This window comes from Candidatus Binataceae bacterium (assembly GCA_035308025.1).
In the GTDB taxonomy this organism is placed as follows: domain Bacteria; phylum Desulfobacterota; class Binatia; order Binatales; family Binataceae; genus JAJPHI01.
In genome coordinates, this window is record DATGHL010000018.1 from 1 (window position 1) to 56,702 (window position 56,702).

At 61.8% G+C, this 56,702-nt stretch carries 53 protein-coding genes, 1 tRNA gene and 1 pseudogene (1 of these 55 running past the window's edge); 28 read left to right on the forward strand and 27 right to left on the reverse strand.

The annotated features are described in order from the left end of the window. Positions 1 to 107: 107 nt before the first annotated feature. From VKS22_04800 to VKS22_04820, 5 genes are read right to left on the reverse strand one after another with little or no spacing between them, the layout of a single operon-like run. The gene (locus VKS22_04800; GenBank protein ID HLW69922.1) at positions 108 to 917 is read right to left on the reverse strand and encodes an ABC transporter permease; all 810 of its coding nucleotides are present in this window, start codon (positions 915 to 917) and stop codon (positions 108 to 110) included. Between the two features lie 29 nt (positions 918 to 946). After that, on the reverse strand, positions 947 to 1,876 hold the full coding sequence (locus tag VKS22_04805; GenBank protein HLW69923.1) for an ABC transporter permease: 930 nt from the start codon (positions 1,874 to 1,876) through the stop codon (positions 947 to 949). Between the two features lie 45 nt (positions 1,877 to 1,921). After that, positions 1,922 to 2,647 carry a VIT1/CCC1 transporter family protein gene (locus tag VKS22_04810; protein HLW69924.1) on the reverse strand — a complete coding sequence of 242 codons (726 nt, stop codon included), beginning with the start codon at positions 2,645 to 2,647 and terminating at the stop codon, positions 1,922 to 1,924. Between the two features lie 6 nt (positions 2,648 to 2,653). Next, the gene (locus VKS22_04815; GenBank protein HLW69925.1) at positions 2,654 to 3,181 is read right to left on the reverse strand and encodes a redoxin domain-containing protein; all 528 of its coding nucleotides are present in this window, start codon (positions 3,179 to 3,181) and stop codon (positions 2,654 to 2,656) included. 46 nt (positions 3,182 to 3,227) lie between these two features. Next, a complete protein-coding gene (locus VKS22_04820) occupies positions 3,228 to 3,947 on the reverse strand; it encodes an SIMPL domain-containing protein (GenBank protein ID HLW69926.1) in 720 nt (239 codons plus the stop codon). Positions 3,948 to 4,116: 169 nt separating this feature from the next. Between VKS22_04820 and proS the strand changes: the two genes are divergently transcribed. Next, the gene (gene proS, locus VKS22_04825; GenBank protein HLW69927.1) at positions 4,117 to 5,580 is read left to right on the forward strand and encodes a proline--tRNA ligase; all 1,464 of its coding nucleotides are present in this window, start codon (positions 4,117 to 4,119) and stop codon (positions 5,578 to 5,580) included. A 34-nt stretch (positions 5,581 to 5,614) separates the two neighbouring features. Here proS and VKS22_04830 read toward each other — a convergent pair whose 3' ends face one another. Both VKS22_04830 and VKS22_04835 read right to left on the reverse strand, forming a co-directional pair. After that, positions 5,615 to 6,700, reverse strand: a complete 1,086-nt coding sequence (locus VKS22_04830; protein HLW69928.1) for a HAMP domain-containing sensor histidine kinase — start codon at positions 6,698 to 6,700, stop codon at positions 5,615 to 5,617. Positions 6,701 to 6,776: 76 nt separating this feature from the next. Then, positions 6,777 to 8,393 (reverse strand): annotated as a pseudogene (locus VKS22_04835) (DHA2 family efflux MFS transporter permease subunit). A gap of 151 nt (positions 8,394 to 8,544) precedes the next feature. Between VKS22_04835 and VKS22_04840 the strand changes: the two are divergent. Then, positions 8,545 to 9,126 (forward strand): CvpA family protein, encoded by a 582-nt coding sequence (locus tag VKS22_04840; GenBank protein HLW69929.1) that lies wholly within the window; start codon positions 8,545 to 8,547, stop codon positions 9,124 to 9,126. Positions 9,127 to 9,152: 26 nt separating this feature from the next. On the opposite strand, the gene trxA is transcribed toward VKS22_04840, so the two are convergent. Then, positions 9,153 to 9,485 carry a thioredoxin gene (gene trxA, locus VKS22_04845; GenBank protein ID HLW69930.1) on the reverse strand — a complete coding sequence of 111 codons (333 nt, stop codon included), beginning with the start codon at positions 9,483 to 9,485 and terminating at the stop codon, positions 9,153 to 9,155. A gap of 203 nt (positions 9,486 to 9,688) precedes the next feature. Here trxA and VKS22_04850 point away from each other — a divergent pair, with 203 nt between their 5' ends. Together VKS22_04850 and VKS22_04855 are read left to right on the forward strand one after the other, a co-directional pair. Continuing rightward, the gene (locus tag VKS22_04850; protein ID HLW69931.1) at positions 9,689 to 11,833 is read left to right on the forward strand and encodes a cation:proton antiporter; all 2,145 of its coding nucleotides are present in this window, start codon (positions 9,689 to 9,691) and stop codon (positions 11,831 to 11,833) included. Positions 11,834 to 11,891: 58 nt separating this feature from the next. Beyond that, a complete protein-coding gene (locus VKS22_04855; protein ID HLW69932.1) occupies positions 11,892 to 12,809 on the forward strand; it encodes an NAD(P)H-binding protein in 918 nt (305 codons plus the stop codon). A 136-nt stretch (positions 12,810 to 12,945) separates the two neighbouring features. Here VKS22_04855 and mce read toward each other — a convergent pair whose 3' ends face one another. From mce to VKS22_04880, 5 genes are all read right to left on the reverse strand, one after another. After that, the gene (gene mce / locus VKS22_04860; protein HLW69933.1) at positions 12,946 to 13,359 is read right to left on the reverse strand and encodes a methylmalonyl-CoA epimerase; all 414 of its coding nucleotides are present in this window, start codon (positions 13,357 to 13,359) and stop codon (positions 12,946 to 12,948) included. A 1-nt stretch (position 13,360) separates the two neighbouring features. After that, positions 13,361 to 15,778 (reverse strand): tetratricopeptide repeat protein, encoded by a 2,418-nt coding sequence (locus tag VKS22_04865; protein ID HLW69934.1) that lies wholly within the window; start codon positions 15,776 to 15,778, stop codon positions 13,361 to 13,363. A 33-nt stretch (positions 15,779 to 15,811) separates the two neighbouring features. Next, complete coding sequence (locus VKS22_04870) at positions 15,812 to 16,534, reverse strand: HAD-IA family hydrolase (protein ID HLW69935.1); 723 nt, start codon at positions 16,532 to 16,534, stop codon at positions 15,812 to 15,814. A gap of 12 nt (positions 16,535 to 16,546) precedes the next feature. Further along, positions 16,547 to 17,440, reverse strand: a complete 894-nt coding sequence (locus VKS22_04875; GenBank protein HLW69936.1) for a VOC family protein — start codon at positions 17,438 to 17,440, stop codon at positions 16,547 to 16,549. Between the two features lie 172 nt (positions 17,441 to 17,612). Then, on the reverse strand, positions 17,613 to 18,269 hold the full coding sequence (locus VKS22_04880) for a metallophosphoesterase family protein (GenBank protein ID HLW69937.1): 657 nt from the start codon (positions 18,267 to 18,269) through the stop codon (positions 17,613 to 17,615). 65 nt (positions 18,270 to 18,334) lie between these two features. Here VKS22_04880 and VKS22_04885 point away from each other — a divergent pair, with 65 nt between their 5' ends. Further along, a complete protein-coding gene (locus tag VKS22_04885; protein HLW69938.1) occupies positions 18,335 to 19,150 on the forward strand; it encodes an RNA methyltransferase in 816 nt (271 codons plus the stop codon). A gap of 103 nt (positions 19,151 to 19,253) precedes the next feature. Further along, positions 19,254 to 19,329, forward strand: a tRNA-Asn gene (locus tag VKS22_04890). A 194-nt stretch (positions 19,330 to 19,523) separates the two neighbouring features. Here the strand turns inward: VKS22_04890 and VKS22_04895 are convergent. Continuing rightward, complete coding sequence (locus VKS22_04895) at positions 19,524 to 19,829, reverse strand: hypothetical protein (GenBank protein ID HLW69939.1); 306 nt, start codon at positions 19,827 to 19,829, stop codon at positions 19,524 to 19,526. A gap of 216 nt (positions 19,830 to 20,045) precedes the next feature. On the opposite strand from VKS22_04895, the gene tadA reads away from it, so the two are divergent. Both tadA and VKS22_04905 read left to right on the forward strand, forming a co-directional pair. After that, positions 20,046 to 20,573: a tRNA adenosine(34) deaminase TadA gene (gene tadA / locus VKS22_04900; protein HLW69940.1), complete on the forward strand. Its 528-nt coding sequence runs from the start codon at positions 20,046 to 20,048 to the stop codon at positions 20,571 to 20,573. A 633-nt stretch (positions 20,574 to 21,206) separates the two neighbouring features. Beyond that, the gene (locus tag VKS22_04905; GenBank protein ID HLW69941.1) at positions 21,207 to 23,489 is read left to right on the forward strand and encodes a response regulator; all 2,283 of its coding nucleotides are present in this window, start codon (positions 21,207 to 21,209) and stop codon (positions 23,487 to 23,489) included. A gap of 177 nt (positions 23,490 to 23,666) precedes the next feature. On the opposite strand, the gene VKS22_04910 is transcribed toward VKS22_04905, so the two are convergent. Further along, the gene (locus tag VKS22_04910) at positions 23,667 to 23,849 is read right to left on the reverse strand and encodes a hypothetical protein (protein HLW69942.1); all 183 of its coding nucleotides are present in this window, start codon (positions 23,847 to 23,849) and stop codon (positions 23,667 to 23,669) included. 149 nt (positions 23,850 to 23,998) lie between these two features. Between VKS22_04910 and VKS22_04915 the strand changes: the two genes are divergently transcribed. The 3 genes from VKS22_04915 to VKS22_04925 all read left to right on the forward strand — a co-directional run bounded on the left by VKS22_04915 (position 23,999) and on the right by VKS22_04925 (position 25,718). Further along, entirely contained in the window at positions 23,999 to 25,039 is a 1,041-nt protein-coding gene (locus VKS22_04915; GenBank protein ID HLW69943.1) for an arginine N-succinyltransferase, read from the forward strand. A 71-nt stretch (positions 25,040 to 25,110) separates the two neighbouring features. Next, on the forward strand, positions 25,111 to 25,374 hold the full coding sequence (gene grxC / locus VKS22_04920) for a glutaredoxin 3 (GenBank protein ID HLW69944.1): 264 nt from the start codon (positions 25,111 to 25,113) through the stop codon (positions 25,372 to 25,374). After that, positions 25,371 to 25,718 carry a hypothetical protein gene (locus VKS22_04925; protein ID HLW69945.1) on the forward strand — a complete coding sequence of 116 codons (348 nt, stop codon included), beginning with the start codon at positions 25,371 to 25,373 and terminating at the stop codon, positions 25,716 to 25,718. Before grxC ends, VKS22_04925 begins: the two co-directional genes overlap by 4 nt. On the opposite strand, the gene glpK is transcribed toward VKS22_04925, so the two are convergent. The 4 genes from glpK to VKS22_04945 all read right to left on the reverse strand — a co-directional run bounded on the left by glpK (position 25,715) and on the right by VKS22_04945 (position 29,540). Next, entirely contained in the window at positions 25,715 to 27,205 is a 1,491-nt protein-coding gene (gene glpK / locus VKS22_04930) for a glycerol kinase GlpK (protein HLW69946.1), read from the reverse strand. The genes VKS22_04925 and glpK overlap by 4 nt on opposite strands. Positions 27,206 to 27,245: 40 nt before the next feature. Next, positions 27,246 to 27,524, reverse strand: a complete 279-nt coding sequence (locus VKS22_04935) for a hypothetical protein (protein ID HLW69947.1) — start codon at positions 27,522 to 27,524, stop codon at positions 27,246 to 27,248. A gap of 146 nt (positions 27,525 to 27,670) precedes the next feature. After that, a complete protein-coding gene (locus tag VKS22_04940) occupies positions 27,671 to 29,308 on the reverse strand; it encodes a DegQ family serine endoprotease (protein HLW69948.1) in 1,638 nt (545 codons plus the stop codon). 61 nt (positions 29,309 to 29,369) lie between these two features. Next, on the reverse strand, positions 29,370 to 29,540 hold the full coding sequence (locus VKS22_04945) for a hypothetical protein (protein ID HLW69949.1): 171 nt from the start codon (positions 29,538 to 29,540) through the stop codon (positions 29,370 to 29,372). Between the two features lie 52 nt (positions 29,541 to 29,592). On the opposite strand from VKS22_04945, the gene VKS22_04950 reads away from it, so the two are divergent. Next, entirely contained in the window at positions 29,593 to 30,129 is a 537-nt protein-coding gene (locus VKS22_04950) for a sterol desaturase family protein (GenBank protein HLW69950.1), read from the forward strand. A gap of 98 nt (positions 30,130 to 30,227) precedes the next feature. Beyond that, positions 30,228 to 31,391: a hypothetical protein gene (locus VKS22_04955; protein ID HLW69951.1), complete on the forward strand. Its 1,164-nt coding sequence runs from the start codon at positions 30,228 to 30,230 to the stop codon at positions 31,389 to 31,391. A gap of 95 nt (positions 31,392 to 31,486) precedes the next feature. On the opposite strand, the gene VKS22_04960 is transcribed toward VKS22_04955, so the two are convergent. Both VKS22_04960 and hpnR read right to left on the reverse strand, forming a co-directional pair. Further along, positions 31,487 to 32,635: an acyl-CoA dehydrogenase family protein gene (locus VKS22_04960; protein ID HLW69952.1), complete on the reverse strand. Its 1,149-nt coding sequence runs from the start codon at positions 32,633 to 32,635 to the stop codon at positions 31,487 to 31,489. A gap of 113 nt (positions 32,636 to 32,748) precedes the next feature. Continuing rightward, complete coding sequence (gene hpnR, locus VKS22_04965; protein ID HLW69953.1) at positions 32,749 to 34,257, reverse strand: hopanoid C-3 methylase HpnR; 1,509 nt, start codon at positions 34,255 to 34,257, stop codon at positions 32,749 to 32,751. Between the two features lie 343 nt (positions 34,258 to 34,600). Here hpnR and VKS22_04970 point away from each other — a divergent pair, with 343 nt between their 5' ends. Then, positions 34,601 to 35,935, forward strand: coding sequence for an outer membrane protein assembly factor BamD (locus VKS22_04970; GenBank protein HLW69954.1), 1,335 nt, complete (start codon positions 34,601 to 34,603; stop codon positions 35,933 to 35,935). Between the two features lie 72 nt (positions 35,936 to 36,007). On the opposite strand, the gene VKS22_04975 is transcribed toward VKS22_04970, so the two are convergent. Beyond that, complete coding sequence (locus tag VKS22_04975) at positions 36,008 to 37,291, reverse strand: M20/M25/M40 family metallo-hydrolase (GenBank protein ID HLW69955.1); 1,284 nt, start codon at positions 37,289 to 37,291, stop codon at positions 36,008 to 36,010. Positions 37,292 to 37,741: 450 nt separating this feature from the next. Here VKS22_04975 and VKS22_04980 point away from each other — a divergent pair, with 450 nt between their 5' ends. The 3 genes from VKS22_04980 to VKS22_04990 all read left to right on the forward strand — a co-directional run bounded on the left by VKS22_04980 (position 37,742) and on the right by VKS22_04990 (position 40,780). Beyond that, positions 37,742 to 38,230, forward strand: a complete 489-nt coding sequence (locus VKS22_04980) for a lysozyme (protein HLW69956.1) — start codon at positions 37,742 to 37,744, stop codon at positions 38,228 to 38,230. Between the two features lie 945 nt (positions 38,231 to 39,175). Next, positions 39,176 to 39,829 (forward strand): LON peptidase substrate-binding domain-containing protein, encoded by a 654-nt coding sequence (locus tag VKS22_04985; GenBank protein HLW69957.1) that lies wholly within the window; start codon positions 39,176 to 39,178, stop codon positions 39,827 to 39,829. Positions 39,830 to 40,342: 513 nt separating this feature from the next. Next, the gene (locus VKS22_04990; GenBank protein HLW69958.1) at positions 40,343 to 40,780 is read left to right on the forward strand and encodes a hypothetical protein; all 438 of its coding nucleotides are present in this window, start codon (positions 40,343 to 40,345) and stop codon (positions 40,778 to 40,780) included. A 111-nt stretch (positions 40,781 to 40,891) separates the two neighbouring features. Here VKS22_04990 and VKS22_04995 read toward each other — a convergent pair whose 3' ends face one another. The 3 genes from VKS22_04995 to VKS22_05005 form a co-directional block, all read right to left on the reverse strand. Then, entirely contained in the window at positions 40,892 to 41,929 is a 1,038-nt protein-coding gene (locus VKS22_04995; protein HLW69959.1) for an MBL fold metallo-hydrolase, read from the reverse strand. Between the two features lie 171 nt (positions 41,930 to 42,100). Further along, complete coding sequence (locus VKS22_05000; GenBank protein ID HLW69960.1) at positions 42,101 to 42,313, reverse strand: dodecin family protein; 213 nt, start codon at positions 42,311 to 42,313, stop codon at positions 42,101 to 42,103. Positions 42,314 to 42,362: 49 nt separating this feature from the next. Further along, entirely contained in the window at positions 42,363 to 43,031 is a 669-nt protein-coding gene (locus VKS22_05005; protein HLW69961.1) for a pyridoxamine 5'-phosphate oxidase family protein, read from the reverse strand. Between the two features lie 106 nt (positions 43,032 to 43,137). Here VKS22_05005 and VKS22_05010 point away from each other — a divergent pair, with 106 nt between their 5' ends. The 7 genes from VKS22_05010 (at position 43,138) to VKS22_05040 (ending at position 51,876) form a co-directional block, all read left to right on the forward strand. Then, complete coding sequence (locus tag VKS22_05010) at positions 43,138 to 44,289, forward strand: amidohydrolase family protein (GenBank protein HLW69962.1); 1,152 nt, start codon at positions 43,138 to 43,140, stop codon at positions 44,287 to 44,289. Positions 44,290 to 44,730: 441 nt separating this feature from the next. Continuing rightward, positions 44,731 to 45,654 (forward strand): HEAT repeat domain-containing protein, encoded by a 924-nt coding sequence (locus tag VKS22_05015; GenBank protein HLW69963.1) that lies wholly within the window; start codon positions 44,731 to 44,733, stop codon positions 45,652 to 45,654. 18 nt (positions 45,655 to 45,672) lie between these two features. Beyond that, complete coding sequence (locus tag VKS22_05020; GenBank protein HLW69964.1) at positions 45,673 to 46,599, forward strand: hypothetical protein; 927 nt, start codon at positions 45,673 to 45,675, stop codon at positions 46,597 to 46,599. A 131-nt stretch (positions 46,600 to 46,730) separates the two neighbouring features. After that, a complete protein-coding gene (locus VKS22_05025) occupies positions 46,731 to 48,464 on the forward strand; it encodes an amidohydrolase family protein (protein ID HLW69965.1) in 1,734 nt (577 codons plus the stop codon). A gap of 185 nt (positions 48,465 to 48,649) precedes the next feature. Beyond that, on the forward strand, positions 48,650 to 49,810 hold the full coding sequence (gene speY, locus VKS22_05030; protein ID HLW69966.1) for a deoxyhypusine synthase: 1,161 nt from the start codon (positions 48,650 to 48,652) through the stop codon (positions 49,808 to 49,810). Positions 49,811 to 49,873: 63 nt separating this feature from the next. After that, positions 49,874 to 50,701, forward strand: a complete 828-nt coding sequence (locus VKS22_05035; protein HLW69967.1) for a 3'(2'),5'-bisphosphate nucleotidase CysQ — start codon at positions 49,874 to 49,876, stop codon at positions 50,699 to 50,701. Between the two features lie 212 nt (positions 50,702 to 50,913). Next, a complete protein-coding gene (locus VKS22_05040) occupies positions 50,914 to 51,876 on the forward strand; it encodes a hypothetical protein (protein ID HLW69968.1) in 963 nt (320 codons plus the stop codon). 82 nt (positions 51,877 to 51,958) lie between these two features. Here VKS22_05040 and VKS22_05045 read toward each other — a convergent pair whose 3' ends face one another. Next, on the reverse strand, positions 51,959 to 52,282 hold the full coding sequence (locus VKS22_05045; protein HLW69969.1) for a hypothetical protein: 324 nt from the start codon (positions 52,280 to 52,282) through the stop codon (positions 51,959 to 51,961). Between the two features lie 85 nt (positions 52,283 to 52,367). Then, a complete protein-coding gene (locus VKS22_05050; GenBank protein ID HLW69970.1) occupies positions 52,368 to 53,246 on the reverse strand; it encodes a TIGR03620 family F420-dependent LLM class oxidoreductase in 879 nt (292 codons plus the stop codon). 199 nt (positions 53,247 to 53,445) lie between these two features. Here VKS22_05050 and VKS22_05055 point away from each other — a divergent pair, with 199 nt between their 5' ends. The 4 genes from VKS22_05055 to VKS22_05070 form a co-directional block, all read left to right on the forward strand. Beyond that, positions 53,446 to 53,883: a nuclear transport factor 2 family protein gene (locus VKS22_05055; GenBank protein ID HLW69971.1), complete on the forward strand. Its 438-nt coding sequence runs from the start codon at positions 53,446 to 53,448 to the stop codon at positions 53,881 to 53,883. A gap of 60 nt (positions 53,884 to 53,943) precedes the next feature. Next, a complete protein-coding gene (locus VKS22_05060) occupies positions 53,944 to 55,386 on the forward strand; it encodes an N-6 DNA methylase (protein ID HLW69972.1) in 1,443 nt (480 codons plus the stop codon). Continuing rightward, a complete protein-coding gene (locus tag VKS22_05065) occupies positions 55,383 to 56,171 on the forward strand; it encodes a hypothetical protein (protein HLW69973.1) in 789 nt (262 codons plus the stop codon). The genes VKS22_05060 and VKS22_05065 overlap by 4 nt, the downstream gene beginning before the upstream one ends. Positions 56,172 to 56,259: 88 nt before the next feature. Continuing rightward, a protein-coding gene (locus tag VKS22_05070) for a nuclear transport factor 2 family protein (protein HLW69974.1) crosses the window boundary here: on the forward strand, positions 56,260 to 56,702 show its 5' portion. Its footprint extends 16 nt past the window's final position; the window shows 443 of its 459 coding nt (coding positions 1-443); the start codon lies at positions 56,260 to 56,262; the stop codon falls past the right edge of the window.

Consider the following 56,702-nt stretch of genomic DNA (forward strand, 5'->3'; position numbering starts at 1 on the left):
TGCACTCGCAGGAAAATCGATTTCGTTGCCTCCGCTACGGCACCCGCCGACGACCAGCATCGCGAGCACGATGCCGACGGCGATCGCGCACCTGGCGCGTAAGGGTCTCATGAGCTGGTGACCCTCGTACGCGCACCGCGAAGGCGGAGATAGCCGTAGCCCAACAGATTGAAACCCAGCACTGCATAAAGGATAGCGAGGCCCGGAAAAAGCGCGAGCGACGGCGCGGTGCGAAAATAGATCGTCGCTTCCTCGATCATCCGGCCCCAACTGGGCGTGGGCGGCGGCACGCCCAAACCGAGAAAGCTCAGGCCGGCGTCGAGCAGCAGCGTGCTCGAGGTGCCGAGCACCGCCATCGCGACGATCACCGGCGCGACGTTGGGCAGGATATGCGTGAACATCAGGCGCAGTGGCGAGGCCCCCAACGCGCGCGCCGCGAGCACGAAGTCGCGACTCCTGAGGCTGAGCGCCTCCGCGCGCACCACGCGGGCAACTCCGGTCCACGAGACCAGGCCGATTACCAGCAGGATCGTCAACAGGCTCGGCCGCATGACGGTGACGAAGGCCATCGCGAGCAGAAGAGTCGGAAAGGCGAGCATCGTATCGGTCAAGCGCATCAGGAGGAAATCGATCGCGCCGCCGAAAAAACCCGAAAGCAGTCCGATAGCGACGCCGATCACCATCGTGATCGCCATCGCGGCCACACCGACCTCGAGCGAGATACGTGCGCCCCAGATGATCCGCGACAGGACGTCGCGTCCAAGCTCGTCCGTGCCGAGCGGAAATGCCCACGACGGCGGGGCCGGATCGCCGAACGTCGCGGCCACGGCCCGCGCCGGATCGTGCGGCGCCAGCATCGGTGCGCCGAGCGCGATCGCGGCCAGCAGCGCGATCATCGCCGCACCCACCGCCGCCATCGTCGAGCCTCGCGCGCGCACGGACGCGACTAACCGATCTCGCTCAAGCGAATGCGCGGGTCGAGCCAGGCGTAAAGCAGGTCGACCACTAAATTCGCCGCGACGACGAGAATCGCGCCGAAAAGCACAGTGCCCATGATCAGCGGAATATCGAGATTCAAGACTGCTTCGAAGGCGAGCCGCCCGATGCCAGGCCAGTTGAAGACGGTTTCCGTCAGCACCACGCCCGAGAGCAGTCCGGCGAGATCGAGACCGGCGAGCGTCAGCAGCGGAATCAAGGCGTTGGCCAGCGCATGGCGGGCGATCGCCTGCCGGCGCGAGAGACCTTTGCCGCGCGCCGTGCGCATATAATCCTGCTCAATCTGCTCGCTGAGGTTGGTGTGAAGAATCCGCGAGTAGTAGCCGGCCGCACCGAGCGCCAGCGTGATCGTGGGTAGAAGCAAACTGCGCCAGCCGCTGAAGCCGCCGAGCGGAATCGACCGCAGATGCGCCGCTGCACCGATCAGAAGCATCTCGCCCAGCCAAAAGACCGGCATCGAGACGAACGCCAGCGCGACGATCAGCAGCAGATGATCCCAGAGGCCATCGCGCCAGCTCGCCGAGACCAGGCCCATCGCGATCCCGAGCATCAGCGACAGCGTCATCGCGCTTACCGCGAGCGTCGCCGTCGCGCCAAGGCGCCCGAGGATCAGATTCGTCACGCTCTCGCGACGGATGTAGGAACGTCCCAAGTCGCCATGCAATGCATGGCCGAGGTAGCGGGCGTACTGCGTGTAAACCGGCTGGTCGAGTCCGAGCTGGGTGCGAATCAGCGCGAGGGTTTGCGGATCGGCCTTCGCCCCGGCCATCGCGACCGCGGGATCGGCCGGTACGATAAACGCGATGGTGAAGGTGATGAGCGAGACGCCCAGCAGCACGCCGACGCTGATCGCGAGCCGGCGCAAAATGAAGGCGAGCATCAGATGAACCTTGTCATTAGCCGCGCACCGCAGCAGATTCCTCGGCTATGGCGCCGCGCCGAGCGGCGAGATCGCGACGCCGATCAGATAGCCCAGCACTGCTGCGGCAACCGCGATCGCCAGGAAGCGCACGCCGGCCATCGAGGGGTAACGCTGATCGCCGAGCCGGCCTTCGACGAAATAACCGACGGTGAAAAGCACGAGCGCGGTCGTCGCGATGCCGGCGACAAGTCCGACCCGCTCCGACGTGATGAAGACGAAGGGCAGCAACGGCACGAGCGCGCCCAGCAGAAAAGCGACGCCCATCAGCAGTCCGTCAAGAATTGGCTTGCCGAAGCTGGCGTCCGCCAGTCCGTAGATTTTTTCCTCCGCGGTCGCATTGAGCGCTTGCGGCGAGGCGCTCAGCAGTTTGACGACGCGATAGCTCGCCTCACGGGTAAGCCCTTCTTTGGCGAGCGCCTCGACCAGACTCTCCTGCACCATGTAGGGCTGCGCGTGACTTTCGCTGCGCGTCCGGCGCAGTTCGCTGCGGATAACCTCGGTCTCCGCGCGGGTGCCGAGATAGGCGCCTGCCCCCATCGAGAGGGCGCCGGCCGCGGTCGAGGCGAGGGCTGCGAGAATTACCTGCGAGCGGACGGAAACCGCGCCGCTCAAGCCGGCGAGCACGCCCGCCGTCGTCAGCACGCCATCCTGGATGCCAAAGACGATCTCACGCAGACTGGCGAGCCGTTCAAAGGTCCGGCGCTTTTCCTCGGGTTTGAGCGCAGCCAAGCGACTTTAATACTTGAGGTCGGTTTCGATGGTCGGCTCGCCGGGTTGCCAGTCCGCCGGGCAGAGATGGCCGCTGCGCAGCGCCCGCACGATTCGCAGCGTCTCGCTCACGCTGCGGCCCACATTGATCGAGCTGGCGGTCGCATACAGCACCTTGCGCGCACGGTCGAGCACAAACGTCGCGCGCATCGCGACGCCTTCCTTTTCGTCGAAGACCCCATATTGGCTTGAGATTTTACCGGCCTCATCCGCCAGCAGCGGATAGCTCAGGCCACCGAGTTCCGCAGCCCAGCGCCGATGGGTCTCGGCGTCGTCGATACTCACGCCAACGATACTGGTGTGCTCGGTCTTGAACGCCGCCTGCGCTTGGTGGAAGCCGACGACTTCGGTTGGGCAGATGAACGAAAAGTCGCGGGGGTAAAAGAACAGCAGAACGAGTTCCGATTGCAGGCCAGCCGGCGCGAGATGGCTGATGCGTCCGTCGAAGGCGCAAGCCAGATCAAACGGCGGCGCGGCGTCACCCGGTTTTAACATCGATCACAACTCGAAGTCGCGAAACTCGATAAGCGTCGCGTCAAGCCTACTGAATCGCGTAGGTCAGAGAAACGGTCGCCGGCACGGTCACCTGTCCGACCTCGATGGGCGTCGCACCACCGCGCGACATCGCTAAGGCTTGCATGCGCATCATCGGAACCGGCCGGGATTCGGCTTCGGTCGTGGCCTTGAGCACCTGGCCGAGTTTGACGCCGAGCGCCGCGGCGAGGGCCTCCGCCTGCGCTTGGGCATCTCTAGAGGCTTTTGCGATCGCGTCGCCGCGCGCTTTAGTGTTGTCGCGCAGGGTGTAATCGAGCGAGTTGACCTGATTGGCGCCGGCCGCGATCGCCGCGTCGATCAGCGGTCCGACGATATCCAGCGCCTGCGTTTGCACGGTGATCGAATTTTGCGCGCGATAGCCGATAATCTTCGCCGGGTCGCCGTTGCGCGGTTCGTTGTAGTCCGGACTAAGCGAGTAGCCTCCGGTCCACATCGTGCCCTTGTCGGTGAGCTTGGCCTTGAGGGCGTCGCGGACCTTTTGCGCCAATGACCCGTTGAGGCCCGCGGCCTCGGACGCCGTTGCCGCGTGCGTCTCGATCGCCAAATCGAGCGTCGCCTGATCCGGCGCGGCTTGCACCTCGCCATCGCCGCTCACCACGATCGTCCGCACCACCTTGGTATCCTCTGATTGCGCCAGCGCGACTCGCGTCCAGGCCGTCGCCGCCAGCACGATCGCGGCCATCAACGCTATTGTCCGTCGTCGCATCGAACCCTCCATGGAGTTGATCAGCACGGAAGCGGCTGCCTAAGCTCAGTTGCATCCACAGAGCATGCGCCTGAGCATTCAGGCCTCCGCTTTGGATTGAAGCTTTCACTGATCGCAGCGTCAAGGTACAGGAAGGGACGTCCGCTGCGGCGGAACCGAACAGCAGTTAATGCCCGAAAAATCCGACGACAAGAAAGTCACCCCGCGCGGCGAGGATTTCGCCGCCTGGTACAACGACATCATCCTGCGCGCTGAGCTCGCCGACTACTCGCCCGTTCGCGGCTGCATCGTCTTCCGCCCCGACGGCTTCGCCATCTGGGAGAACCTGCGCGACGAGCTCGATCGCCGGATCAAACGCACGGGCGCGCGCAACGCCTATTTCCCGCTCTTCATTCCGCTCAGTTTCCTGCAGAAAGAGGCGCAGCACGTCGAAGGTTTTGCGCCCGAGGTGGCGGTCGTGACACATGGCGGCGGCAAGGAGCTCGAGGAGCCGCTGGTGGTGCGTCCGACCTCCGAGACCATCATCAACCATATGTTCGCGCAGTGGATTCATTCCCATCGCGACCTGCCGCTGATGGTCAATCAATGGTGCAATGTCGTGCGCTGGGAGCTGCGCACGCGGCCGTTTCTGCGCACCACCGAATTTCTCTGGCAGGAGGGCCATACTGCGCATGCGACGCGCGCCGAGGCCGAGCGCGAGACCCTCACGATGCTCGAAGTCTATCGCAGCTTTGTCGAGGATTTTCTCGCCGTCCCGCTGATCCATGGCCGCAAGAGCGCGGCCGAACGCTTCCCCGGCGCCGAGGAGACCTACACCATCGAGAGTCTGATGCCCGACGGGCGCGCGCTGCAATGCGGCACTTCGCACTACCTTGGACAGAATTTCGCCCGCGCCTTCGAGATCAAATTTCTCGACGAAACCAATCAGCTCCAGCATCCGCATCAGACGAGCTGGGGGGTTTCGACGAGGCTGTTGGGCGCAATCGTGATGGCGCATGGCGACGACCAGGGTCTGCGCCTGCCGCCGGCCGTCGCCGGCATCCAGGTCGTCATCGTGCCGATTTGGCGCAAGGCCGAGGAGGGCGAGAAGGTCCTCGCCGCGGCGCGCACGATGCGCGACGCGCTCGAACAGGCCGGACTTCGCGTCAAACTCGACGAACGCGACGGCCTCACCCCCGGCTTCAAGTTCAATGACTGGGAGATGCGCGGCGTCCCGCTGAGAATCGAAATCGGACCGCGCGACCTGGCGACGAATGAAGCGGTGACCGCGCGTCGCGACATCCTCGGAGCGGCTGGGAAGGCGAAGGTCGCACTGGATCAGCTCGCCACGCGCGCCGCGGAAGTCCTCGGCGAGATCCAGAAGAATCTTTACCAGCAGGCGCGAGCGGCGATGGAGGCCCATACCCGCGGCTTCGATTCATACGACGATCTGCGCGTGCAGATGGCGGGCGAAGGCGGCGGCGGCTTCGCCGACGTCTACTGGTGCGGCAACGCCGTCTGTGAGACGAAAATCCGCGACGAGACCCGCGCGACTTGCCGCGCCATCCCTCTCGATCAGGCACCAGCTTCCGGCCTGTGCATCGTTTGCGGCGAGTCAGCGTCCGAACGCGCCTTCTTCGCCAAAGCCTACTGAGCGGTTCGCACTGACCCGCTCGACCAGAATTCGGTTATTTGGAGCTCCCTTCCTCGTCAGGGTTAGCGAAGCGCAGCGGCAAATCGAGGACAAAGGTGCAGCCTTCATGCGGTCGATTGCTGACCCGCACCGAGCCATGATGGGCTTCAACGGCCCGCTTCACGATTGACAACCCCAAACCGAAGCCGCTGCGATCGGCCGCATCTTGCACGAAGGGTTGAAATAACTTGGGCGGCAGATCGTCCGGCAATCCGCCGCAGGAATCTTCAACCTCGAAAAGGACACGGTCTTCGAGGGCTCTCGCGCGGATGGTGACGCGGCTTCCTTCGGAAGAGAATTTTATCGCGTTACCCATCAGGTTTGTGATAGCGGACGCGAGTAGTTTTTGATCAGCGTCAACTTGCAAGTCTTCGACTTCCTCGACAACGGCGATGTTCTTTGCCTCACATTGTTCTGCGCTTTCCGCACAAATCGTATTCACAAGCTCCAAAACCGCGACCGGTTGCGCGTTAATCCGCGGGTTGCCGGAGAGCCGCGCGTCAATTATGGAGTCATCGACTAACTGTGAAACTCGAACGATCGCTCTATCGAGCCGCTCTAGGTGTTTCTCGCGTTTATGCGCTTGTTCGTTGCGGAGCAACGCGACGGTCAGCCGAGCAGCTTGCAAAGGTCCTCGAATCTCGTGAGCGATGAACGAGTAGTGCTGGGTTGCTTGCTCAACAATCTCACGATCACGCAGCGCCGCATAAGCTCTGACAGAGGCCGCCACCCCACGTCCCATGACGTGGAACAACTCACCGACTTCGTCGGTCAGGACAGGAATTTCGACCTGGCTCATGAGTTCAAGAACAATTTCGCCGATTAGCGTCATCTCTTCGGAGAGGGCGCCAATGTCGATACCGCGACGCATGCGTTGCCGTCCGTGTTGCCGCGCGCCCGACATATCGGGCCACTGGCCCGCGGGGGAACGAAGCGCCTCGACGAGATCATCCAGGAAAAACGGGAGATGGTTGACGAGTTCAGACGTTTCGAGCGCCAGGCCGAGCCGATGCGTCGCGGCCGCCTTCCAACGCTCAATAACAAGTTCCTTGTTCGTCGAAATAAAGTCTGCGAGTGGCACCTGCTCTTCTCCATGAGCTCAAAGCCCGGTTTAGTCTGACAGCCGCCCGCACGACGCTGGTCGGCGACTTGACCTACTAGTGCGCAGCCGCCGCGGCCGTCTTACCCTTCGGCCGGCGCATGAAGAAAATCAACGGCGCTAGCGCGAAGAAGATGTACGAGAGCATCCGGAAATCGTCGAGGTAGGCTAACACCGAAGCCTGCTTCTGCATCTCGAGGTAAATCATCCCTAGCATGGTCGCGGATCCGCCGCGCGAAAAGGGGACGCCCATCATCGCCGGGCTGTGGATCAACTGGTTCATCCGGAAGGCATCGACGTGACCCGCCAGGTAACTCTGATGGACCTGCGAATTGATCGACAACATCGCGACCAGGACTGCGATACCAACGCTGCCGCCCACGGTGCGCACCATGTTGAACAGTCCCGACGCCGCGCCCATCTGCTCTTTGGGCACCGCGCCGAGGCTCAGCGTGGTCATCGGAATGAAGATAAAGCCCGAACCGATTCCGCGCAGCAGCCCGGGTAACGCGATGCTCCAGAAATCTATTTCCGCGTAGAAGTTCGCCATATAGGTCGTGCCGACGCCGGCGAAAATACAGCCGATCGCAACGATCCAGCGGGGATCAAACCGATTGAACAGGCGGCCCGCGAGCAGAATCGAAATAAAGGTGCCCAGGCTCTGAATCGACAAGACCTTACCGGCCAAGATCGGCGTGTAGCCGGAAATTTGCTGGCAATAGAGCGGAATCAGCACAAAGGTCGAGTACATCGCGAACATCACGATGGTAGTGAAGAAGGTGCCGACGGCGAAATCGCGATTTTTGAGCACATGCAGATCGACGATCGGCTCGCGGATGCGCAACTCGCGGACGACAAAGAAGACCAGGCTGATCGTGCCGATTATCGTCAGCGCGATAATCAGGTGCGAGCTGAACCAGTCGAGCCGTTCGCCGCGATCGAGCATGATCTGCAGCGCCGCGATGCCCAGCACCAGGTAGCCGAGCCCGCCCCAGTCGATCCGCTTGATCCCACGCCGGATGTAGGTGGGATCGTGGACGAACACCGCCACCATGATCGCGGCGATGATGCCGGTCGGTGCGTTGATGTAAAAAATCCAGCGCCAGCTATAGTTGTCTGTAATCCAACCACCCAGCGTGGGGCCCAGCACCGGCGCAACCATCATACCCAAGCCCCAGATCGACATCGCGGTCGCCTGCTCCTCGGGCGGGAAGGTCTCCATCAGGACGGCCTGCGACAGCGGCATCATCGCGCCGCCGCCGAGTCCCTGCAGGATACGGAAAAAGACCAGGATTCCCAGATTAGGCGCGGCGCCTGCCGCCAGCGAGCTACAGACGAAAAGCAGGATGCAAAAATTGAAGAAACGCTTGCGGCCAAAATAGGCGCTGCACCAGCCGGTGAGCGGAATGATGATCCCATTCGCGACGATGTAGGAGGTCAAGACCCAGGTCGCTTCGTCGACGTCGGCGGAGAGACTACCGCGAATATGGATCAGCGAAACATTCGCGATCGTGGTATCGAGAACCTCCATCACCGTCGCGAGCATCACGGCTACCGCCACCAGCCATTTGCTGGAGGAGACGGCGCCTGCTGCTTGCAGCGCCGGACTTTGTTCGACCGCGGCCGCCACGGAAGCTACACAGGTTGCGGTGATGGGGTTTTGACGGTCATCTTGATCACTTACGACGTCGGTAAAAAGTGTCCTGAGTCAAGTGTTACACAGTGCAAGGAATCATCGTGGAAAGCAACTCCATATTCCGCTTCCGCCGAAACTGACTCTAGAGCCCTCATGCAGTCGTATGCCGCGCGCGCTAAGATGGCGCGGCATGAGCAGCTTGAACAAGCTGGACTACGCGATCATCGCGATCGTCGTCTTGGGCGGATTGTACGGCTTGAGTCGTGGCGTGATCCGGATGGCGGCTTCGATTCTGTCGATTATTTTAGGCCTCGCGGCGGCTTCAGCCTGGTACGAGCGAGTCGGCGCGTGGGTCCAACAGCACCTGAACACGAGTCCGACGGTTAGCGCGGTGATTGGCTATGTCGTAACGTTCCTGGCGGTCGCCGCGCTAATCGGGATGGCCGGGCAGCGTGTCGTGCGGCTCGCGCACGTAATCAACCTCAATCTGATCGATCGTCTCGGCGGCGCCGTGTTTGGCGCGGCGCTGGCTGCGGTTTTCGTCGGCGTCGATCTGTTGATCCTGGCGGCGGTCCTCCCGCCCGATTCGAGCTTGATTCGCGATTCGCGGCTCGCGCCGCGGGTGCTAGCTTATAACCAGTCGCTCGCCACCTTCGTCCCGCCGGAGATGAAAGCGGTGTTTCAGCGAAAATATGACGACCTAGTGCGGTATTGGAACGGGCAAAATCAAAGTCCCGCCGATGCGCCTGCGCGCGCACCCGGCGGGACTTGATCAATGCCCGAATGGCGGGAAAAGCCTCAGGCGATGGCGGTGTCGACCGCCTTTACCAGATGAGCTTTCGGCACTGCGCCGACGATCTGTTCCTTGACCTGGCCGTCGCGCACGATCACAAGATTCGGGATGCCGCGCACACCGAAGCGCGAAGGCGTCTGCGGATTATCGTCAACGTTGATCTTGACGACCTTCAGGCGACCGGCATACTCGCCCGCGAGTTCGTCGACAATCGGCCCGATCGCCTTGCACGGACCGCACCACGGCGCCCAAAAATCGATTAGCACCGCGGTGGGCGCTTTCATCACTTCCTGCTCGAAGCTGGCGTCGGTCACATGGAGGACCTTGTCAGAGGCCATAGTTTCTCCTCAAGTAATTCGCTCTGACTTCAAGATAAGGACGCCTCCGCGGACAGTCAAGGTTATGCGTATCCTCCCAACATTGCTCATGTTGTCGCGCCGGCGGTTGGACCGGAGTTCGCGTTGACCCGGCGAAGTTCTGGCAGATAAGCTTTATCGGTCTGTCCGATTGTTATCTTTCAATTTCCATCCAGATATAACTCATGCCGCACCTCAACGAAGTTCAGGTTCTCCGCCTTCTAGTGCAATTCACCCTGCTGTTCGTTGGCGCGCGCGTTCTCGCCGACGTCATGAAACGGCTCGGTCAGGCGACGGTTATCGGCGAGCTGCTGGCCGGGATCGTGCTGGGACCGTCGCTGCTAGGACACGTCGCTCCGGTGGCCTATCGACTGCTCTTCCCGGCCGATCCGCTGAGCGACCATCTGCTCGAAGCGCTCGCCTGGATTGGCGTAATCATGCTCCTGCTCTACACCGGTCTTGAGACCGATCTCGAAATTATTCGCGGCGTCGGCCGCAGCGCGGCGATCATCTCGGCGCTCGGGATTCTTATCCCGTGGACTAGCGGCTTCCTCCTCGGATGGGAAATCCCGGCGGCGTACCTCGCCGCGCCGAATCAACGGCTGATATTTTCGCTCTTTCTCGCGGTTGCGATGTCGATTTCGGCCGTCCCGGTTATCGCCAAAATCCTGCTCGATCTCGACCTGATGCGCCGCGATTTGGGGATGCTGATCCTGACGGCCGGAATCCTCGACGACACCGTCGGCTGGCTGATGCTGTCGATTGTCGCCGGCCTCGCTGCACACGGGACGGTGGACTTGCGGACGATCAGCTATATCGTGGTGGCCGTCACGCTCTTTATCGGGTTTTGTTACTTCGTCGGGGCAAGTCTGGCCGTGCGGATCATGCATTGGGTAGATGATCGCGCGCTGGCCGAGCACGCCGGAATGAGCACGATGGTGGGTATCGCGATGGTCTGCGCGATCGTCACGCAGGCCATCGGCATCCACGCGGTGTTCGGCGCGTTCATTGCCGGGGTGATGCTCGGGCGCTCCGCCCGCATGCGTAAATCTGATCGCACCGAACTCGAAGGGGCGACCATCGGTGTCTTCGCGCCGGTGTTCTTCGCCTATTCGGGCCTCAAGGTCGATTTGCTCGCGATCCACGGGCTCGGCCTGTTAGCGATTTTTCTCGGAGTCGCGGTCGCGGGCAAGGTGATCGGATGCACGGGCGGCGCTTTGATCACCGGGCGCGGATGGCGCGAATCCCTGGCGGTCGCAGTTGGCATGAACGCGCGGGGCGGCATGGGGATCATCGTCGCGCTGCTCGGGCTGAGTCTGGGCGTTCTGACGCAGGAAGTGTACGCGATCATAATTGTTATCGCGATGGTTACTTCACTGCTCACGCCGCCGCTGTTGGGCTTTCTGCTGGCCGGTATCGAGCAGCGGCCGGAAGAGACGGAGCGGCTGGAGCGCGAAAAAATTCTCGCGCAGCTCCCGTTCAGCAAGGCCGGCGCGAAGCTGCTGGTGCTCGCGGGCGGCGGCGCCAATGCGCAGCTGGCGGCGCATCTTGCGGCGGTCCTGGGGAATCATCCGGATGCTTCGATTACCGTGTTTCACGCGACGCTCGCCGCGAAAACCGACGAGCCGCCGGAGGTCGATCTGGCAACTGAATTCGAGCGGATCAAAGCGATTGCGGGACTGACTGGCGCCACTAACGTTTATTCGCGAACGGGTAGCGGAGATTCCGTCGTCGAGGCGATTATGAAGGAGACCGAGCGCGGCTACGACGCGATCTTCGCGGGTGCCGGTCGGGCTGACGACAGCGAGACGATGAGCAGCGCGGTGCTGCACGAACTTCTACAGCGCGCGCAGATACCTGTGATTATCGCGCGTGATGCGGGCGCCAAGCTGCCCTTCAGCCGGATCCTGGCGCCGACGACCGGCACGCCCTTCTCGCGCCTGGCGACGACGGTGGGGCTGTTCTATGCGCACGCCGTCAGCGCCGCGATCACCGCGATCTACGTGCGGGAAAGTCCGCTGCTCTCGTTGGGGCGGTTGCCCGGACGGAGCCGCGGCCGCGACGAAGGCCGCGTGATTGTCGAGGACATGCGCACCTTCGCTGATCAACTCGAGCTCAAACTCGAGACTGAAGTCGCTACTTCCGCGCGTCCAGAAAATGCCATCCTCGCCGCGGTTATGCGCGGCAGCTTTGACCTGCTTTTGATCGGCGTGATGGCGCGGCCGGCCGATGGACGGCTGTCCTTCGGGCCGAAAGTTGATCATCTGCTGCGTAACGCGCGATGCTCTGTGGCGGTGGTCGTATCGCCGCAGATCACCGCGCGCGAGTAGACTCGTAACCCAGGACTATCGATTGCCTGCTCCTGCCGCCGCGCGCCACAGTTGACCGATGAATAATTCTCAAGAATTGAGCGTGGTCACCGGCGCCTTCGGCTACAGCGGCAAGTACATAACGCAGCGGCTGATCGAACGCGGCGCGGCCGTCCGCACCCTGACGGGCCATCCGGCGAATCCCAACCCTTTCGGTGACGCAGTTGAGGTCGCACCGTTCAATTTCACCCATCCTGACGCACTGACGGAAAGTCTGCGCGGCGTCGGCACGGTCTTCAACACTTACTGGATTCGATTCGCACGCGGCGAGCTGACCTTCGAGCGCGCCGTGAATAATCTCAAGAGCTTAATTGAGGCGGCACAGCGCGCCGGCGTCCGCCGTTTCGTGCATGTCAGCATCACAGGGGCGTCGGCTGAGTCACCGCTGCCGTATTTCCGCGGCAAGGGCATAATCGAGAATTTTCTGCGCGCGTCCGGTCTCTCCTATGCGATCCTGCGGCCCGCGGTGATTTTCGGCCCGGAAGATATTCTGCTCAACAATATCGCCTGGAACTTGCGGAAATTCCCGCTCTTCACCGTGCCGGGCAACGGCGAGTATCGCCTTCAGCCGGTCTTCGCGGGCGACCTCGCTGACCTTGCGCTCGGCGCCGCCGAACGCAGCGACAACCTTGAGATCGACGCGGTGGGGCCTGAAACCTACACTTTTAACGAGCTGATCCGGCTGCTCGGGCGCACTATCGGCCGGCCGGTGCGGCTGCTCCATGTCAGCCCCGGGATCGCGCTTTTTTTCGCCTCGATCATTGGCCGGCTGATGGGCGATGTCACGCTGACGCGCGATGAAGTAATCGGGCTGTCGGACGACCTGCTGGTGTCGCACAGCGCGCCGACGGCGCCGGCACGCCTCAGTGAATGGCTCGCGCGCAACGCCCTGACGCTGGGCGTGCATTACGCCTCCGAACTGGCGCGGCGCGCTTAACGCTAGCGAAGCACGGTCGAGGCTCGAAGGCGATCTGCTAATCAACAATCTTGACGCGGCGCGCAGACTCTTAACCATTGGCCGCGCCTCGCAGACTCGGCCGCCCCCTGTGCTCGCTCCGCGCAGTAGCGCTCCGCTAGTGTTGTTCTTCAGAGAACGGTTGCGCGTATTCCACCAACACGCCGCGCGTCGCCTTCGGATGGAGGAAGCAGATCATCCCGGCGAGGCCGCGCCGCGGATTCTGATCAATCAGCGGAATCCCCTTGGCGCGCGCGGCGGCGAGCTCAGCGGCGACGTCGGTGGTTTCGAAACAGACATGATGGAGTCCACCGCCGCGTCGCGCAAGAAACTTGCCGACGCCGTTTTCCGGATTCAACGGCTCGAGCAGCTCGATCTCGCTTTCACCCGCCTGCAACAGCGCGGCTTTGACGCCCTGATCATGCACGATTTCAGACTTCGTCAGATGCAGACCGAGCGCGTCGCGCCAGAGCGCCATCGCGGCGTCCAGACTCGGCACAACGATGCCGACGTGATGAATTTTCGTGAGCATCTCAACCCTCCGTGCGGTTCTGACAGAGGCGCTGCTCGAGGCCGTTCCAGCGCGATTTCATTGCGGGCGAGCCGAGGCTCGGATGCTCGCCGCGCGTAACCGTCAGTTTGTTGCAGGCGCTTTTGGCGTTGCCCTCCTGCGCGTAGATTTGCGCAAGCTGGTACTTGGATTCGTAGAAGAGCGGGTCGGATTCGGCGGCGACGGCTTCGACGCGGCTCCACAAGTCGAGGGCGTCTTTGTAGTCCTTGCGATTCTGCGCGATTTGCGCGAGCCCGGCATTGGCGTCGGGCGAGCCCGGGTCGGCCGTGACCAACTGGCTGAAGACCGCCTCGGCCTGTTGCGGCTGATTCATCGCCATATAGGCGCGCCCGAGAATCGAAAGCGTGCCGGTCAGATTTTTTGCCGGGAGCTTGCCCTCGTTCACCATCCGCTCGAAATAGGCGTAAGTTTCCGCGGTGAGACGCGCGTCGGCGCGAAAGCCGGCTTCGTCGCCGGCGGCGAGTTTAGCCGCGCCGTTGTGCCAGAAATCGAGGCCAATCTCCTTGATGTAATCGAGATCGGTTCCGACGGTGTCGCGTGCCGCCAGCCCCTTGGCCTCGCGGTCGAGCGCGGCGTAGTCGCCGATATGATCGAGCGCCTCGATGCGCCACTCAAAGGTCTGGTCAAAGTGCGCCTTCATCGATGGATAGTTGGTCTCGAAGCCGTCGAGAATGGTCGCGATTGAGCGATAATCGGGCGCCGGCTCGCCCTGGAGCAGGGTCGCGAGCATGTAGATGGCGTGGCCGCGACTCTCGTGCAGGGACTGGCGCTGCGCTTCCGCCGCACCGCGCTCGGCCGCGGGTTCGAGCGCGATCGCCTCGCGCAGCGCCTTGATCGCCGCGGCGCGGAGTTCACGGTTATGAGGATCGACGGCGCGCGCCGCGGCCGCGTGAGGATCTTCGAGCAGCTTGCCGCCGAGCGCCTGATAGTAAGCGTCCGCAGCGTTGAAGCGGGCGGTGAACTCATAGTCAGGATTGCCGGTAACCTGTTCGTACTGTTGCGCCGCACCGACATAATCCTTGCGCGCCTGCAGCCGCTGGCCCAGGCGGAAGCGCGGCTCGAAGGCATACTCGCCGTGTGGATAAGCGCGTAAGTAATCTTCGGCGGCAGCGACCCAGGCAGTTTCAAGCTGAGGGTTCTTCATGCCGCCGCGCTCCCATTCGAGCCGCGGGATTTTGTAGCGCATATAGGCGGCCCACTGGGCGTCGGGGTTGCCCGGCTGGCTCGCGATCGCGTCGGCGACCTGCGCGACCATCTCGTAGCGACCCGACAGATAGTAGAGATCGGCGGCGTATTTGTAGGCCTTGGGATATTTGCCGCTTTTCGCCGCTTCCCAATAGTACTTTGCGGCGGCGAGCGGCTGATGCTTGTAGTAGAGGATGTTGGCGAGATACCAGTTCTCGAAGGCGTCGCCCGAGGCGCCGAATTCCGCGGTCGGATCGCTGACGTATTGCGCGGCCGAGGCGACCGCGATCGCCCAGCCGTCCTTGTCGTTTTCGCGGGCGCGGGCGAAGTCGATGATCTGCTTGTGGAGGGCGACGCGTTGGGCCGGATCGCCGGCCGCAGCCTCGGCGCGAAACAGCTCGCGCAGATGCAGCATCTCGAGACCGTTCTTTTGCGGACCGCTGGGCGCGTTTTGCGCGAGATGCGAGGTCAGGCCCTGCGCCTCGTTGAGTTTGCCCATCGCGGCGTAAGTGGTCGCGAGTCCCTGTTCGGCGGGCTGATACTGGCGGGTGCCGGCCCCCTCATTCATAATCCGCTTGAAGTCGGCGATCGCCTTGGCGTATTCAGCGCGGTCGTACTTACCCAGTTCGCGCTCGGCAAAGGCGCGGCCGAGCAGATTCTCGCGGATCAACTCGGGCGACAGGATCAGCAGCGAGCTGTCGGTAAAGCCGTCGATGGCCTGGTTGAGCAGGCGGCGCGCCGTCGCCGGTTCGCCGCTATAGAGCGCGGCGCCCTCGAAGCGCAGCCACGACAACGGGTAGACCGCGCGCAGGGCCAACTGCTCGGGCTGATCATAATCGCAGGAACCGCCGTTATCGATGGTCTCGATACAGTCGTCCTTCTTCTTTTGATACGTGCTGTACATGGTCTCGAGCAGCGACTCGAGCTGATGGTAGGTGGCGAGCAGCTCGTCGCGGTTGCCCTCACGGCCCTCGGCGAGTTGGGCGAACTGGGTTTCGGCCGCGTCGAGCTGGTCGATCGCGTCGCTGGCCGCCGCGGGATCGCTTTGGCCGGCGCGCACCTGCGGCTCGATTTGAGTGAGGCGGCGGTTCAATTCGCCTTGACTCTGCGCGCGCACAACGCCGGCAAAAACGAGCAGCGCGACGAGGCCGCTCAGGATTGGTGCGGCCAGACGGCGCTTGCCAGCTTGTCTCATGCGCACGGAGTTAGGATAACGCTAGAATCGCCGTCAAGGGAACGCCAGTTGGTCAAGCGCTTCGGGTATCGCGTCGAGAGTCGCGATGCGCACCGTCGGCCCTTCGATCGCGGTTCGCGCAGGCGCCGACGGGTCGAGCAGAAGCGGCGTGATTCCGGCGGCGAGCGCGCCGGCGACGTCGAGCTCGAGCGCGTCGCCAACATGGATCACCTCGCGAGAGGCCACTCCGTGCTGGCGCATAGCAATGCGGAAAATCTCGGGCGACGGCTTCGCGTAGCCGGCCTCCGACGAGATCGTGATCGAATCAAACTGCGCGCCGAGACCTAATCCGGACAAAATCCGGTAGAGGCGATAGTCGAAGTTCGAGACCAGGCCCAGTTTGAGGCCGCGGGCGCGGAGCTGATCGAGGGTTGACAACGCCATAGGGTCGATTCGCCAATTCGAGGGATCGCTGAAGAAGACGAATAACTGACGAAAGTAGGCGTCGAAGTTAGTGAATACGCCGAGCCCGTCGAAGCTTTTGGCGACGACGTCGCTCCACCATTGATACTCGAGTCGCCGCAACTCACCAGCCTCGTGATCGGGACCGAAGGCGAGCGGCAAGGCGGCGTGGAAGGCCCGGCGGAAACCCGCATTGACCTCGTCGGGGGCGGCGTCGATGCCGTAGGCGTGAGCAATCCGCGCGTAGGTCGCGCCGACCGGCGCGCGCGGCGCGATCAAGGTGCCGGCGGCGTCGAAGAAAACTACTTTGAGCACAGCGTCCGCGGGCTAACCATCGGCTTGCGCCGGTCCGGCGAGCCCGTCCCAGATCTGGATCAGCGTGCCGAAGGCTGCGCGCGGCGAAATGAAGAATTGCCGTTCCCCGCGCCAGTTAATCTCCTTGCCGACGGTGCGCACGTCGTCGCGCGCAAGATGGTGGAGCAGGCCGTCGAAGTCTTTCACATCGAGCGTGAAATGATGCAGCCCCTCGCCGCGACGCTCGATGAAACTGGCGACGAAATCGTCTGCGACGCCGGGGCCGGGGCTTTGAATGAACTCGAGTTTGAGGCCGGGAATTTCAACTTGGGCGAGCATGAAATTGCCCTGAGTCGAACTCAGGGTGGGCGGCGTCGTGAGTTGCGCGCCGAAATTGTCAGTGAAGAAAGCGATCGCGCGCTCGAGGTCGCGCACCGCGATCGCGATGTGATCGAAGCGCACGCGGCCGTCGGCGGCAGGGCGCGGCGTTGGCTGATTGTAGTCGAGCGGCTGCCAGAACTGGATCAGCGCGCCAAAGGCTGAACGCGGCGAGATGAAGGCAGTCCGCGTACCGTCGGCCAGCGCGTATTCGTCGACGATGCGGACACCGCGCACCTTGCACGCGGCCACGACGGGCTCGAGACGGTCGACCTCAAAGGAGAGATGATGCATCCCTTCACCGCGGCGGCGGAGAAATTCGGCGATGAAGTCCTGCCGTCCGGGCAACTCTTCAATAAACTCAACCGCCGTCCCGCCAAGATAAAAATCCTGCCAGAGGAAGCCGCCGCGCGCCTGCTCACTGACCTGCTTGGCGTTGCGCGGATGAGTCTTGAAGTAGCGCTGGAACCACGCGACGCCGCGGTCGATCGAGTGCGCCGCGATCGATACATGATCAAAGCGGATGCGCACACCGTCAGGCAATCCCATGCGTCAAACCCCTTTACCGCGCATACGCGCACGCTGCCCCCACGCTTGCATCCGTCCGACGATAACACGCCGGATCAAACGCGGAACGTTGGGCAAGATCAACCGCCAGCCGTGCGCGAATTTGCTGCTCCAAACGAAGACCGATTGCGCACCGTACGAGAGGCGCGGAACGTCAAAGAAATTCGAGCCGGGCGTCGAGGCGTGCGCCGTCGCTAATCACGACGACGTAGCCGCCACCCTTAAAGGGGCCAGGGTTGAGGATCGTGGTCGGGCCAATCGTATCGACCCCGGCCGACTCGTGAATGTGCCCAGAGATACAAATGTCGGGGCGGACTTCCTCGATGAACCTGCGCGCCGCAGGACTGCCGACGGCCTTGCCGCCCGCCAGGCGATCACATTTGGTTTCAATCGGCGGCGTATGACAGATCATGAGGAGCGGCCGCTGATTGCACACTGCGTCATAGCCGCGCCGCAGCGCGTCATAGATTTCAGCCTCGCTGAACTCGCTGGGCGTAGCGAACGGCGTGATATTCGAGCCGCCGCAACCGAAGATGCCGACCCCGCCGATGACGACGCCGCGGCCGTGGAGCGCGATCTTTTCAGTTTCAAGCCAGGGAAAAACTTCGGGCTGGTCAAGATTGCCGGGCACCGCGAGCACCTGCGGACAGCAGCGCCGCACGTCGTCGAGCACTTTGCGGGCGTCGTCGGCCCCGCCGAAGTTAGTGATGTCGCCCGAGACGATCACGAGGTCCGTATCGCGCATCACGGCGCCCATGCGGGCGAGATTGCGCGTCGCCATATGGACGTCGCCGAAAGAGACTATCTTCATACGCTAAGTTTTAGCGCAGCGCCCCGAGCAGATCGAAGGGGCGAAGGCGGCGCGCGCATGTAAAAATGGATGGCATGATTGCATCTGGCTTTGCTTTTGTGCTGGTCCGGCCGAAGTCGCCCGGCAACATGGGGGCGGCGGCGCGCGCGCTCAAAAATATGGGTTTCGCCGATCTCCGTTTCGTCGCGCCGGAAAGCCGCGACGCGCGGCCGGAAATCGCGATGGCAGTGCATGCGGGCGAAGTCTACACGGCGGCGACAACTTATCCCGACCTGCCGTTGGCGGTCGCAGACTGCGCGATCGTGGTTGGGACGACGGCGCACGCCGGCCCTTATCGCAGCCAGGCGCGGCCGCTGCGGGAGGCTGCGGCGGAACTGACGAGCCTGAGCACCGCGAACCGGATCGCGATCGTTTTTGGCCCGGAAGACTTCGGCCTCTCCAACGACGACCTCAAGCACTGCCCTCGCCTGATCACGATTCCAGCCGATCCGGACTACCCCTCGCTGAATCTCGCGCAGGCCGTGATGCTCTCGACGTACGAGCTGCGGCTGGCGCTCACCGCGCCATCGGCGCCGGTGGTCGTCGAGGAATTTGCGGCGGCGGGAGCCGTTCAGGCGATGCTCGATCGGCTTGCGCAAGCGTTGCTGCAGATCGGCTTTCTTGCCAAGGACAATCCCGATCACATCATGTTCACGATCCGCGAAATCTTCGGCCGCAGCGGTTTACGCGCGCGCGAACTCGAGATCTTCAACGGCATCGCGCGCCAGATTCAATGGTTCGCCACGGACACTAGGCGGAGCAGCGCGGAGCCGAGCAAGCGAGTCTTGACCAAGGCCGCGGCTCGCGGACTCGCCCGCCCCTTGGAGCTGCGTCCCAAGTAAAGTCAGGCGCGCCAGCGCGGGCGAAGTGCCGCAGGGCCGGGGCGAGTGATATTCTTGATTCCGGCGCGCAAGGCGAATACGAAGTAGGGTCTGATTCGTGTACTCCCCGGTAGCTCAGTCGGTAGAGCAGACGGCTGTTAACCGTCGGGTCGCTGGTTCGAATCCGGCCCGGGGAGCCATCCGGAATCCGGATCGCGCTTGTTAAGGAACCTGCCTGAGGCGCGCGACGGTCAAGTTCCAGTTAGCGCGCTCGTGATCCGCGCCGATCGGTTGATCGGCGCTGCCACAACCTGCCAATCGCGAGGTGCGGTCTTAGTCGCTTGAGCTTTAGAGAGTCCGGCCTCCGCCAAAATGGGGACCGGACTCTCGGAATTCAGAGCGCGACTTCTTCGTTCAAAGACACGGTAAGCCCCTCCCAAGCCGGGTTGGGGTTGTTGCGCATCGAGTCAATGAGTCCCGTCACCGCAGGATCGGAGGCTACTTTGGCGTAGGCAGCATGGTCCTTGTACACAAATACCGCGAAGACGTTCCCGGTTTCAGGGCCGATAGTCTGCCGGCTCACGACTCCGGTTGCACCCAGCCCCTCGGCGATCTTCTTGACGGCCTTGATGCCCTCGAAAAGGTCAGCGTATCTGCCGGGCTTCACGCGAAAATTTGCGACTACACGCACTGCTGCCATGAGATAACCTCCTGTTGCGAGTTGCGTAGCGGACTTAGCCCTCTCTCGAGAGTCTGGCTGATTGCCCAAGTTAACGATGAACCCGGTGTTAGTGAATTGTCAAATGCGTGCAACGCTAGTCAGAAATGATTTATTCAGATTTAATCTCCGCTGGGATTCTGCAAAACTCTTGAGCGCATCCGCGACCGGTATCGCGCTCAGCAGGGAACCCCGCTGATGGCGCGCGACGATTATCACGAACGAAGGCTAGCGGAATACGATAGTCGCGTCGCCGAATTCCAGAAGCGCGGGACCTTCGGCGCCGCGGTGATGCTCACGGCGCTTGAAGAAGCGCAGCGCGGCGCGCGCGAGGGTGAAGTGCCGGTCGGCGCGCTAGTGATCCGCGATAGTCGCGTGATCGGCGCCGGCCATAACCTGCCAATCGCGATGCGTGATCCGTCGGCGCATGCGGAGATCCTCGCGATTCGCGACGCCTGCGCGCATTTAGGTGAATACCGGCTGGAGGGCGCGGCGCTTCACGTCACGCTCGAGCCGTGCGTGATGTGCGTCGGGGCTTTGCTCAACGCGCGGATCGCGCAGGTCTATTACGGCGCGCGCGACGACAAGGCGGGCGCGCTCGGCTCGGTCTACGACATCGGGCGCGATGGCCGCCTCAATCATCGAATCGAAGTCTACGGCGGGATCATGGCGGCAGAATCCGCCCAGTTGCTGCAAGAGTTTTTCGCGGGCAAACGGCGGACGTAACGATCCGAGGAAGCTCGCGCGCCGCTGCTCACCGTCGCCGACGACCTCGAGGCCAACGCGCTCCTGGAGAGCGATCGCGTCGGCCACCGCGCGATCTTCGATACGCTTGAAGGCGGCGACTGACAGTTCACCGCGGCGAAACGGGCGGCGCGCGTCGCGGAGCGCCGCCGGCCGCAGCATCGAACCAATGGTTTGTGCACGATAGATCGCCATCCTCATGGGCATCATCCTGCGGATTCAACTGCCGCGCCGAGCCTCGCGGCGGCGGTTCAAAAGTTAACCCATAGTCGGTTCGGCGCAAGAAAAGAAAGACCGAAGGCGACCGTGGAGCGTCGCATCGCCGGACAGCAGAGCAAGCCTCCGGTAGATTTTGGGACACTCTTCAGGCGCTGTGGGCGCTGAGCTGGCCAATCGGCGAAACCATCGCGGGCACAAGCATTGCTCCAAAGCCCGGGCGATGGCGATACGAAAAGCCATAATTCTGAGCGCCGCAGTAGCCGTCTGGCTAGCAACCGTGATTTGCGGAATGGCGGCGCTTTGGAACTGCGAGCGATGGTCCGCGCGGCGGCGCGTCGCAAGCAGGGTTTACGGCTATGCGCTGTTCGGCACGCCGTCGGCAAAAAAGGGGGTCATATGCAAGCGCTAGACGCAGACGCGACGCCCGCGAGCGCCACGCGCGCCGCAGTCCTCTACAAGGAAAGTCGCGAACGAATTTATCGGCGCACCGACCGGATGTTCGCATGGCTGATGCTGGGGCAATGGGCGGCGGCGATCGCCGCGGCCTTCTGGCTGTCGCCGCGCTCCTGGAGCGGACCTTATAGCTATACCCACGTGCACATCTGGGCGGCGCTCCTCCTCGGCGGCGCGATTACTCTCGTGCCGGTCGCGTTCGCGTTCCTGGCCAGCGGCAAGACCTACACGCGGCATATCGTCGCGGTCGGCCAGATGCTGATGTCGGGCCTCCTGATTCATTTGAGCGGCGGACGGATCGAAACGCATTTTCACGTCTTCGGCTCCCTCGCCTTTCTCGCCATGTATCGCGACTGGCCGGTCCTGGTGTCGGCGACTATCGTGGTCGCTATCGACGATCTGGTGCGCGGCCTCTATTGGCCGCAGTCGGTCTTTGGCGTGATGGCGATCCAGCCGTGGCGATGGCTCGAACACGCCGGCTGGGTCGCTTTCGAGGATTTCTTTCTGATCATTTCAAGCGTCTACAGCATGCGGGATGTGCGCCGGTTGGCCGAGCGTCAGGCCCATCTGGAGAGCGTTTCGCAGGGGGCGCTGGCGGCCTCGAGTGCAAAGTCGGAATTCCTCTCGAGCATGTCGCACGAAATCCGCACGCCGATGAACTCGGTGCTGGGGATGGCCGACTTGTTATCGGAGTCCGACCTCTCGGAGGAACAACGGCATTATCTCGACGTGATGATCGCGAACGGCAATTCGCTGCTCGAATTGATCAACAGCATCCTTGACCTCGCCAAGATCGAGAGCGGAAATCTACAACTCGAGACGATCGAATTTGATCTGGGCAACCTGGTCGAAAAGATCCTCGCGACCTTCGCGACGCGTGCGCACGGCAAGGGGCTGGAGTTGGCCGCGCGGATCGCGCCCGGAACGCCGGAGGGTCTGATCGGCGATCCGATGCGCTTGCGGCAGGTGCTGATCAATCTGATCGGCAACGCGGTGAAGTTCACGGAGGTTGGCGAAGTCGTGCTCGAAATCGGGCCCGACCCCGCCGCGGGCGGCGCGGGCGACCTGCTCTTCTGCGTTGCGGATACGGGCGTCGGGATCGCTGAGGACAAACGCGAAGCGATCTTCGCGAGTTTCACCCAGGCCGATTCCTCGGACACGCGCAAATACGGCGGCACCGGACTTGGGCTTGCGATCGCGCAGCGGCTAGTCGCGCTGATGGGCGGGCGAATCCGGGTGGATAGCGCGGTCGGCAAGGGCAGCCGCTTCCTGTTCAGCGCGCGTTTCGGACTGGCGCCGCGGCTGATTTCGTCGACGCCGCGCGCGGCGCTTGACCTGATCGGCTATCGGGTTCTGGTGGTGGACGACAACGCGGTCAACCGCTTGATCCTGCACGAGATGGTCGGGGGTTGCGGGGCGGAAATCACCGAAGCCGAGTCCGGGGCGGCGGCGTTGGCGGCGATCCGCCTGGCACTCGAAGCCGGCTTTCCTTATCACATCGTCCTGCTCGACATGATGATGCCGGAGATGGACGGCCTAGAGGTCGCGATGCGGATTCGCGCGGCCAAGCTCGCCACCGAACCGCTGGTGCTGATGCTCTCCTCCAACGATCTGAAGTCCAGCCTGAAGTCGCTGCACGACGCCGGACTGGACGCCTACCTGGTCAAGCCGGTGACGCGCACGGAACTGTTCGCGGCAATCCGCCGCGTCATCGATAGCCGCGGCTTTCAACTGCCGGTTGCGGCGCCAACGCCAATCGATTCGACGCCACAAGCCGAGCGAATCTATACGGTGGAGAAGGCGGATCCGCTGGTGCTGGTCGCTGAGGACTCGCCGGACAACCGCTTGCTCATCAGCGCCTACCTCAAGCGCGAGCACTTCGAGCTTGAGTTCGCGCGGGATGGCCAGGAGGCGCTGGAAAAGTTCAAGCAGACGCGCTTCGACCTAGTCCTGATGGACATCCAGATGCCGCGCATGGACGGCATCATGGCAACCCGCCTGATGCGCCAGTGGGAGAGTGAAAATCAGGTGGAACCGATCCCGATCATCGCGCTGACCGCATCGGTGCTGGCCGAGGACGTCAACGACACCATCGCGGCGGGCTGCTCGATGCATCTGAACAAGCCGATCAAGAAACAGGTCTTGCTGAACGCGCTGCGGATCTACCTGCCGGCTGGGCAGGACTCCAGCCCCGAGCTTGAGCAGGAATCACACATCTATCATTAGCGGAGACGTAGCGGCATGCGTGCCTGAAGACGTTGGCAGTCACGCGAAGATTCGATGAGGCGCGGATTTCTCGGTATTTTCTTGGAGCGTGGCTCGCAGATCCCTGACCTTGGCCGGCGCTTCGTAGACTCCGCCAGCCCCCTGTCCCCGCCACGTGCGGTAGCGCTCCGCTCGTGGTCAGTGTTTGGATTCGATCCGGCGGCCGTAGGAGACTTCGCCCTTATCAACCCTTAAGCTGAATCCGCACTCAGGATTGGTGCAGGCCCAGGCTTTAAAAATCACCGAAGCGCCCTCCTGTCCGTAGTCGGAAAGTGGAATCAGAGTGCCATTGTTACACTTCTGGCACTTCGGCAGCTCCATCACCCCAGCCTCCTTGGCCGCAAATCGGCCAGCCCCAAGGCAAAGCTATCGAACGGATTTTGGTAAAGCAATCGTCGGACACGGTTGTGCCAAGTATCGCCTGTTATAGCCAAATTCGCCGGGAATCACGCGGGTGTTAGACTGAATCCATGGAGCCCGGGGCGCCGAGTTTTCTCCTGCGCGAAGCGCGGCCGCAGGACCATCGCGAGCTGCTGCGGCTGGCGCGCGAGCTCGACTCGATCAATCTGCCGACCGACGCGGCCAAGCTGCGCGCAACGCTCGAGCGCTCGGCGCAGTCGTTTCGCGGCCGCACGCGCGATCGCGCACGCGCGCTCTATATCTTCTGCGCGGAGGAAATTGCTACAAAACGTATCGTTGCGGCCTCGATGATCATCGGCAAGCACGGCACGCCGGCGGCGCCGCATTACTACCTCGAGATCAACTCGGACGATCGCTATTCGCATACGCTGCGCAAGAGCTTTCGGCACCCGTACCTGCGGCTGTGCTATTCGATGGACGGGCCGACCGAGCTCGGCGGGCTGATCGCCACCCGCGCGCTGCGCAACCATCCGGAGCGCGTCGGCAAACAGATCTCCTGGGTGCGATTCCTCTACATGGGGCGGCATCTGAAGCGCTTCGAGCCGGAGGTGCTCGCGGAGATGCTCGCGCCGATGCTGCCCGGTCATGGCAACGTTTTCTGGGATCATTATGGGCGGCGCATGACCGGCCTCTCATTCCAGGAGGCTGACCTACTCTCGACCCGCGACAAGGAGTTCATCCGCGCGCTCTTTCCGGAGACCCCGCTCTATACTTTTATGCTGCCGGATCACGTGGCGAAGGCGCTGGGAGCGGTCGGCGAGGAGACGCGCGGTGCGGTGCGGCTGCTTGAACAGGCCGGCATGAAATACCTCGAGCAGATCGATCCGTTCGACGGCGGCCCTTACTATGGCGCCGCGGTCGCTGACCTTGCGCCGATCAAGCGGCGGCGCGTCGTGACGGCGATCGCGGGCGCGCCGGCGCCGGAGCGGTGCTCGGCCTTTCTGCTCGCGATCGAGAACCGCGAAGGCTTTCGCGCCGTGCGGGCTGACGCCGAGCTCTGCGCCAACGGCCACCTCATCGTCGCGGCGGGCGCGCTCGAAGCGCTCGGTGCGGCAGCGCGCGCCCGCGTCGATCTAGTACCGTTACCGTAGCCTCTCCCGATGGGTGAGAGCGCTTGCGCCTGACGCGCGCACACCGGAAAATGAATGCCGGGGATTTGTCCGTGGCCAAGATTGAGGTTTACACCACCAGTTATTGCCCTTTTTGTTTTGGCGCGAAGGCGCTACTGGAGCATAAGGGCGTGGCCTTTGAAGAGATCGATGTCGGCGAAGATCCGGCGCTGCGTGAGGCGATGGTCGAACGCGCGGGCGGCCGTCGCACCGTCCCGGAGATTTTCATCAACGGCCGCATCATTGGCGGCTACGATGAGTTGCGGGGGCTCGAAGCCCGCGGTGAGCTCGACGCGCTGCTGGCGGAAGCGTCATGAGCGGCAACAGCCCGCCGGCGCTGCCCGTTGACTCTGACTATGCCGAAATCGCGGATGCTGACGAGCAGGGAATCGATCCGGCGGACAATGATCGGCTGGTTGGCAGGTTTTATCGCGGGCTCATCGTGTTTCTCGATCGCGTGCGCGGGCGCGGCACGATTCGCTCCTTTAGCGGGCGCGAAATCCACTTCGAATTTCCCTTTGTTGCGGTGATTGGCGCGCCAATTGGCGGGCGCGCCCCCGGGATCGATCTGATCCGGCAGGGTGATACGGTGGGCTTTGACGTCGGCTGGACCTCGAAGGGGTTGCGCGTCACTCGAATCAAGCCGTTACGCATACGCTAGCCGGTTTTCATCGTCACGCGGGCGATCGCGTCGCGCCAGCCCTCGAGCAACCGCGCCCGTTCCTGAGCCTTTATGCGCGGCTTGAACACCTGTTCGATTTTTCTTAACTCCGCAAGCTCACGGAGCGAGCGCCAAACGCCGGCCGTCAGCCCGGCGAGCAGGCCTGCGCCGAGCGCGGTGGTTTCGACCATGCGCGGACGCACGACGCGCGCGCCGTTAAGGTCGGCCTGAAACTGCATCAGGTAGTCGTTGGCGGAGGCGCCGCCGTCCACCCGCAGTTCGGCCAAGCGATGACCGGTGTCTTTCGCCATCGCTTCGAGCACGTCGCGCACCTGATAGGCGATACTGTCGAGCGTGGCGCGGACGAGATCCGCGCGCGTCGTGCCGCGGGTTATTCCCACAATCGCACCGCGTGCGTCGCTGTCCCACCAGGGCGCGCCAAGCCCCACGAAGGCGGGAACCATGTAGGGTTGCGTGCGATCATGACTTTGGCGCGCCAGCCCCAGCGAATCTGCCGACTTGCTGAACAAGCCAACTTCGTCGCGCAACCACTGGATCGCCGCGCCCGCGATAAAGACCGAGCCCTCGAGCGCGAACGCAGGCTCGCCTTGCGCGCCGAGCGCTGCGGTCGCCAGGAGTCGATGATGCGATACAGCGCGCGCCGTCCCGGTATGCGCGAGCAGGAACGCGCCCGTGCCATAGGTCGCCTTCGTCTCGCCTACGCGGACACATCCCTGGCCGAACAGCGCGGATTGCTGATCGCCGATTACCGCGCCGATCGGGATCGCACGATCGGCGAGCTTCCCGCGCGCCGCCTCGGCCAGCGGCCCGCGCGATTCGACCAGCCGCGGCAGCATCGCTTCCGGCACGTCGAGCATATCGAGCATCGTGGCGTCCCATTCCCGCCGCTCGAGATTCATCAGCATCGTACGCGAGGCATTGGTGTAGTCAGTAACGAACGCCGCGCCGCGCGAGAGCTTGAAGAGCAGCCAGCTATCGATAGTGCCGAAGCAGAGTTCGCCGCGCGCAGCGCGCCGCCTGAGCAGACCGCGATCGCGATCGAGCAGCCACGCGAGCTTGGTGCCGGAAAAATAGGGGTCCGCGAGCAGGCCGGTGGCGCGGCCGATTTCCTCTTCGCGCTCGCGCAGCCGGGTGCAGATTTCCGCGCTGCGCCGGCACTGCCAGACGATCGCGCGATGCACCGGGCGGCCGCTGCGCCGCTCCCAGACGACGAAGGTCTCGCGCTGGTTGGTGATGCCGATTGTGGCGAGCTCGCGCGACTTTACTTTCGCGGCGGCGAGCGCCTCGCGCCCGCGCCGGATGACCGAGCGATAAATCTCCTCGGCGTCGTGCTCGACCCATCCGGGATGCGGATAGAACTGGCGGATTTCGCCGTAGGCGCGCCCGCGAATCCGGCCGTCGCCGTCAAACACGAGCGCGGTCGTCCCGGTCGTGCCCTGATCGATCGCAAGGACGTAGTTCGGCATCAGGAACGACTCCGCTGATTATGGCCGGGCTTTGTTGGAATTAACCGAGCGCCCGGCCGGCGCCCGGCGGCGGGATCGCTGCGTTGGAGGGCGCGACGGCGGCCGCGAGCGCGTGCGAATTTGTCACCCGGCCCATCCGCGCGAGCCGCGTGGTTCGCCGCAGGATAAACAATGCGGCGATGATAATAATCGCGATCAGAATCAGCCGGTCGCGGCGGCTGCTCTTGCCCCGCGGGCGCCCGCCGCGTGATGCTCCGGCCAATCCGATCGAGCGCGGCTGTGTGCTTCGTCCTGGTCGCGGCGGCGGCGTTGCTTTCACTGCTCGGTTTCCTTTCGCTCGATGCGATGCACGACGCGCCGCGGCTTTTCGATGCCATAACAAAAAACGCGGGCGGAGAACATCCGCCCGCGTTTTTAGTGCTGACCAATCTCACACCCGCCGCAAAACGGCGGGCGGATGAATAACTAGCCTTCCGAACTGATCACCGTATAAATCGTGGATTTCCCCCGCTGCACCAGCAAACGAGAAGACTTCTTCTCCTTCTGCGCACCCTTCGCCGCGTCGGCGAAGCCGTCGGCCGAAGCCACCTTGGTGTTATCGACCTGCAGGATGACGTCCCCGGCTTGCAGCCCGGCCTCTGCGGCCGGCGAATCCGGCCGGACGCTGCGGACGACCACGCCTTTAGGGTTATCGATTCCAAGCTGTTGGCCAATCTCGGGAGTGAGGTCCTGCACGGTCAAACCCCAGTTGCTGCCTGCCCCCGTTTCACCCTCGGCGCTGGCGAGCTGCTTATCCTTGAGCTCCTTGATCGTCGCCGTCAGCGTGACGTGCTTGCCCTCGCGGATCACCTCGACCGGCACGGTTTTGCCGAGCGGCGTCTGCGCGACTAACTCCGGCAACTCATGCTCGTCGTGCACCGTGGCGCCGTCGAACTTGGTAATGATGTCACCCTGCTGGATTCCCGCCTGGCCGGCCGGACCTTCCTTGTCAACGCCGGCGACCAACGCGCCGTTCGGCGTCGTCAGACCGAAGGATTTCGCCAGTGCCGGCGTTACTTCCTGAATCTCGACGCCCAGCCATCCGCGCACGACCTTGCCGTGCGTCTTGAGCTGTTCCATCACGGTCTTGACGAGATCGATCGGAATCGCAAAGCCGATCCCGGCGTTGCTGCCCGTACTGCTATAGATGGCCGTATTGATTCCGATCACACGCCCCTGCGCGTCGAACAGCGGGCCACCGGAATTGCCCGGATTGATCGAGGCGTCGGTCTGAATGAAATCGTCGTAGTTGCCCCCCAGTGCGCGCCCTTTAGCGCTGACGATGCCCGCGGTTACGGTCAGATTGAAGCCGAACGGGCTGCCGATCGCCATCACCGGATCGCCGATCTCAACTTTGCTCGAAGAGCCCAGCGTCGCGTAGGGCAGCGGTTGCTTGGTGTCAATCTTAATCAACGCGAGATCGGTCTTGGAATCCTTGCCGATCACTTTGGCCTTGAATTCACGCTTGTCGTTCAGCGTGACGAGAATTTCGTCGGCATGACCGGCGACGTGATTATTGGTCAGGATGTAGCCGTCCGGGCTGATGATGACGCCTGAGCCGAGGCCATGCTCCTTGAAGTTATGCGGCATCTGCCCGAAGAAATGGCGGAATTGCTCGAAAGGATCGCCCCCGCCGCCCCCAAACGGGTTTCCCTGACCAAACGGATTTCCTCCGCCCGGCCCTCCAGGTCCTTCCGGTCCCGCGCCCGGACCCCCTGGTCCCGGACCCGGCTCTTCCTGACCACCGCCCTCGTCACCAGGGCCTCCTTCCTGTCCACCGAATCCGGCCTGCTTAACCTCCTCGGTAATCGCAACGTTTACGACCTCGGGCATCACCCGTTTAACGAGCGGCGCCCATGACGGTATCGCAACTGCAACGGCCGGAGTCTCGTTCGGCTCCGGCGCGTTGGCGGGCGCCGGCTGATGCTGCGTTATGGGCTGCGCGGCTGGCGGCGGCTGGCCCGCGTCTGAACCCCATGGAAACTGGAAAGCGCCGGCGTTGGCGAAGGCGATTGCTATACCCAACACCACGCCACACGCGATCGCGGCGATCGTCTTGCCCATGCATCCCTCCTGGATGGCTTGTACCGCGCAATCGCTTCTGACTGCCTGCGGTTAATCCCTACTAGCTTTCAGACGATAACTGGAAGCCGAAATTCAAGCTCGCGACCGTCCGCGATTCGTGCTCCACAGTGAGCGATCTGACCTTCCAGTAGAGCAGAAAGCCCGCGAATTTGATACCGTTAAATACATTGGCCGCAAATTCCCGGCAGGCCGCTTCATTCGAGTAAGCCATTGTTCAAACAACTTACTGTGCCAAGCGTTGGGGAAGCGTTAAACTTCGATATATGGTGGAAGACGCCGCCATCCTCGTGACGGGCCTGCTGAGCTGGACCCTGCTCGAATACCTGATCCACGGCTGGCTGAGCCACCTGTGCACGACTGCGGTCTCGGCCCGTCACGCCGTTCATCATCGCGATCCGCATGCGGTATTTGTCGTCCGCGCCTGGCGGCCCTTGGCCGTCATCTGGATAGCTGGTCTCGCCGCCTTCGGCTGGTCGCCTGGGATGATCTTCTTCGCTGGTCTGACGCTGGGCTTCGCGGCCTACGAGGTCTTGCACTACCGGATGCACTTCTGCCGGCCGCGCGGCAGTCTCGAGACCTGGATGCGCGCGCGTCACCTGATTCATCATCGGCGCGAGCCGCAACGATGCCTCGGGGTGACGACGCCCTTTTGGGACCTGGTCTTCGGGACGGAGCCAATCTCCGAGATGGATCAGCTCATCGCCTCCGTGGCAGCAAGCGCACCGCTCACCGGCCCAACCAATCTTTGGCGTTTGTTCACCTTGCCGTACTTCGGCTCCTCTCGACTCACGCCGCGATAGAGGATGAGTCCGGGATTCAATTCCGATTAGGACCTATTTGTGCTAGTGCTAGGGGCATAGATGTTACGAACGGCCCTGCAGGCAGGAGAATCGGAAGCTTGTCAATCTACAGCCGACTGTACAAATACCAGGAGAATGAGAACCGCTCCAAGCTGGAAAATTTCCTGACCGAAGCGCTGGCGGATCTGCTGTCGCGAGACGCTACTCTAGCGCGCAAATTCATATTTGACGTCCTTCTGAAGGACAATTGCCCGAAAAACACTGGCGCCAAGCGCGAAGCACTGGCCAAGAAACTAGCGAATGCAGAGAAGCTCGAATGGCGAACCCAGAAGGCCCTTGGCGGCATTTCCGAGAAACCGGACATATCGGTTTTCGCGAACGATAGCGATAAACCTATTATCCTCCTCGAGAATAAGATCAATGCGGGATTCACACACTCACACACACTCGCTGTTACTAGCGAAGAAGGAATTAAGCAGGAATACGACCAACTTCAAAAATACGGCCAATGGTTGACCAAGAAGGTACCGGATGGCGCTTTAGTCTTTTTGACTCACCATACTCTAGTTCCAGAAGGCTTTCTCACGCACTCGAAATACGGCTCTACGATCAGATCTTTCTGCTACTGGAGATCGGTTTACGCCTGGCTGGAAGAGGCTCGCCAAGGAAGTCCTGGCTTTGTCGGAATCGTGAACGACTTAATCGGCGAATTTTCACATTTTCTATCGGAGAGGCGCATGACGGATCTCAATCGCGGCGACTTAGATACTCTCAGTCCCTTTTTGTCAAAAGACCTTTACGGAAAATTAGAGGAATTGACGGACTTCATAAGAAAACAGATTGATTTATTACCAGAGTTTAGTGACTACACCTGGTGGTCGAAACCGCTGAGTCGAGGTCACTTCGCGGAGCGCGGCCTTCGCGACGGCGCGAAACATCCGACGCTGGGATCGACCACGATCGAATGGGGCTTGGCGGCCGATGACAACGCGGATTTCTTCCAACAAGTAAGTCCTGGAGTTGGCCTCCAGTTCTTTGTATATGTGCAACGGCCATCAGGCGGCTTCTCGGCGCTAGACGAGAAGCGATTCGGCGCCTGGAAGTTGCTTGGACAAGGCGGTGGTTACGAATGGCGCGGACAAACGGAAACCGCCGATCAGTTCCTGTCCGGCGGCTCATTCACGGAGAGCGTATTCGCATGGTTGAAGCCAAAAATAAAGGACGCTCTTGAAATGTTGAAGGTTCTTAGCACCGTCGGATGAAGCGCAGCCGACAGGTGTTGTGGCACATGCTCGAACCGCTCGCGCACGGGCGCTCTTCGAGCGCTACTCTTTCGCCGAGCAAAGCTACCTTGGCCTCAGACTTTGTTGCGCGCGAGCAGGCCGCGCGCGATCACTAATGCCTGAATCTCGTTGGTGCCTTCGCCGATCATCATCAGCGGGGCGTCGCGATAGAAGCGCTCGACCGGAAATTCCGCCATGTAGCCGTAGCCGCCGAGCACCCGTAGCGCGTCGAGCGTGATCTTCGCGCAGGCCTCCGAGGCGAACAGCTTGGCCATCCCGGCTTCGACGTCGCAACGTTCGCCGGCGTCTTTTTTTTGCGCCGCATGCTCGACCATCAGGCGCGACGCCTGCAGACGCGTCCCCATGTCGGCGAGCATCAGCTGCACCGCCTGATGCTGCGCGATGGGCTTGCCGAAAGCCGTCCGCTGCTGCGCATAGCGAATCGCGTTGTCGAAGGCTGCCTGGCCGACGCCGACCGCACGCGCGGCCACGTTGATCCGGCCGACTTCGAGCGCGCTCATCACCTGCTTGAAGCCCTGACCCTCGCGTCCGCCGATCAGATTGGCCGCGGGCACGTCGAGCTCCTCAAGCTGGACCTCACAGGTGTCGATGCCCTTGTAGCCGAGTTTCTTGAGCTGGCGGCTGACGGTCGGCCCGTGCGCGTTCTTCTCGACCGCGAAGAGGCTGATTCCTGCGTAGGCCGGTTCGGCCTTGGGATCGGTCTTGGCGGCGACGGCGAGCATCGTGCCGTAGCGGGCGTTGGTGATGAACATCTTGCTGCCGTTGAGCACGTAATTATCGCCGGCGCGGGTCGCGGCCGTGCGGATCGACTGGACGTCGCTGCCGGCGTGCGGTTCGGTCAGGGCGAGGCCGCCGCGCTTCTCGCCGGCGGCCATCGCGGGCAAAAAGCGCCGTTGCTGTTCGGCGGTCCCATGATTTGCGATCACGTGGCCCATGATCAGATGGCTGTTGATCACGCCCGCGAGACTCATCCAGCCGCGCGAGAGTTCGCTCATGATCCGCGCGTAGCTGACGAAGCTCAGCCCGAGACCGCCGTGCTCGACTGGGATAGTCGCGCCGAAGAGCCCGAGCTCTTTCATCTTCGCGACCAGCGCGTGCGGGTACTCGTCGGCGTGTTCCAGTTCGGTCGCGACCGGGATGACGTCGCGGTCGACGAAGCGGCGCACCGCTTCAACAATTTCACGATCGAGGGCTTCGTCCATGGCGAACTTCCTTTTTGGCGCTTCCTCTTGCGTCGGGCGCTCCGATTCTTTGCCCGGCGGCGCGATGAATCTAGCACACGGTGGAAAGTTGAGCGCCGCTGGAGCCTCGACCTTTAGAGCGGTTCGGCGTCGGCGATCTTGTCCGCGCCCGACGGGCGTGGGTTATGCACGTATAGATCGTCAGGACCGGGGCGGGCCTCGGAGTGCAGGCTCGGCGGCCGCATCGTATAGCGGACCTCGCGAAAATGGTCGGCGTATTGGCGTCCGGGGTTGCAGATATCCTTGAACTTCCACAACATGCGCAGGAAATTGGTGCGCCTCTGAAGAGCCAGCCGAGCGGCAATCGGGGCCACTTTCTTTAAGCCTCCCCAGCCGAGAAACTTGCGATTGAGCACCTCCTGAGTCTTGACCAGCTCCTGGTAGAAGCGCTGGAGCGGAAGCCGCGTCGGCAAGACCGCGTGCTGGATGTCAAACAGGCGATAATCGAGCGTGGTCAGCTTGCGCGATTCGGTAAACCAGATCTCAGTGCCGGGATAGGGCGTCGCCACGGTCAGATGGACGACTTCGGGAATTGCCAGGGCCCAATCCCGCACCGCCGCGAAGCGCTGCTCGTCCCATGAGGGATCGGCGATCAGGTTGACCGCGACGATGACGCCGAGTTTGCGCGCCAGTTCGAGCGCCTTGAGATTAGTATTGGAGGACGAGCGTTTGCGATGAGCCTTGAGTTCGCTTTCCTCGATCGCCTCGAGCCCCAGGAACATGTAGCGGAGACCCAGCCGCCGCCAGTACTCGAAGACTTCGAAATTCCGGCACAAGACGTCGGTGCGGGTCTCCAGATAGTAGGATTTCCTGAGTTTGCGTTTCTCGATCTCGTGACCAATCGCGAAGCCATCCTCCGCGTGGACGAAAGCGACGTCGTCCACGATGAAGGCGTTGGGCTCGTTGATCGAACGCATGTCCTCGGCGATTGCCTCGGGCGAGGACTTGCGATAGCTGCGGCCGTAGAAGGTCCAGGCGCTGCAGAACGAGCAGTCCCACGGGCATCCGCGTGAGAATTCGATTGAGGCGCAGGGGTCGAGCACGCCGATAAAATATTTATCGCGCCGGCGGGTCAAGTCGCGCGCCGGAAAATGGCGGTCGAGATTTTCCAGCAGCTTGGGCGGCGGGCCCGGGCCGTCGCGGGTGATCGCGCCGGGCACCTTGGCCAGGCTGCCACCACCCGCGATTCCCTCGAGCAGCAGCGGCGTCGCGCCTTCGCCCTCGCCGCGCAGCACGCAGTCGATCGCCGCGCTATGCTCGAGCAGTTCATCGGCGATAAATGAAGCGCTATGGCCGCCGACGAATACCGCGCATTGCTTGAGCAGGCGCCGGACGCCTTCCGCCAGCTCGATTACCTCCGGCACGTTGGCCAGATAATTCAACGAAAAGCCCACCGCCGACGGATCGAAACTCGCCAGCGTCTGATAAAAATCGGCATGGTTAAAAATCTGCAAATCGAGAATCTGCACTTCGTGGCCGGCGGCGCGGACGGCTGCCGCAACCCGCTCCAACCCCAGCGGTTCCAGCCGCAGGTACAGCTCGCTGTACATGAGCGGCCCCGGATGGACCAATAGCACTCGCATCAGATTAACTCCCTGGTCGGCCCATGGTGCGGGCTCGGACCCGCTGTATGACGAAAACCGCCTGAGCTTGCAGCTTCATTTGTCTTCCGGCAGCCGCGTGCCGAGCATCCGGAAACTCGCCGATATCTTTAGCAAATTGATGGCCATCACGGCCGCAGACTTTGCAATGCGGAACTCGACGGTTTAGCCCGGACGGCAGGAGCCAAACTAAGATGGTGTGAAAGAATTACAGACCGGTTGCCACGCTGCCGACACTGTCTCCTCTGCCCACGACATCGGGGCATAGAACAAGCGGACGAGCTTGCCTTGTCCGGCCTCGATCCCTAACCTTTCCCAAGTCCCTATGAAGCATGCCGGATTCATCGCCGCCGGGGTGATCGCCCTTGCGCTCACAGGCTGCGCCACGCGCAAACCGCCGAGCGGAGAGAACTATTACGTCAAGGCGACCAACGAATATACCCAACACTTCTATCAGCCGGCGATTGACGACTATCAGAAGCTGATCGATCAATATCCCTTCAGCCCCTACGCCGAAGAGGCCGAGCTCAACATCGGCCTGGCCTACTACAAGAGCCACAACTACGCCGAATCGATCGGCTCGCTGAATGATTTCGTGCGGATGCATCCGACCAGCTCGCACATTGAAGAGGCCTCGTACTATCTGGCGATGGCGCACTACACGCAAATTGGGCGGCCCGACCAGGATCAAACCCACACCGAACTCGCGCTCGAACAGTTTCAGACCATCGAACGGCGTTTCCCCGAAAGCAACTTTGCCCAGCTCGCCCAGGAGCAGGTCGCGATTTGCCGCGAGATGCTCGCGCGGCACGAGTATGTGATCGGCGACTACTACTTCTCGCGCGCGAACTACAAAGCCGCGGAATCGCGGATGGCCGAGCTGATGGCGCTCTATCCCGATACGCCGGTCGCCCCCGACGCGCTCTACCATCTGGGCCGCACGCTCGAGAAGCAGGGCAAGAAATACTCGGCGGCGCAGGCCTTCAGCGCGCTCAAGCAGAATTTCCCGAACACCAAGTTTGCCGCCGAGGCGGACAAAGAGCTCGCCAAGCTGCATCAGCCGCTCGACCCCGAAGAAGATCCGCTCAAGCTGGTGTTGGCCGAGAGCGGCTTCAGCCCCGACGATCTGAATGCGAATCACATCGCGGTCCATGAGAGTCTCGAGAACCTGGCCTCGAATGGCGATGCCGCCTACGGCCCGGATGGTTTGCCGATCCTGCAACCTAAGCCCGCCACGCCGGCCGCCGACGCCGCGGCCGCGCCAACCAAGCCGGGTCCTGCAACGCTACGCACCATTCGGCTCTCGTCGGCTGATCCCCCGATGTCAGTAATTCTCGATCTGACCGGGCCGGTGGCCTACGACGACAGTATGGATAACCAGAACGGCTCGTCGACCCTGACGCTCGATCTCAAGGGCGTGACGCCCGCCACTGCCCTCGGCAGCCATATAACCTTCGACAAATCGATCTTCCGTGACTGCCTGATCCAGAGCGCCGATGGCGGCACGCGGATCACCGTCAACACCACGCCCGTGAGCCGCTTTGCGGTGGTGCCACTGACCAAGCCCGATCGCCTGCTCGTCACCTTCACGCCAGAGGGCGGCGCGCCGCCACCGGATCAGGCGGCCAGCTCGGCGCCGCCCGCCCCCGACGACAATTAGCCTCCGTTCGCAGGCATACTTAGCGATCGCGCCGCGCCTTCTTTATCCCTCTACCCTGGAGAGCGTGAGGGGTCATGCCGCGAAGACGTCTTCGCGGGAGACGCCCAGGAACGCCAGCACGACGTCAGTATAGAGCTTGAGTCCCCACATCAGGCCCGCGATCGGCATCCGCTCGTCGTTGCCGTGATAGAGCGCGCCGAAGGGCATCTTGGGATCAAGCCGCACCGGGGCGAAGCCGTAACAGACCGCGCCGAGCTGCGCGTAGAACTTACTGTCAGTCGCCCCGGGCAGCATCCAGGGAATCGCGCGAGAGCCGGGATCGGCGGCCTCGGTGTGCGCCTTGATTAGTCGGAACAGAGGAGTGTCGTGGCTGGCCTCGGCAGGCGGCGCCGATTTCACGACCTCGAGGATCGGTTCGGCGCCGACGATTGTGCGCAACTCGGCGAGAAAGCCGCGCTCGTCTTCGCCCGGTAGCGTGCGGCCGTCGAGAATCACCGAGGCCTCGCCCGGAATCACGTTGTCTTTGTAGCCCGCGCGCAGGATGGTCGGCGTAACCGTATTGGACATCATCGGGCGGAAGAGCGGCGGCGCCTTGTCGGGACTGATCCCGAGATCGGCGAAGGTCGCGCGCATCAGCGGCGTGAGCCGGCGGCGCATCGGGGTTTGCGTGATGCGCGTGATCAGCTCGGCCATCCAGGCGATCGCGGTGTCCGAACGCGGCATCGAGCCGTGCCCCGGCGCACCCGTCACCGTCATCCGCACCGTGACGAAACCCTTCTCCGCAACCTGGATCGGATAGAAGCGCCGCTCGCCCATAAAGAGCGTGAAGCCGCCGGTCTCATTGAGCACGAAGCCGGCGCGCACGAGTTCGGGATGATGCTCGACCAGGAAGCGCGCGCCGAGTTCGGAGCCGGCCTCTTCGTCGGCCACTGCGGCGAAGATCAGATCGCGTTCGAGCGCGACCCCGGCGCGCTTCAATGCGATCATCAGGCCGAGGTCCATCGCGCACTTCGACTTCATGTCGATCGCGCCGCGGCCCCAGACGCAGCCGTCGGCGACCTCGGCGCCGAAGGGGGCGTGGCTCCAGCGCGACGCCTCGACCGGCACGACGTCGGTGTGCGAGGAGAGCATCAGCGGCCCGAGCGCGCGATCGTTGCCGCCGAGTCGCGCGATCAGATTGGCCCGCGTCGGCGCCGCTTCGACGATCGTCGCCGGCAGGCCCGCCGCGGTCAGCGCGGAGGCGAGGTAGTCGGCCGCACAGCGCTCATTGCCGGGCGGGTTGGTGGTGTCGAGCCGGATGAGCGCGCGCAGGTTGTCCAGCGTTTCGCGTTCAAAGCTCGCCCACGGGGTTTTCATTAACGGCTACTTCCTGCGGCGACGCGTCGCGACGGTTCGAGCAGTCTAGCGGCCCGCGCCGCCGCTGTGTAGCGCTCGCGCGTCGAGCCTGGGTGAAGTGCTTCACCCTGATGCGAACAGCGCAATCGTGCCAGCCTCGCGCATCTTCAAGAAGGAGCGGCGATATTGCAGGGACATTTTGAACAGAGGCATCGATGATTCGGTGGGAGATGCGCGAAAAGGCGCCGTCAACCGCGACGACGACGTCAAGACGGTGCAGGGGCAGCTCAACATACAGATCGTTGCAGATCGGCGTAGCACTCGTTTCATCTCTGTGGACGGTGGGTCGGCAGCGAAACCCTTGGCGCGATACGGGATTTCCAGCAACGCCGCGGTTTTCCGCAGAGCGGTCTCATCGAACCGGGCAATAATACCATTCGCGCGCTGGGGTCCTTCACCATACCGAGTAGTATGCGCGCCAGCGGAAGTTTGTTTGATTTTCTGAAAGCTCCACGTATGGAAGGATATAGTCGCGTCCTTTACGATCACGATGGAGCGGAGAACACGAGTATTGGGGTTGGTCATTTGGTTCATTTGGGAAGGATGAACCCTCATAACTCCGCCGAAGCGAAGTTCAAGAACGGACTCACCGATTCGCAGATTGAAGAGCTTTTCAGGGAAGACGTGCGCGCGCCGGAGCGCGAGGTCAACGATCACGTGCGGGTTCCGCTGACTCAGAACCAATTTGATGCCCTCGTCAGCCGAGCCTTTAACTTGCGACGGGCCGCGTTTATTGATTCAACATTGCTCAGATTGCTCAATCAAGGCGATTACATAGGCGCCGCTGGACAGTTCTCTTACTTGAGTTCTGCGTATGATAAAACTCATCACAGCCGCCGATCTCTTGGAGGTTTGGAATATCGGCGGGGGCAAGAGGAGGCGCTTTTCTCGAAGCGTTGAGAGGAGTTGGTCAGAATAGTGCGACGGACAAGTAATTGATGAGTACAGAGCCACGGCGGTTATTTTTGAAAACAGCCGCCGGTGCTGTTGTCGTGCTGATTCTCGGGAGCCCACTCTACGTTCTTGCGGCTCGAGCGGGGTCGAATCCGCCAACGTGGGGGCAGATCCTGATCGTGGGCGGCGAAACCGGCCGCCGCGATTCCGATCATGTAGTTGAGCTTTACAATCCACTTTTGAATCGATTTACGCTCTCGCGACCACGCATGAGAAACGAGCGGACCGGAGCGGCCGCAATTGTCATCGGGCTCGGCTCAAACCGCGGCAAAGTGCTGGTGGCGGGGGGATTTGCTGACTGGGGTGCCCGACAGACAACCGAGCTTTACGATCCAGCGACAAACAGGTTCGTGCGGGGCCCAAACCTAATCGACGGTCTCTCCGCCCCCGCGCCTCGCATACCGCGACCGTTATTTCGTCGGGTCCCAACATCGGCAAGATTTTAATCGTCGGTGGTCAGCAGAACGATCGCGATACGCTGTCCTTCACTGAGCTCTACGATCCCGCAACGAACAGATTCATCGCGGGACCGCCGCTCCACGCGCCGCGCACCCAGCATATCGCGATAACGATCGCTTCCGGGCCGAATGCCGGCAAGATTCTGATCGCCGGTGGCGTGATCGCGAATGTCCACAACCGGCAGTGGTGCGGCGATCCCAACTTCTGCAGCTTCACGGATTTCTCTTCGACCGAACTTTACGACCCTGCACAAACAGGTTCGAAGCCGGTCCCGCGATGCGCGGGGCGCCCGGCGATGCCGTCGCGGTGCAGTTGCCCGCCGCTCCACTCAAATAGAAGGCATACCCGGTCGCGCGTTCTTGCACGACTAGCCGGGCGCGGCGGCTTGATTCGCGATGGGATTCGGCCCTAATCTCGGCACAGAGGCCGCGCATGGCGGAGCTTCCGAGCATCATCCCGATCTTTCCGCTGCCCAACTTCGTGCTGTTCCCCGGCGTACTAGCACCGCTGCATATCTTCGAGCCGCGTTATCGCGAGATGATCGCCGACGTCAGCTCGAGCCACGGGCTCATCGGAATGACCATGCTCAAGGGCAACTGGGAGCGCGACTATTACGCCAATCCCGATCTTTATGAGATCGGCTGCGCGGGCCGTATCGGCGCGATGAAGCGGCTGCCGGACGGCCGTTACGACCTGATCCTCGAGGGCCTCGCGGAGTTCAAGGTTGTGCACGAGATGCGCGATCATCCGTATCGCACGGCCGAGGTCGAGTGGCGGCCGGTGCCGTCCGGCCGGCTCGACCTCGATCCGCTCGCGATGGAAAACCTGCGCGACCTGCTCGTCCGCTTCCTGGGTAGCAGCGCGGAGTCGCTATGGCGCTCGCTGGTCGAGGAGCGCGGGCTGCGCGGCGCCGCACTGATCAACTTCATCTGCTTCCATCTCGACGTCAATCCGATCGAGAAGCTGACGCTGCTCGAAGCTGGCGAGTCTCGCGCCACCTGCCTAAATGACGTGCTGACCTTCCGGCTGGAAGAGCGCAAGCTGGGTCCCGGTCCGTCGGGGGGCGATTCCGGACCGCTGCAGTAATCCTTCCGACTGTTCAAAGTCATCCGTTGGGCGCGATTTTTCCTGCCCAATGGCAGCACGCAACTCGCGCTCCGGTACAGTGAACGGCCGCGATAATTGCTGGGCAGTTCTTTGCTGACCAAGTAAATCTTCCGTACAGTTTAGGGCCTATTTACCGGCTTGTCTTTCGATACAACGAGCTGCTCGCGGCCCGTCAACCAGCCGCGTATACCTGTTAGAAACTTGTCGCTTCGATTTTCTGAAACGCCACAAATGCGGCAGTTCAGCATCATGGCTACCTTCGCAGATCGCAAAAAACTTAGCGAAACCATAACCGAAGCGCAGCATTTACCGAGCTTTGAGCGCGTATTCTTGCGGGGATGCAGGATGATAATGATGCCTAACGCGGTCCGCAGTATTTCGGCATCTAAATTGCTTAAGCAGGCCGCGCAAGCGTTCCGATGCTTAATCTCTTTGGCAGTGGCCGGCACGTCGAGCTTGCGACCATGACCGGCGAAAGTGGGTGGTTTGACGATGGATTGGGAAAATAGCGCTCTGGGTTCAATTTTCGTTCCGGAGATTATCACTCCCGAGCAGTACTACGACTCGCGGCGCGACGACAGCGCGATAGCTCCCGTCAAGCGTCTGATGATGGCGGTGCTCGAGGATGCATTGCATTGCTTCCAGAATAACGCCGACGCGCATAACGGGCCGCGCAAGCGCGCCTTCGCCGAAGCCGAGCAATGGCTTTGTATCGATCGCGGCGAAGGGCCATTTTCGTTCGAGACCGTCTGCGAAACTTTGGGGATCGAGCCGGAATATCTGCGGTCAGGTCTGCGCGAGTGGCGCAACCAGCAACTGGCCGGGGTCTCCACGCGGCGGTTGGCGCGACGTTCGCCCGTGGTCCGCAGCGGCAAGATCACGGCGCCGTCGCGCCGCGGCCATCGCGCGCGGATCACGCAGGCCGGCTGAGTGCCGCAAGTTTCGGTAAGAAAAACTCGGGACGGTGTCGAGGCCGTCCCGAGTCCAACAGTATGAACCTACTCAGCGCTGCGCTCGCGATCGTAAAGCTACACCTTTGAATTACACCGTCTGATAGAGTGCGCGGCCATCGCGCTCGGTACGACGGGCACGCCCTTCGATACGTGCGAGTTCGAGATGGGCCAACGTCTCGAAGGTCGCCGCCATCACGTGAAAAATCGGCCGCTCCTCGCCGCCGAAAATCTGCTGGGCGACATCGAAGGCGCACAGCGGCTTGCGCTTGACCAAATCCAGCATCTCGGCCTCGCGATAGCGATGATGCTCGATTAGCTGATTCGCGCGATGGCGATGGTCGTGAAAAACGCCGCCGTGCGCCGGCAACACCAGTTCGACATCGAAACGCTGAATCTTGAGCTGCGATCGGATGAAGTCACCAAGCGGATTGCCCGATGGGAGTGAAGGGTAAAGGCCGACGTGCGGCGTGATCTTGGGCAACAGGTGATCGCCGACGATCAGCACCTTCTCCTTGCGCATATAAATGACGCAATGGCCCGGCGCGTGACCGGGCGTCCAAATCACCTCGAATTCGCGGTCCCCGACGCGGATGACGTCGCCGTCGTTGAGATACTGATCCGGTTGCGGCAGCGGGTTGTACATATTGCTGCCGAACCACATCGGCCGCATCCCCTCGGGCGGATGGTCGTCAATCGGGAAGCCGTGGGTGCGGAAAAACTCGACGGCATCAGGCCGCGCCGACGGCGGTCCGAAGGTCAGCATCCGGTTGACTCGCTCGACCTCGAGGTCGTGGAGGTAGGTGCGCGCGCCGCTGCGATCCTTGATCGTCGCGGAACTGCCGAAGTGATCGACGTGATGATGGGTCCCGATAAGGGTGTTGAGATTTTCGAGTTTCGCGCCGACCTGCATGAAGGCGGCTTCCAGCGTCGCGATGCTATCGGGGGTGTTCATCCCGGTGTCGACCAGCGCCCACGCGCCGTGACAATCCACCAGGTAAACATTGATGATCGTCGGCCGCATCGGCAGCGGCAGAAAAATCTCGTAAATCCCCGGATGGACCTCGGCTACTTTGGCCTGCGGCGCGGTTACGTGGGCCTGCGATTCGGCTACTTTTGCTTCTGGCATATTCCTGTCTTTCTGGACCGGACTACTCGACTATAACCGCGCGTGCAGCGTCGGTTTGGCGGTGTCCGATCGGTTCCTTGCCTGGCGCTGATACCGGCCTGCCGGCGCTCTAGACGAGTGCCCAGCTTTCCGGTCCGGTCAACGCAAGCACGTTATTCGTGCATAGGCCCGCTATTCGTGTAGTTGATCGCGAACCTCGAACGCCGCCTTCAGCACCACTCTCCATTGCGTGACCTGGTTATTCTCGACCTTGGCGGAGATGTCCTCGATGTGCGCGTGATTGATGCCCTTGATCGTGACGCCCGCCCGCGCCAGCGCGAGTTGCACCGCGTCCTCGATCGAGTTCGATGAGATCCCGATTAGATCAATTATCTTCTCAACCATAATAGGCTGCTCCTCCGCCGCGAGCATAGCACCTTTGCGACGCTCTTACCTATTTGCGCGTGAGGTTCTCACGGAGTCGCGCATTTTCCGCTTCGAGTTGCGCGACGCGCGCCTGCAGATGCTCAAACGCTGGGACCACGTCGGCAGCGTCGAGCTTGCGTGGAATATGCTGATGGCAGTTCGTGTCCCAAGCCTCGACTTTGAAGATGATCGCCTGCTCGGGCTTGGCCGCGTAATCGTCGGGCATCAGCCGCGCGATCAGCTCAGAATCGTCCTCGACGATTCGTGCCCGGCCCCAGATCTTGAAGCGCCGCGAGTTGGCATAGTCCATCAGGAAGAGGAAGGCGCGATCATTCTCGGCCAGGTTGCCGGTGGTTATGTATTGCCGATTGCCGGCGTAATCGGCAAAACCGAGCGTGTGATCATCGATCACGCGAATGAAGCCCTTAGGGCCGCCGCGATGCTGCACGTAAGGCTGGCAGGTGGCATTGGCGGTTGCCAGGTAGACGCTGTCGCGCTCGGCGATGAAGTCTGCGAGATCGGCCGTTATCGTCGTATGCCAGCCGCGCGTCTGCTCCATCTTGTGATAGGCCGTGCGCGAGCCGCGACGCTCCTGAAAGGCTTTGACTGCGGGGGTGAAGGCGACATCACTCGCGAAAGAGCTTTCCTCGCGCTCGCGCGAGGAGCTGTCGGACGACGGCGCGTTCGGTTGATCCATGCTCGAACTCCCTGATGCTCAACTAATTTACTCTTGCACTCGGCGAGAAGTGTTACTATCCAGATAAAGCGCCTCACCGCAGGCTAGTCAGGGAGGAACCGAACCGATGCCGTACGCCGAAGGACGCGTCTATAACGACGCCGACGCTCATCTGATGGAGCCAGCCGGCTGGCTGGCCGAGTATGCCGACGCTAAGACCCGCGAACTGCTCAAACCACTGGATTTCTCGAAGTCCGGCACCATGGTCGATCACGCGTTCAAGGGTAAATTCGACGCGAGCCATTGGGACGAAGTCGAGATCGAGAAGAATTTCATGTTCATCAAGGGCTGGGAGGCGCTCGGCGCCTTCGATCCGGACGAACGCGTCCGCGCGTTGGACCTTCTCGGTTTCAACCGGCAGGTGGTCTTCAGCTCGCTTGCGATGAGCCAGTTCTGGGGGACCTTCAAGCAACGCGAGCATGACCCGGACCTGCTCTACGGCGGTGCTCGGGCGCTGAACCGCGCGATGGTCGATTTCTGCAAGAGCGACAAGCGCATGATCGCGGCGGGCTTTCTCCCGCTCGACGACGCCCGCCGCGCCGAGCGCGAGATCGACGAGGGGCTCAAGGCCGGCTGCGGCACCTTCTGGATTCCGGCGCATCCGGCCGGCGACAAGTCTCCCAGTCATCCGGATTTCGACAGGGTGTGGGGCCGTCTGCAGGAGGCCAACGTCCCCTTCATGCTGCACGTCGGCGCGGGCGAAACCCCGATGCCCAACGAATATCGCAACAACGGCCGCGGCCCGCGCAGAGGCTTTCTCGGCGGTGGTGAGGACGTCGATTCCAAGGAGTTCATGATGCTCCACGGATCGGCCGAACCCTTTCTCAGCGCGATGGTGCTCGACGGCACCTTCGAGCAGTTTCCGCGCTTGCGCGGCGGCGTCATCGAACTCGGCGCGCTGTGGGTCGTGCCGTGGCTCAAGCGTCTCGATGTCGCGCAGAATGCCTTCGCCCGCACCGAGCCCGGCCTCGCGCTGCCGATGAAGGCGTCGGATTACGTCCGCCGTCAGCTCAAGTTTACGCCCCATCCAACCGAACCGGCGGGCTGGATTATCGAGCAGGGCGGCGAAGAACTCTTCCTGTTCTCGTCGGACTATCCGCATATCGAGGGCGGGCGCAATCCGCTCAAGCGTTTCGAGGAATCGATGGCGGGTATCAGCGAGTCAGCGAAAGACCGCTTTTACGCGAGTAACTTCCAGGAGTTAATGGGGCTTCAATAAAGGAGCGAGCTCGGAAGCCTGGATAATTGAGCGATTGTGGAGCTACCGCCGCTTGCTTTGCTGTCCGATTGTTGCTTGGTTGCTAACGAATGGTGTAGAAGCCAAGCTTCTGGCGGAGTATAGAGGCATGCATCGCACCCCCCCGCGCCCTTCGGCAACTAAATAGACTATTTCGTCATTCGCCTGGCGGCGCCTTCATCTTATCTCTGTCGGCTACTGCCTGCCTCCTGTTCGCGGTGCGGGCGCACGCCCAGACGCTCGAGGCGATCACTACGAGTTCGAGCCCGATCAACTGGACCCGGACTTTTGGCCGCGAGCCGATCGGTTCTGAGTCCGCCCCGCAGACAATTGCGCTCTGCGCACACCTCACTCAGAAAATTCCTACGATCACGGTCAATAGTGTCTCGATCACCGATCCCACCGGTTTTATACTTACGGACGGTGACCCGGCAACTGAAAGATTTGGTGAAGTCCGTGCATAAGAGTCTAAAGTTAATCACACTCTACGCGCTGCTCACGCCAACCCTACTATTTGCGCAGACCACGCCGACTCCAACTCCAGTCCCGCCGCTGTCCTCGTACAATTGGGCGATAAGCGCCTCGCCTAATTTGGCGGCCAATCCCCCGCCGCTCGCGGTGGTGACTACATTTATACAGAACGTGGACGGTTTCCAGGCGGACAACTTGTGCGCGTTTAAGTTCGTTCCCCTCAACCCATCGACCGGAAATCTGACGTTGCTGGCAAACCCCGGCGATTTAGGAGGTTGTAGCTCTGAGATCGATATTGTAGATAGAACCACAGCCGGTTTTGTATGGAATGAAACGGACGGTTTTAGAGACTCCAGCAGCGACGTTGGCACCGGACCCCAGGACGTGCTGCATAATGGCGGCGTGGAGCTTGTAGTTTATAGCCAGATTACCGACTACCAGGGCTCAAGCCATTGTGCGAGCAGTTGGCCAGTGATCTATGCCTGGACCGGCACTAGCTACAGTTATGTCAGCACGCAGGCTCAGTACCAGCCATTCTACCAACAACTCCTTGCATCGCTGCAAAATCAATACACGACTTTACCGAGCGATTGCCTTCAGGCTGAAATCGACAAACTGCAGCGAGTGCTTGGCACACCCACTGCGGGGTTGTCAAACGCGACGACATGGGCAAGTAGCAGTGATCCCAGCGTGCGGGAATTCGCTGCCTCAATTCTCGCTGATATCGGAACTTCGCAGGCGATAAGCTCGCTCCAAACACTAGCTAGTGATAGCAACCCGGTTGTCGCGGCTGCCGCACAGACCGACCTCTCTTTCGGCCAAACTCAGCCCGATCCCGTGGAGCAGCAAACAATTTCCAACCCGGGCGGCCTTTGAGGTCGATTGAGTACTCTAATGAACAAGCTAACTATCGGCTTCTCAGTCTTCCTGGCGCTGGTCCCATCGCTACTGTTCGCAGCGGCGATGCCCACGACTGTTCCGTCGCCGCTGCCGACGTCGGTTCCGTCGCCACTATCGTCATACAACTGGTCAACTAGCGCCTCGCCTAGCCTTGCGGCGAATCCCCCGCCGATCGATACCGTGCGGACATTCATCACCAATCTCGGCAGTACCGAAGGGATGGTCTGTGCGATAAAATTCGCCAACTTCCGCAACTCCGGCAATCTCACCTTAATCGCCGGTCATTGCGCATCCTCCGACATTGACATCGTCGATCTAACCTCGGCCGGCTTCCAATGGAACGCCCTGGATGCCGCATTGCCGGATGCCAGCGACGACGTTACCAGCGGGGTGCAAGATTTGCTCGGCAACGGCACCTCTGAACTGGTCGTCCACGCTTATCTGGCGTACCCGCAAGTGTACGGCTATTGCACCACGGTCTGGCCCGTGGTTTACGCCTGGAGCGGCGGCAGTTATGCGAACGTGAGCACGCAACCTCAGTACGCGCCGTTTTATCAGAGTCAGCTTGCTGCACTTCAGGCTCAGCTCGCCGCGTCGCCCAGCACTTGCCTCCAGGCTGAAGTCGATAAGATACAGCGCGTACTAGGCAACCCCGCCGCGGGGCTCGGGGACGCGACCACCTGGGCCGTCAGCGCCAACCTCGGCGACCAGATGTTGGCCGCGCAGATCCTCGGCGATATCGGCACCTCAGGCGCGCTGACTGTGCTTCAGACGCTTGCCGGCAATAGCGACCCATACATGGCCGATGTCGCGCAGCGCTTCGTCGAGAATCCAACCCGCAACGCGCCGGGATTTGTCACGCCGCAAACCATCCCGAACCCCGGCGCGCTGGTGACCAGCAGCTTCGGCGCTCTGCTTTGAGCGCTGGTGAAACGGGGCTGCTTTTTGCTATAAGCAAATCTGGTGTTGGAATCTATAACGGTTATGTAAAAGTCAGGACGCCCAGTCCTACCAATCGAGGCAGTCCTTACCAATCGAGGAGGGAACCGCAAATGGCTGATTACGATATCCAAATCAAGGGTGGCACGATCGTCGATGGCACGCGCGTCCCGCGCTACCAGGGCGACGTCTGGATCAAAGACGGCAAGGTCGCCCAGCTCGGCGGACGCTCGCCGGGCTTTGCCAAAAAGGTGATCGACGCCAACGGCCTGATCGTCGCGCCAGGCTTCGTCGATCTGCACACCCATTACGACGCGCAAATCCGCTGGGATCCTTACTGCACGATCTCCGGATGGCACGGCGTGACGTCGCTGGTGCTCGGTAACTGCGGCTTCGGCTTCGCGCCCTGCAAGCCTGAGTTCATCGAGCGCTCGATGCTCACGATGACGCGCACCGAGGCGATTCCCTTCGCGTCGATGAAGGCCGGGATCAAGTGGGATTGGGAGACCATCCCGCAGTATCTCGATTCATTGGATCGGACCCCCAAGGGCGTCAACTGCATCCAGTACATGCCGACCGCCTCGCTGATGACCTACGTGATGGGCCTCGAGGCGGCGAAGACGCGGCCGGCGACCGAGCAGGAGCGGGTCGAGATGGCGCGGCTGCTCGACGAAGGGATGGACGCGGGGCTCTGCGGCTTCTCGATTCAGCGGCTCGGACCGAATTCGGTGCAGGCCGACTTTGACGGCTCACCGATGGTCACCGACACGATGTGCGACGAGGACATCCTGAACCTCGGCCGCGTGCTGCGCCGGCGTGACGAAGGTTTCATGGAGATCACACAGGGCACCGGCGACGCGCGCCATGACCTGGCCTTCGTCGAGAAGCTGGCGGACGAATCGCAGCGGCCGATCCTCTGGCAGGCGATCATCCCGACGCGCGCCAACCCGGAAATCCATCGCCGCAGCATGCGCTTCGTCGAACGCAACCGCGCGAAGGGGCGTCAGATCTTCGGTCAGGCAGGCACGGTCCGCAGCGGCTTCGCCTTCACACTCGAGAACTGGAACCTCTATGACACGCTGCCCGAATGGCGCGACCTGACAATCGGCACGAAAGAAGAGAAGCTCGCCAAGATGCAGGATCCGGCGCGGCGCGCAGCGGTCGTCCACGCCAACGACAACTGCGACATGAACTTCAAGGCGATCCAGGCCGGCGTCGGCGGCCATCCGAAGCATCTGATCGTGCAGTGGGTCGAGAATAACGAAGAGCTCGAAAAGCATGTCGGCAAGTCGCTCGGCCAGATTGGGATGGAAGAGGGCAAGCATCCGATCGAAGCGATGCTCGATATCGCCGTGGCGACCGGCCTCAAGGCTGAATTCCTCGGCCCCAATCGCGGTTTCAACCCCGAGTACATGGCCGAGATCATCAACAACTCGCAGTTCACCTTCCCCGGCGTTTCGGACGGCGGAGCGCACACCAAGTTCTTCACCGGCGGGGCGTTCACGACCGATTTCCTGCGCTGGCTGGTGCGCGACGAACAGCGCATCACGCTCGAAGAGGCGCACTACCGCATGTCGGCGCTGCCTGCGCACGCGGCGGGCTTCCGCGATCGCGGCGTGCTGCGCGAGGGCGCTGCGGCGGATGTCGTGGTGTATGACCTCAACGGCCTCGGGATCGAGCCGGACTGGGTCGGCGAGATCGTCCACGATCTGCCGGGCGGCGAATGGCGGCGGGTGCAGCGCTCGAAGGGCTACCGCTCGATCATCGTCAACGGCGTCGAGACCTTCAGCGAGGGCAATTGCACCGGGGCGACGCCGGGCAAGCTCCTGCGTCACGGGCGCGCCTGACCGCGTATATCCCATAAGCTCTATAAATGAATGAATGATGCGCGGGGCGGCTCAATCGAGCCGCCCCGCTCCGTTTGCGGCCGTCTAATCTTGCGCGCGGACTGCTGTGCTCGGTTCAACTAGCCTCGCGCCGATCCTGTCGTTAGGATTCGTGCGACCGCAACCTCGCCGGAGGCCGCAACCCTATGTCCGCAGCGAAGAAGAATAACCGCTTCCTGAGCGGCGCGGCGATCGAGCCGCGTCCTGTGCGCGGCGACATGACCGCGGCCGAGCTGATCGATACGGCCTTTTTGGCCTACAACGGCCGCCGCCTGCGCGAGGCTTGCCGGCTGTTCGCCGAAAAGATGCTGGCGGCCGACGCCGTCGTCGGGATGAGCATCACCGGCGCGTTGACCCCGGCCGGGCTCGGCATGTCGTGCCTCATCCCGCTCATCGAAAACGGTTTTATTGACTGGATCGTCTCGACCGGCGCCAATCTATATCACGATACGCATTTCGGGATCGGCCTCAAGATGTATCAGGGCTCAGCCGAGACCGACGACGTAGCGCTGCGCAAGGCGGGCGTCGTGCGCATCTACGATATTTTTTTCGACTACCACGTGCTGCTCTCGACCGACGCCTTTTTCCGCGAACTGGCGCGCAATGAGGAGTTTCAGCATCCGATGGGCACCGCGGAATTTCATTATCGCGCCGGCCGTTACGTCGCCGAGCGCGAGCGCGTCCTCAAGCTCAAGCGGCGCTCGATCCTGGCCGCGGCGCATGAATACGCCGTGCCGGTCTACACCTCGTCGCCCGGCGATTCGTCGATCGGGATGAACCTCGCGCTGCTCGAACTCGAAGGCTACCAGCTGCGGATCGATCCGCTCAGCGACGTCAACGAGACCGCGGCGATCGTCTATGCGGCGAAGTCGCACGGCCTGAACAGCAGCGTCTTCATCCTCGGCGGCGGCTCGCCGAAGAACTTCGTGCTCCAAACCGAGCCGCAGATTCAGGAGGTGATGGGCGTGGCGGAGAAGGGTCACGACTACTTCCTGCAGGTCACCGACGCGCGGCCGGATACCGGCGGCCTCTCGGGTGCGACGCCGAACGAGGCGGTGAGCTGGGGCAAGATCGATCCCGAACGGTTGCCCGATTCGGTGGTCTGCTACGTTGATTCGACGGTCGCGCTGCCGCTGATCACCGCGTACGCACTCGCGCGGCGCAAGCCGCGGCCGCCGCGCCGGTTGTACGAACAGCGCGAGCGGATGATGAGTGAACTGTTGGCTGCGTATGAAAAAGTGCGGCGACGATCAGGCAGAGCCTCAGCAAAGCCGCGCAAGCGAGTCCGCGAGACTGCGGCAAAATAAGGATCCAGCCGAAGAAAGCGTCCTGAATCAGACACGCGCCTCAGATAGTATCGTCGTCACATCATGTCGAAGATTGAAAACCCTCGAACGGTCTCTACCACCACTCATGAATTTGCCCGCGAGCTCAAGGCCGCAGAGGCCGCGGCGCTTGAGGCCGGCGAAATCCTGCGGCGCCACTATCGGGATCGCGGCTTCACGATCGATCAAAAGGGCAAGGACAATCCCGTCACGACGGCGGATTTCGAAGCCGATCACAAGCTGAAGGAACTCCTGCACGACGGCTTTCCCGGCTACGGCTGGCTCTCCGAGGAGACCGCCGACGACGGCGCGCGCCTGCGTCACGACCGGGTCTGGATCGTCGATCCGCTGGACGGCACCAAGGAATTCATCAAGGGGATTCCTGAGTTCGTCGTCGCGATCGCGCTGGCCGAGCAGGGCGTCCCGGTCGTTGGTGTCACCTACAATCCGATCCGCGACGAGCTCTTTGCCGGCGCGCGCGGCGCGGGAGTGACCCTCAACGGCCAACCTGCCGCGGTCACGCCGCGGCCGTCGCTCGATCACGCGACGGTGCTCGCCAGCCGCAGCGAAACCTCGCGCGGGGAGTGGAAGGGCTACGAGCATCGCATCAAGATCGACCCGATCGGCAGCGTCGCCTATAAGCTCGCGTTGGTCGCCGCTGGTCGCGCCGACGCGACTTTCACGCTGACGCCAAAGAGCGAATGGGACATCGCCTCGGGTGCCGCACTGGTGATCGAGGCTGGCGGGCGCGTCACCGATCTCGACGGCAAAGCGATCCGTTTCAATCAGGCGTCGGTGAAGCTCAAGGGCTTCGTCGCCTCCAATGGCCTGCTGCACGACGAAATCGAACGGATGTTGCTGCTCTCCAAATAGAGCTGATGCGTCTCTTTTCTGACTAGATTACGATCCGCTGTCTCCAAACATCTCTTCAGTCGCGCAAAACCTGAGCTCTAGGTGTAACTGCGAGGTGTCGCGTGTAGTTATGATTACGGCTTGACTGTTCAGTTAGACTGAGTTAATTTCTCTCGAAGCACGTTTAGACATGCAGATTAGCATAATCGATTTCTAAACTGGTAGGTTTAACGATGGGTCTCAAACAACTCCTTTTATTCGGTGTTGCCGCCGTTCTGCTGATGATTCCGGATTATGGCTATGCCGGCGGCAGCCCAGCGATCAAAATCGTGATTCCGAAAATTGATTATCCGGCCGCCGGTGTGATCGGCACTCGCGTTCAAGACGTTAACAATTCGGGCAACACCGATTTCGACTTGAATACCGCAGCCGGGGCTGAGGTTGGGTATCGTCCGTTTGGCGGCGCCTTTATCATCCCGCAGATGGACCCCAACGCGGTAACCTTCACCCAACCGGATCAGATGAACAATTCCAACACCATGGCGGGCGATTACCTCGATGCGAACGGCGTCTTCCATGGTTTCACGCTGAACAGCGGAACTTTTACTACCTTCGACGTGAGTGCAGCCGGAAGCGCCTTCACAGCGGCTTTTGGCATCAACGATCAGGGTGATCTGGCAGGCGAGTTTGGCGCCGCCACCGCTACTGTCCACAATGAATCGTTTGTCGTAGTGAGTGGAGTGGAGACGGACTTCGACGTTAGCGGCGCGGCAGGTGACTTCGCGACCGCAATCAATAATGGCGACGTCGCTGTCGGCACCTACAGCACCACCGACCCGCTAACATTGGAAGCAACTTGCGGATGTCACGGGTACATGCGCGCGGCCAATGGCACGGTCACTACATTCGATCCCGTGGGCTCGGTCTCGACAGTCCCGCACGGCCTCAACAACAAGAACATAGTCGTTGGCCGTTATTATGACAGCGGCGGAGTCGTTCACGGCTTCGTCTACTTCCTGAATCACCCGGCGAGTTCGTTCACTTACGACTACCCCGGGGCCACGCAGACCAGTCTCAACGGCATCAATGACAACGGCTATATCGCGGGGCGCTACACCGATAGCAGCAATGTCGCGCATGGCTTCATCGCGCACCTGTCGCCGGGCGCTGCCGGGGCCGCCCATCGGCACAAATAGATGCTCCGAGGCGCGGCGGCTCATCGAGGCGGGATCATCGAGCCGAGGCGCTTAGCTTCGGCTCGATGCCGCGCAAACTGAGCTACCGGTCACCCTCGTCATCTGACTGGTCATCGCGTTCGCGATTCAGCTGAGCGACATGATCGGCGACGCGGTTGATCTCGACAGTCGCCGCGTCGACATCCTTGCGCGCCTTGTCGGCCGCCGCGGTCGCGGCGGCCGCTGCGGCTTGAGCCTGGCGCGCGGCTTCCTCGGCGTGCTCGGCTTTCGCTTGCGCCTCATTCGCCTGATGAAGCTCTTGCCGGACCTCCTCCTGAGAGGGTCCGCAGCCAAGTGCGCCTGGCGTGAGAAAGAGCGCGACGGCCAAGGCGGCGCGGCGCAGGAATCCAGTACGGGGATCGTTCACAGCCGGATTCCTCAAAACTTAATTTGAACGCAGCTCGCAGACTCGCCTGCTCGGCTTCGTTCGCAGGGCCTCACTCCGCCTAGTGTTATTGCTTGGGGGCGAGCGCTTCCATCACGCGCGGATCAGGGAGTGCTTCGCTATCCACGCGAAGCGGCAGGATACAGACGTGCGTGGCGCCGGCCTTGAGGTGCGCGTCGATGCGATCGCGAATTTTGTCGGCGCTGCCCCAAGCCACGATCGCGTCAACCAGCGCGTCGCTGCCGCCGTTCGCGAATTCCTTGTCGGCCCATCCCAGCGCTTTGAGATTGTTCGTGTAGTTCGGCAAGCGCGGCACATAGGTCTTCATATAGGTGCGGGCGGCGGCGCGCGCCTTGGCCGGATCGGTTTCGAGGATTACCGCCTGCGCCGCGCAGATCCACGGCTTAGGGCCGATCGCCGCGCGCGCCTTCGCGGTATGCTCCGGCGGGACGAAATAGGTATGGGTCCCCTGGGTCTGCTCCGCCGCCAGTGCGAGCATCTTCGGATGCAACGCGGCGATCACCACCGGCACCTCCTCCTTCGCTGCCGGCGCGCGATAGAGCGCGCTCTTCATCTTCGGCAAATAATCCTTCATGTAGCTGTAGGGTTTGTCGTAGCTGTGCCCGCGCAGATTGTTCACCAGCGGCTTGTGGCTCACGCCGATCCCGAGCAGGAAGCGCCCGCCTGACAATTCGGCGACCGTCTTTGAAGCCGCCGACATCGTGATCGGATCGCGCGCCCAGATATTCGCGATACCGGTGGCGAAGACCAGGCGCTCGGTATGGGCGGCGAGATAAGCGCTATGTGCGAACGGCTCGCGGCCGACCGCCTCGGGAATCCACATCGCGCCGTAGCCGAGTTTTTCGACCTTGCGGACGAACTCGACGCTCGCCGCCGCGTCCATCCCGTCGAGAAAGAACCAGATGCCGATTTTTCCAATATCCATGATGATCCTTAATTAGCCGGAGCCGGAGGCCCGAACAAGCGCTGAAACACTAGCGGAGCGAGGGCTGCCGAGCGGAGCGAGCAAAGGAGTCTGCGACGTGCGTCAAGAATCTTAGTACGCGCGGCGCCGCCGAGGATGAACGGATGTGCGTCAAGCTGTGATAACTTTCCCGATCATCTTCGCCAGGAGGACCAAGGCCATGACCGACATTGAACGCTTGCTCGCGATCGAAGAGATCCGGCAGGTCAAGGCGCGTTATTTCCGCTGCATGGACATGAAGGACTGGGCCGGCTTCACCGCGGTCTTTGCCCCCGATGCGACCGTCGATTACACCCCGGCCTCCGCCGATTCGAGTGACTGGAAGGCCGCCGGCGCCGCTAATGTCGTGGCCTTAGTGCGCAGCGTCGTCGAGCGCGCCGTCTCGATTCATCACGGCCACATGGCCGAAGTCGAGATCACCTCGCCGACCGCGGCGCGCGCGATCTTCGCGATGGAAGATCTGATCTACTGGCCCGAAGGCTCACGCTACAAGACGATGCACGGCTGGGGCCACTATCACGAGACCTACGAAAAACTCGGCGGCAAGTGGCTGATCAAGACGCTGGTGCTCACCCGCCTCCGCGTCGAGAATACGTGAATGACGCAAACCATTGCCTATAACCCGGCTCTCTCATAAATCAATGGGCGACGAAGATCGATGCAGTTGTTCGGCCAGGAGGCTGACGTGAGAGGGTTTGTGCCGACTCCGCCGGAAATCGTGGACCAGATGGTGGACCGCCTGTTCCGAACGAGGCCACCCACGCAGAGCAACAGTCTGCTCGATCCCGGATGCGGAACCGGCGCATTCCTGGCAGGGGTTCTGCGTTGGTGCGCGAAAAAAGGCGTGGCGCCGCCAAAGATGGTCGGGATCGAGTCCGAACCGGGGCGGGCCCGCTACGCGCGAGCAGCGTTCGCCGGGATCAAGAGCGTCCAAATACGCGACGCGGACTTTCTTCTCGATCCCGTGGAGACGTTCGATTTCATCGTTGGCAATCCGCCGTACGTATCAATCTACAGCCTCTCCGAGAGCGAAAAGCAGCAGTTTCGTGCCGCATATATGACCGCGCACGGTCGCTTCGATCTATATATGCTGTTCTTCGAGCGTGCGCTCAAGAGCCTGACGCCCGATGGCATACTCACGTTCATTACGCCGGAGAAATTCTTGTATGTATCCAGTGCAAGCCCGCTGCGACGCATCTTGGGTTCGCTTCAGGTAGAAGAAATTGAGTTAGTTGCAGAAACGGCTTTCGAAGGCTTGGTTACCTATCCAACAATCACAACCGTCGTTAACCGCAAGCGGTCAAAACCTTCGTTGGTGCGAACGCGTGGTGGGACGACTCAATACTGCCTACTGAGTAACGACGGCAATTCCTGGATGCCGATTATCAGCGGAGCGCGTGAAGACTGCACTGATGGCCTTTCGCTCCAAGATATCTGCATCCGAGTGAGTTGTGGAGTAGCGACCGGCGCCGACGAGGTATTCGTTCGCGAGACGGCATTGCTTAACGACGAACTCCGCAAATTCGCTCTACCTACCATGAGCGGTCGCGAATTAACTTCGGTCACAGACAACGGTCCATCTGCTTCCACGTACTCGATGCTCCTTCCTTACTCGCTCCATGGTTCGCTATTGCCCGAACGTCGTCTCGGCGCACTGGGAGGCTATTTGCGACGGTCCCATATCCGCAAACGACTCGAGGGTCGCACTTGCGCGAGACGCAAACCGTGGTACGCCTTTCATGAGACACCACCGTTGCCCGACATTCTGCGGCCGAAAATCCTATGTAAGGATATCACGCAAAAGCCGAAGTTTTGGATAGACCAGGCCGGAACACTCGTTCCGCGCCACTCCGTTTACTATGTCGTCCCTAAAGTCCCTGACGACATCGGGCGCTTGTGCGGATACCTGAATTCCCCGGTCGCCGCGCAATGGCTGAATGAGCATTGCCAACGCGCAGCCAATGGCTTCTTGCGACTGCAAAGTAGCGCGCTGAAAGCGCTCCCGCTTCCGGGCGATCTGCTTCGGCTACACCCGCGGAGAACAGGTTTGCAGATCCGGCTGGAATTGCAGGGTCGCGCTGAAAGCATCACGCACCGATGAGCACACCCTTCGACGAGGTCGTCACACAAATCAAGCAGCGGGGCTTCCACGATCACCGCCTCGAAGATCATTCGGACATTATAGGCACTCTACTTCTGAAGGATTTGCGCGAAAGTTGCGTCCCATTTGAAGCGGATTTCGCCTCAGGAAAAATAACCTCTTGGTTGAACGTACGCACTCCGGGAGCACGCAATCGAAAAATCGACGTTTTAGTCGGTGAGCCCGACTCGGCAGGTAACCCCGATCTCGGAAAGCTGCGGGTTTGTGTCGAAAACAAATCCGTGATCACGGCGCATCGTAATCTGTACGCCAGATTCGATGATCTCAACGAAGCTCTGCAGGTATTGCATAGAGCGAAGGCCGAAGCCGTGCTCATCGCAACGGTAATCTTCGGGGTGGCCGAGCGTGTACTTAATGTGCCGGACCGGATTAAGTCGAGGTATCGGGGAAACGAGGCTAAATTCGACAAGCAGATACTGCCGCGATTATCGTCAGGCGACCAGAAGTTGTGGAAGGACTTTCACTGGGCGGTGAGCGTGAATCGGCCCAAGGACCCAGCCAAGACAGTTGCTAAGTTCCGTCAATTGCCAACGCGCGCTCCGGGACACACTCACATTGTTGGGTATGACTATGTGCTGCTGATCCCGGCGTTCATCGACAATGTGAACACGCCGTTTATTCCAAATCCTAACGATCCAAGAAGCCTTCACATCGATGTCGAGCAGGAATACAGGTCGATGCTGGAAGCTGTCTGCAAAGCCTACTCCGCCCGATGGCACCTCTAACCCTCAGCCGCTACCCGGGGTGTTTGACGACTGTCGCGCGGGCGGCTTAAGGTCGCGGATAGATATACCCATTCTGGAGGATTCAGCTATGGCGGACGCGGCGCTCGAAAAACGCATCACGGAACTCGAAGATGTCGAGGCGATCAAGCGGCTCAAGGCGTTCTACTGCGACATCTGCGACGACGACCACAACCCCGATCGCATCTGGAAAATTTTTGCCGAGGACGGCATCTGGGAGGGCGGCGACTTCGGCCAGGCCAAGGGTCACGCGGCGATTCGCCAGCTCTTCGAGGGCTTCAAAAAGCTCATCAGTTTTTCCCAGCACAACGTCTTCAATCCGCAGATTGTCGTCAACGGCGATCGCGCTCATGCGAGTTGGTACCTAGTCGGGCCCTTTACCTTCCGCGAGAAAAACGACGCGCGCTGGCTCGCCTGCCGTTACGAAGACGACTACGTAAAGATCAACGGTGAGTGGAAGTATCAGCATCTGCGCGCGATCATCCGGATGTCCGCGCCCTACGAGACCGGCTG

Excerpts from the sequence above, each read along its gene's own strand:
- VKS22_05055 (HLW69971.1), top strand. The coding sequence starts at position 53,446 with ATGACCGACATTGAACGCTTGCTCGCGATCGAAGAGATCCGGCAGGTC.
- VKS22_04850 (HLW69931.1), top strand. The coding sequence starts at position 9,689 with ATGCCGCACCTCAACGAAGTTCAGGTTCTCCGCCTTCTAGTGCAATTC.
- VKS22_05000 (HLW69960.1), bottom strand. The coding sequence starts at position 42,313 with ATGGTTGAGAAGATAATTGATCTAATCGGGATCTCATCGAACTCGATC.
- VKS22_05005 (HLW69961.1), bottom strand. The coding sequence starts at position 43,031 with ATGGATCAACCGAACGCGCCGTCGTCCGACAGCTCCTCGCGCGAGCGC.
- VKS22_04815 (HLW69925.1), bottom strand. The coding sequence starts at position 3,181 with ATGTTAAAACCGGGTGACGCCGCGCCGCCGTTTGATCTGGCTTGCGCC.
- VKS22_04925 (HLW69945.1), top strand. The coding sequence starts at position 25,371 with ATGAGCGGCAACAGCCCGCCGGCGCTGCCCGTTGACTCTGACTATGCC.
- VKS22_04990 (HLW69958.1), top strand. The coding sequence starts at position 40,343 with ATGGATTGGGAAAATAGCGCTCTGGGTTCAATTTTCGTTCCGGAGATT.
- VKS22_04980 (HLW69956.1), top strand. The coding sequence starts at position 37,742 with ATGCGCGCCAGCGGAAGTTTGTTTGATTTTCTGAAAGCTCCACGTATG.
- VKS22_04800 (HLW69922.1), bottom strand. The coding sequence starts at position 917 with ATGGCGGCGGTGGGTGCGGCGATGATCGCGCTGCTGGCCGCGATCGCG.
- glpK (HLW69946.1), bottom strand. The coding sequence starts at position 27,205 with ATGCCGAACTACGTCCTTGCGATCGATCAGGGCACGACCGGGACGACC.
- mce (HLW69933.1), bottom strand. The coding sequence starts at position 13,359 with ATGCTCACGAAAATTCATCACGTCGGCATCGTTGTGCCGAGTCTGGAC.
- VKS22_04885 (HLW69938.1), top strand. The coding sequence starts at position 18,335 with ATGGATGGCATGATTGCATCTGGCTTTGCTTTTGTGCTGGTCCGGCCG.
- VKS22_04985 (HLW69957.1), top strand. The coding sequence starts at position 39,176 with ATGGCGGAGCTTCCGAGCATCATCCCGATCTTTCCGCTGCCCAACTTC.
- proS (HLW69927.1), top strand. The coding sequence starts at position 4,117 with ATGCCCGAAAAATCCGACGACAAGAAAGTCACCCCGCGCGGCGAGGAT.
- VKS22_04855 (HLW69932.1), top strand. The coding sequence starts at position 11,892 with ATGAATAATTCTCAAGAATTGAGCGTGGTCACCGGCGCCTTCGGCTAC.
- VKS22_05050 (HLW69970.1), bottom strand. The coding sequence starts at position 53,246 with ATGGATATTGGAAAAATCGGCATCTGGTTCTTTCTCGACGGGATGGAC.
- VKS22_04970 (HLW69954.1), top strand. The coding sequence starts at position 34,601 with ATGAAGCATGCCGGATTCATCGCCGCCGGGGTGATCGCCCTTGCGCTC.
- VKS22_04940 (HLW69948.1), bottom strand. The coding sequence starts at position 29,308 with ATGGGCAAGACGATCGCCGCGATCGCGTGTGGCGTGGTGTTGGGTATA.
- VKS22_05065 (HLW69973.1), top strand. The coding sequence starts at position 55,383 with ATGAGCACACCCTTCGACGAGGTCGTCACACAAATCAAGCAGCGGGGC.
- VKS22_04895 (HLW69939.1), bottom strand. The coding sequence starts at position 19,829 with ATGGCAGCAGTGCGTGTAGTCGCAAATTTTCGCGTGAAGCCCGGCAGA.
- VKS22_04880 (HLW69937.1), bottom strand. The coding sequence starts at position 18,269 with ATGAAGATAGTCTCTTTCGGCGACGTCCATATGGCGACGCGCAATCTC.
- VKS22_04905 (HLW69941.1), top strand. The coding sequence starts at position 21,207 with ATGCAAGCGCTAGACGCAGACGCGACGCCCGCGAGCGCCACGCGCGCC.
- VKS22_05040 (HLW69968.1), top strand. The coding sequence starts at position 50,914 with ATGGGTCTCAAACAACTCCTTTTATTCGGTGTTGCCGCCGTTCTGCTG.
- VKS22_04915 (HLW69943.1), top strand. The coding sequence starts at position 23,999 with ATGGAGCCCGGGGCGCCGAGTTTTCTCCTGCGCGAAGCGCGGCCGCAG.
- VKS22_04805 (HLW69923.1), bottom strand. The coding sequence starts at position 1,876 with ATGCTCGCCTTCATTTTGCGCCGGCTCGCGATCAGCGTCGGCGTGCTG.
- VKS22_04910 (HLW69942.1), bottom strand. The coding sequence starts at position 23,849 with ATGGAGCTGCCGAAGTGCCAGAAGTGTAACAATGGCACTCTGATTCCA.
- VKS22_05060 (HLW69972.1), top strand. The coding sequence starts at position 53,944 with ATGCAGTTGTTCGGCCAGGAGGCTGACGTGAGAGGGTTTGTGCCGACT.
- VKS22_04975 (HLW69955.1), bottom strand. The coding sequence starts at position 37,291 with ATGAAAACCCCGTGGGCGAGCTTTGAACGCGAAACGCTGGACAACCTG.
- VKS22_04875 (HLW69936.1), bottom strand. The coding sequence starts at position 17,440 with ATGGGATTGCCTGACGGTGTGCGCATCCGCTTTGATCATGTATCGATC.
- speY (HLW69966.1), top strand. The coding sequence starts at position 48,650 with ATGTCCGCAGCGAAGAAGAATAACCGCTTCCTGAGCGGCGCGGCGATC.
- VKS22_04995 (HLW69959.1), bottom strand. The coding sequence starts at position 41,929 with ATGCCAGAAGCAAAAGTAGCCGAATCGCAGGCCCACGTAACCGCGCCG.
- VKS22_04945 (HLW69949.1), bottom strand. The coding sequence starts at position 29,540 with ATGGCTTACTCGAATGAAGCGGCCTGCCGGGAATTTGCGGCCAATGTA.
- VKS22_05025 (HLW69965.1), top strand. The coding sequence starts at position 46,731 with ATGGCTGATTACGATATCCAAATCAAGGGTGGCACGATCGTCGATGGC.
- trxA (HLW69930.1), bottom strand. The coding sequence starts at position 9,485 with ATGGCCTCTGACAAGGTCCTCCATGTGACCGACGCCAGCTTCGAGCAG.
- VKS22_05035 (HLW69967.1), top strand. The coding sequence starts at position 49,874 with ATGTCGAAGATTGAAAACCCTCGAACGGTCTCTACCACCACTCATGAA.
- VKS22_04960 (HLW69952.1), bottom strand. The coding sequence starts at position 32,635 with ATGGACGAAGCCCTCGATCGTGAAATTGTTGAAGCGGTGCGCCGCTTC.
- VKS22_04950 (HLW69950.1), top strand. The coding sequence starts at position 29,593 with ATGGTGGAAGACGCCGCCATCCTCGTGACGGGCCTGCTGAGCTGGACC.
- VKS22_04820 (HLW69926.1), bottom strand. The coding sequence starts at position 3,947 with ATGCGACGACGGACAATAGCGTTGATGGCCGCGATCGTGCTGGCGGCG.
- VKS22_04865 (HLW69934.1), bottom strand. The coding sequence starts at position 15,778 with ATGAGACAAGCTGGCAAGCGCCGTCTGGCCGCACCAATCCTGAGCGGC.
- hpnR (HLW69953.1), bottom strand. The coding sequence starts at position 34,257 with ATGCGAGTGCTATTGGTCCATCCGGGGCCGCTCATGTACAGCGAGCTG.
- VKS22_05010 (HLW69962.1), top strand. The coding sequence starts at position 43,138 with ATGCCGTACGCCGAAGGACGCGTCTATAACGACGCCGACGCTCATCTG.
- tadA (HLW69940.1), top strand. The coding sequence starts at position 20,046 with ATGGCGCGCGACGATTATCACGAACGAAGGCTAGCGGAATACGATAGT.
- VKS22_04840 (HLW69929.1), top strand. The coding sequence starts at position 8,545 with ATGAGCAGCTTGAACAAGCTGGACTACGCGATCATCGCGATCGTCGTC.
- VKS22_05020 (HLW69964.1), top strand. The coding sequence starts at position 45,673 with ATGAACAAGCTAACTATCGGCTTCTCAGTCTTCCTGGCGCTGGTCCCA.